The 57,671-nt window shown below is 41.9% G+C and carries 40 protein-coding genes and 6 pseudogenes (2 of these 46 only partly in view); 32 read left to right on the top strand and 14 right to left on the bottom strand.

Annotated elements, in window-relative coordinates; genetic code table 11:
* From rocF to prpB, 11 genes and pseudogenes are all read left to right on the top strand, one after another.
* Positions 1 to 134: the end of an arginase gene (gene rocF / locus BXP28_RS05365; protein ID WP_023485333.1), read on the top strand. It extends 748 nt beyond the left edge of the window; 134 of the gene's 882 nt are visible here — the last part of the coding sequence; its start codon lies beyond the left edge, outside the window; it ends in the stop codon at positions 132 to 134.
* Positions 135 to 520: 386 nt separating this feature from the next.
* Positions 521 to 1,231, top strand: a complete 711-nt coding sequence (gene isdC / locus BXP28_RS05360; RefSeq protein WP_051427827.1) for a heme uptake protein IsdC — start codon at positions 521 to 523, stop codon at positions 1,229 to 1,231.
* 67 nt (positions 1,232 to 1,298) lie between these two features.
* Positions 1,299 to 2,624, top strand: a complete 1,326-nt coding sequence (locus tag BXP28_RS05355) for an NEAT domain-containing protein (RefSeq protein WP_235430710.1) — start codon at positions 1,299 to 1,301, stop codon at positions 2,622 to 2,624.
* Between the two features lie 75 nt (positions 2,625 to 2,699).
* Entirely contained in the window at positions 2,700 to 3,605 is a 906-nt protein-coding gene (gene isdE / locus BXP28_RS05350; RefSeq protein WP_046655175.1) for a heme ABC transporter substrate-binding protein IsdE, read from the top strand.
* Between the two features lie 35 nt (positions 3,606 to 3,640).
* Positions 3,641 to 4,623, top strand: a pseudogene (locus BXP28_RS05345) (FecCD family ABC transporter permease).
* On the top strand, positions 4,613 to 5,362 hold the full coding sequence (locus BXP28_RS05340) for an ABC transporter ATP-binding protein (RefSeq protein WP_023485338.1): 750 nt from the start codon (positions 4,613 to 4,615) through the stop codon (positions 5,360 to 5,362). The pseudogene BXP28_RS05345 and the gene BXP28_RS05340 overlap by 11 nt, the downstream one beginning before the upstream one ends.
* 52 nt (positions 5,363 to 5,414) lie before the next feature.
* Positions 5,415 to 6,179 carry a class B sortase gene (gene srtB / locus BXP28_RS05335; RefSeq protein WP_096761254.1) on the top strand — a complete coding sequence of 255 codons (765 nt, stop codon included), beginning with the start codon at positions 5,415 to 5,417 and terminating at the stop codon, positions 6,177 to 6,179.
* An 84-nt stretch (positions 6,180 to 6,263) separates the two neighbouring features.
* Positions 6,264 to 6,581, top strand: a complete 318-nt coding sequence (isdG, locus tag BXP28_RS05330) for a heme oxygenase (RefSeq protein ID WP_023485340.1) — start codon at positions 6,264 to 6,266, stop codon at positions 6,579 to 6,581.
* Between the two features lie 537 nt (positions 6,582 to 7,118).
* A complete protein-coding gene (mmgD, locus tag BXP28_RS05325; RefSeq protein ID WP_023485341.1) occupies positions 7,119 to 8,237 on the top strand; it encodes a citrate synthase in 1,119 nt (372 codons plus the stop codon).
* Between the two features lie 25 nt (positions 8,238 to 8,262).
* Entirely contained in the window at positions 8,263 to 9,678 is a 1,416-nt protein-coding gene (locus tag BXP28_RS05320) for a bifunctional 2-methylcitrate dehydratase/aconitate hydratase (RefSeq protein WP_023485342.1), read from the top strand.
* A 37-nt stretch (positions 9,679 to 9,715) separates the two neighbouring features.
* Positions 9,716 to 10,633 (top strand): methylisocitrate lyase, encoded by a 918-nt coding sequence (prpB, locus tag BXP28_RS05315; protein WP_023485343.1) that lies wholly within the window; start codon positions 9,716 to 9,718, stop codon positions 10,631 to 10,633.
* A 411-nt stretch (positions 10,634 to 11,044) separates the two neighbouring features.
* Here prpB and BXP28_RS05310 read toward each other — a convergent pair whose 3' ends face one another.
* The 5 genes and pseudogenes from BXP28_RS05310 to BXP28_RS05285 all read right to left on the bottom strand — a co-directional run bounded on the left by BXP28_RS05310 (position 11,045) and on the right by BXP28_RS05285 (position 14,644).
* Positions 11,045 to 11,584: a GNAT family N-acetyltransferase gene (locus BXP28_RS05310; protein ID WP_036654256.1), complete on the bottom strand. Its 540-nt coding sequence runs from the start codon at positions 11,582 to 11,584 to the stop codon at positions 11,045 to 11,047.
* A gap of 103 nt (positions 11,585 to 11,687) precedes the next feature.
* Positions 11,688 to 12,580, bottom strand: a pseudogene (locus BXP28_RS05305) (aminoglycoside phosphotransferase family protein).
* Positions 12,581 to 12,737: 157 nt separating this feature from the next.
* Positions 12,738 to 13,305, bottom strand: a pseudogene (locus BXP28_RS22495) (recombinase family protein).
* Between the two features lie 63 nt (positions 13,306 to 13,368).
* Positions 13,369 to 13,746 (bottom strand): annotated as a pseudogene (locus tag BXP28_RS22490) (transposase); the annotation flags it as partial.
* A 301-nt stretch (positions 13,747 to 14,047) separates the two neighbouring features.
* On the bottom strand, positions 14,048 to 14,644 hold the full coding sequence (locus BXP28_RS05285; RefSeq protein WP_077584935.1) for a PadR family transcriptional regulator: 597 nt from the start codon (positions 14,642 to 14,644) through the stop codon (positions 14,048 to 14,050).
* Between the two features lie 117 nt (positions 14,645 to 14,761).
* Between BXP28_RS05285 and padC the strand changes: the two genes are divergently transcribed.
* The 6 genes and pseudogenes from padC to BXP28_RS23555 all read left to right on the top strand — a co-directional run bounded on the left by padC (position 14,762) and on the right by BXP28_RS23555 (position 20,105).
* Positions 14,762 to 15,262 (top strand): phenolic acid decarboxylase, encoded by a 501-nt coding sequence (gene padC, locus BXP28_RS05280; RefSeq protein WP_036654254.1) that lies wholly within the window; start codon positions 14,762 to 14,764, stop codon positions 15,260 to 15,262.
* Between the two features lie 393 nt (positions 15,263 to 15,655).
* Positions 15,656 to 16,033, top strand: coding sequence for a recombinase family protein (locus BXP28_RS05275; protein ID WP_237087269.1), 378 nt, complete (start codon positions 15,656 to 15,658; stop codon positions 16,031 to 16,033).
* Positions 16,034 to 16,035: 2 nt separating this feature from the next.
* Positions 16,036 to 19,011, top strand: a pseudogene (locus BXP28_RS05270) (Tn3 family transposase).
* Between the two features lie 172 nt (positions 19,012 to 19,183).
* On the top strand, positions 19,184 to 19,483 hold the full coding sequence (locus tag BXP28_RS22485; RefSeq protein WP_144029599.1) for a hypothetical protein: 300 nt from the start codon (positions 19,184 to 19,186) through the stop codon (positions 19,481 to 19,483).
* 85 nt (positions 19,484 to 19,568) lie between these two features.
* A complete protein-coding gene (locus BXP28_RS23560; protein WP_051427825.1) occupies positions 19,569 to 19,922 on the top strand; it encodes a C40 family peptidase in 354 nt (117 codons plus the stop codon).
* A gap of 18 nt (positions 19,923 to 19,940) precedes the next feature.
* Entirely contained in the window at positions 19,941 to 20,105 is a 165-nt protein-coding gene (locus tag BXP28_RS23555; RefSeq protein ID WP_198963604.1) for a hypothetical protein, read from the top strand.
* Between the two features lie 240 nt (positions 20,106 to 20,345).
* On the opposite strand, the gene BXP28_RS05260 is transcribed toward BXP28_RS23555, so the two are convergent.
* A complete protein-coding gene (locus tag BXP28_RS05260) occupies positions 20,346 to 20,690 on the bottom strand; it encodes a MazG-like family protein (protein ID WP_051427824.1) in 345 nt (114 codons plus the stop codon).
* A gap of 167 nt (positions 20,691 to 20,857) precedes the next feature.
* On the opposite strand from BXP28_RS05260, the gene BXP28_RS05255 reads away from it, so the two are divergent.
* Positions 20,858 to 22,354, top strand: coding sequence for an SAM-dependent methyltransferase (locus tag BXP28_RS05255; protein WP_036654246.1), 1,497 nt, complete (start codon positions 20,858 to 20,860; stop codon positions 22,352 to 22,354).
* Positions 22,355 to 22,526: 172 nt separating this feature from the next.
* Here BXP28_RS05255 and BXP28_RS05250 read toward each other — a convergent pair whose 3' ends face one another.
* Entirely contained in the window at positions 22,527 to 25,442 is a 2,916-nt protein-coding gene (locus BXP28_RS05250) for a Tn3 family transposase (RefSeq protein ID WP_023482512.1), read from the bottom strand.
* Positions 25,443 to 25,571: 129 nt separating this feature from the next.
* Between BXP28_RS05250 and BXP28_RS24975 the strand changes: the two genes are divergently transcribed.
* From BXP28_RS24975 to BXP28_RS05235, 5 genes are all read left to right on the top strand, one after another.
* Complete coding sequence (locus BXP28_RS24975; RefSeq protein WP_155116261.1) at positions 25,572 to 25,724, top strand: site-specific integrase; 153 nt, start codon at positions 25,572 to 25,574, stop codon at positions 25,722 to 25,724.
* Positions 25,721 to 26,419, top strand: a complete 699-nt coding sequence (locus BXP28_RS05245) for a tyrosine-type recombinase/integrase (protein ID WP_023482513.1) — start codon at positions 25,721 to 25,723, stop codon at positions 26,417 to 26,419. Before BXP28_RS24975 ends, BXP28_RS05245 begins: the two co-directional genes overlap by 4 nt.
* A 29-nt stretch (positions 26,420 to 26,448) precedes the next feature.
* Positions 26,449 to 26,616, top strand: a complete 168-nt coding sequence (locus tag BXP28_RS22480) for a hypothetical protein (protein WP_155116260.1) — start codon at positions 26,449 to 26,451, stop codon at positions 26,614 to 26,616.
* Between the two features lie 115 nt (positions 26,617 to 26,731).
* On the top strand, positions 26,732 to 27,670 hold the full coding sequence (locus BXP28_RS05240) for a BsuBI/PstI family type II restriction endonuclease (protein WP_023482514.1): 939 nt from the start codon (positions 26,732 to 26,734) through the stop codon (positions 27,668 to 27,670).
* Between the two features lie 207 nt (positions 27,671 to 27,877).
* Positions 27,878 to 28,804 (top strand): hypothetical protein, encoded by a 927-nt coding sequence (locus BXP28_RS05235; protein WP_036654242.1) that lies wholly within the window; start codon positions 27,878 to 27,880, stop codon positions 28,802 to 28,804.
* A 517-nt stretch (positions 28,805 to 29,321) separates the two neighbouring features.
* On the opposite strand, the gene BXP28_RS05230 is transcribed toward BXP28_RS05235, so the two are convergent.
* Positions 29,322 to 30,367, bottom strand: a protein-coding gene (locus BXP28_RS05230) for an IS630 family transposase (protein ID WP_104932572.1) whose coding sequence is annotated in 2 segments (ribosomal slippage) — positions 29,322 to 29,855 and positions 29,858 to 30,367 — 1,044 coding nt in all. Because the reading frame shifts where the segments join, the coding sequence is not laid out codon by codon here.
* 352 nt (positions 30,368 to 30,719) lie between these two features.
* On the opposite strand from BXP28_RS05230, the gene BXP28_RS05225 reads away from it, so the two are divergent.
* Positions 30,720 to 30,953: a hypothetical protein gene (locus BXP28_RS05225; protein ID WP_077584934.1), complete on the top strand. Its 234-nt coding sequence runs from the start codon at positions 30,720 to 30,722 to the stop codon at positions 30,951 to 30,953.
* A 1,066-nt stretch (positions 30,954 to 32,019) separates the two neighbouring features.
* Here the strand turns inward: BXP28_RS05225 and BXP28_RS05220 are convergent.
* The gene (locus BXP28_RS05220; RefSeq protein WP_023484393.1) at positions 32,020 to 32,919 is read right to left on the bottom strand and encodes a LysR family transcriptional regulator; all 900 of its coding nucleotides are present in this window, start codon (positions 32,917 to 32,919) and stop codon (positions 32,020 to 32,022) included.
* A 100-nt stretch (positions 32,920 to 33,019) separates the two neighbouring features.
* On the opposite strand from BXP28_RS05220, the gene BXP28_RS05215 reads away from it, so the two are divergent.
* The 8 genes and pseudogenes from BXP28_RS05215 to BXP28_RS05180 all read left to right on the top strand — a co-directional run bounded on the left by BXP28_RS05215 (position 33,020) and on the right by BXP28_RS05180 (position 53,481).
* On the top strand, positions 33,020 to 33,445 hold the full coding sequence (locus BXP28_RS05215) for a VOC family protein (protein ID WP_036654237.1): 426 nt from the start codon (positions 33,020 to 33,022) through the stop codon (positions 33,443 to 33,445).
* A 415-nt stretch (positions 33,446 to 33,860) separates the two neighbouring features.
* On the top strand, positions 33,861 to 35,084 hold the full coding sequence (locus BXP28_RS05210) for an IS256 family transposase (protein ID WP_023483236.1): 1,224 nt from the start codon (positions 33,861 to 33,863) through the stop codon (positions 35,082 to 35,084).
* A gap of 849 nt (positions 35,085 to 35,933) precedes the next feature.
* The gene (gene fabD, locus BXP28_RS05205) at positions 35,934 to 37,133 is read left to right on the top strand and encodes an ACP S-malonyltransferase (protein WP_036654235.1); all 1,200 of its coding nucleotides are present in this window, start codon (positions 35,934 to 35,936) and stop codon (positions 37,131 to 37,133) included.
* Between the two features lie 30 nt (positions 37,134 to 37,163).
* Positions 37,164 to 48,465 (top strand): annotated as a pseudogene (locus BXP28_RS05200) (amino acid adenylation domain-containing protein).
* Positions 48,466 to 48,569: 104 nt separating this feature from the next.
* Positions 48,570 to 49,253, top strand: a complete 684-nt coding sequence (locus BXP28_RS05195) for a helix-turn-helix domain-containing protein (RefSeq protein ID WP_077584933.1) — start codon at positions 48,570 to 48,572, stop codon at positions 49,251 to 49,253.
* 20 nt (positions 49,254 to 49,273) lie between these two features.
* Positions 49,274 to 50,143: an IS3 family transposase gene (locus tag BXP28_RS05190; RefSeq protein WP_237087288.1), complete on the top strand. Its 870-nt coding sequence runs from the start codon at positions 49,274 to 49,276 to the stop codon at positions 50,141 to 50,143.
* 224 nt (positions 50,144 to 50,367) lie between these two features.
* The gene (gene ppsA / locus BXP28_RS05185; RefSeq protein WP_023485480.1) at positions 50,368 to 52,977 is read left to right on the top strand and encodes a phosphoenolpyruvate synthase; all 2,610 of its coding nucleotides are present in this window, start codon (positions 50,368 to 50,370) and stop codon (positions 52,975 to 52,977) included.
* A gap of 195 nt (positions 52,978 to 53,172) precedes the next feature.
* Entirely contained in the window at positions 53,173 to 53,481 is a 309-nt protein-coding gene (locus BXP28_RS05180; protein WP_036654231.1) for a hypothetical protein, read from the top strand.
* A 495-nt stretch (positions 53,482 to 53,976) separates the two neighbouring features.
* On the opposite strand, the gene BXP28_RS05175 is transcribed toward BXP28_RS05180, so the two are convergent.
* From BXP28_RS05175 to BXP28_RS05150, 5 genes are all read right to left on the bottom strand, one after another.
* Positions 53,977 to 54,864, bottom strand: coding sequence for a hypothetical protein (locus BXP28_RS05175; RefSeq protein WP_152532808.1), 888 nt, complete (start codon positions 54,862 to 54,864; stop codon positions 53,977 to 53,979).
* Between the two features lie 130 nt (positions 54,865 to 54,994).
* Positions 54,995 to 55,645, bottom strand: a complete 651-nt coding sequence (locus BXP28_RS05170; RefSeq protein ID WP_036654223.1) for an ATP-binding cassette domain-containing protein — start codon at positions 55,643 to 55,645, stop codon at positions 54,995 to 54,997.
* A 12-nt stretch (positions 55,646 to 55,657) separates the two neighbouring features.
* On the bottom strand, positions 55,658 to 56,461 hold the full coding sequence (locus BXP28_RS05165) for a DUF2705 family protein (protein ID WP_023484572.1): 804 nt from the start codon (positions 56,459 to 56,461) through the stop codon (positions 55,658 to 55,660).
* Positions 56,458 to 57,264 carry a hypothetical protein gene (locus BXP28_RS05160; RefSeq protein WP_023484571.1) on the bottom strand — a complete coding sequence of 269 codons (807 nt, stop codon included), beginning with the start codon at positions 57,262 to 57,264 and terminating at the stop codon, positions 56,458 to 56,460. The genes BXP28_RS05165 and BXP28_RS05160 overlap by 4 nt, the downstream gene beginning before the upstream one ends.
* Positions 57,265 to 57,579: 315 nt before the next feature.
* Positions 57,580 to 57,671, bottom strand: partial view of a hypothetical protein gene (locus tag BXP28_RS05150; protein WP_077584931.1) — the final stretch only. 391 nt of this gene lie beyond the right edge of the window; 92 of the gene's 483 nt are visible here — the last part of the coding sequence; its start codon lies beyond the right edge, outside the window; its stop codon occupies positions 57,580 to 57,582.

Raw genomic sequence — 57,671 nt, 5'->3', positions numbered from 1 at the left:
AACTGCTGTACGAATCCGGTATTGTCACATCAGCAGAATTCGTTGAAGTTAATCCGTCACTTGATGTTAATGGTCAGACAGTGCGGCTTGCCGTTGAACTGATAGGATCCTTGTTAGGTGAAAGAATTTTGTAATACTTTTAAATGAGGCTGATTCCAGCAAAACGGTCGGAGCGGCCTCTAATATAGCTTAAGATCCAAACTGCTTACAATTTTATGAAAATTGTATTGACACCATTTTAAGCAGTAAGGTAAGATCGACATGAGCTTGTTAACTATATCACAGATTATCAAGGGGGGTGAAAAAAAGACGATGCGATAAGATCATTAATAAAATGCAAGGAGGAGATGCACACATACAATGAGAGTGTTTTATTTTTTGTCCTTTACTGAGAATGATTATCATTATCTATAAATGAAGAAAACCCGTTCTATTTAAAACTCTGAGAAAGATAAAAAATTTTAAATATATAATGAGAATGATAATCATTATTAATTAATAAGAAAAGGAGATTAAAAGCGTGTTCCAGCATATGTTGAAGTTCCGCAGGCTCTCTCTTCTTGGTTTTTCACTTATGTTTTTATGGGTCTTTTCCATCTTATTGGTAACTGCTGCAAGAGCGGCCCCAAGCATAAACGACGGCACCTATAGCATCCAATATAACGTACTTCACGGACAAAATGATTCGGTATCTATGGCGAATGATTACTGGGAGAAGCCGGCTACATTAATTGTGAAGGACGGCCGGATGACCGTACAAATGAAAATCAACCATAGCTCTTGGGTCACTCAATTTAAAGTTCCGGGCAATACAGGATTCAGTGATGTAGAGGTGATAAGTAAAGACAGCAATTCGGACACTAGAGTTACGCAATTTGCTGTTAAGGATTTAGAAAAGCCATTGGAAGCCAAAATCCATGTTAGGGTTGAATCCATTAATTACGATCACGATTATACGATCCGATTTGCTTTCGATCCATCCAGTATTAAAGCCGTTTCATCGGAAAAATCAGGTAAAGGAGCGGCCGCAGGTTCTACGGATAAAACAAAAAGTAAAACAAACGAAACGGCACAGCCAAATCCCGGCGAGCAGCCGGCCACAGCAGCCCAAAGTGAAAAGCCAGCCGATAACCCCAAAACGGGAGACATTTCATCTGTTTGGTTATTTGCGAGTTTATTAACAGGCTCAACCCTTTTCTTGCTTTACAGATGGAAAGTTAGAAAAAACTGATCTGGAAGAGAGTAATCGTTCATGTAGCGAAAAAATGAACAAAGAAGGAGATAGTTCGTTGAAAACAATGAAAAAATATATAAGTGGAGCTGTTGTATTCTTCTTCGCATTTTTTACATTTTTGTCATCTTCTTATCTTCAAAGTGTTCAGGCCGCCGATTCAATAAAAGACGGGGAATATACCATTGATTTTACCGTATTGAAAGATAAGACAGAAGCAGCCTCGATGATGGATACTTATGCAGAAAAACCTGCCAAATTAATAGTTAAAAACGGAAATGCAAAAATTTCTCATAAGCTTGCACACAGCTCTTGGATTACCCAATATCAGGTTGAACAAAATGGAAGCCTAAAGGATACAACAATTTTAGAATCTGATGCTTCCGAAGACAAAAGGGTAGTAGAGTTTGAGGTCGGGGTCGGGGATACAGCGAAAAAAATAAATGCCCGGGTTAAAGTCGATATTCCGGGAATGAACTACCATCATGCTTATGACGTTCAGCTTGCATTTAAATTAGACACATTAAAGCCTGTGCAGGTAAAAGCGGAGCCGGCACCAGTTCCTACGCCAGAGCCGACTCCTGCAGTTACACCAGAGCCGGCAACAGTTCCTACGCCGAAGCCGACTCCTGCAGCTACACCGGAACCGGCTCCGGTTCCTACACCGAAGCCGACGCCGATACCTGCACCAGTGCCAACACCGGTTCCTAAACCAGTACCTGCTCCAATCCTGCAGGACGGCACCTACACCATCGACTTTACCTTATATAAAGACAAGACGCAAGAAGTCTCGAAGATGGATACTTATACGATCAAGCCTGCTGCCTTAACCGTCAACAACGGGAAAATGAAAATTTCCCATACACTTACACATAGTTCATGGATTACCCAGTATGAGATAGAGCAAAACGGAAGCTTAAAGGAGACAACAATACTAAGCCTGGATGGGGTTGCGGATACGAGAGTAGTGCAGTTTGATATCGCTGATATTACAGAGACATTAAACGCCAGGGTAAAGGTAGACATTCCGGAGATGAACTACCTCCATACGTATGATGTTCAGCTTGCTTTCGACTCCGACAGCATTGAATCTGTTCAAGGGAAACCGGACCCTTCGCGTGGGCCGGAGTCCAAGCCGGAACCGAAAGAGGTTTCAGCCTCAGATCCGGACGTGACACTTTTGACTGATGCAACATCAAATTCCAATACAGATACTCTAACCTTTGACAGGGATTCCGATAAACAAACAGGAGCATCCCAAAAGTCAAAACAACCAAAAGGAAATAACCCTAAAACAGCAGATACAGCTCAAATAGGAATATATAGTTCTATACTGGTTGCTTCCCTAGTCGTTTTAACCGTAAAAATCTGGAGATGGCGAACAAGGCAATAAGAGACCAATAATCCCGTCCCTTGATAGGCCGATAAAAGGTCATCAAGGGAGGAGGGAGGAGAGTAATATCTGTTGATTAATCGGCGCTATTTATGTGCAAGAGTATATAAAACGTTCCTTATTTCATTTGTTTGTGTTGCCGGAATAACGGGCTGTTCTCCATCTCCTGAACCAACAACCCGTGCTGATTCAGCCAAAGAAAATATTGAACGCCATCGAATCGTTTCCACTACCGTGGCTTTAACCGAAATAATGGATAAGTTAGAGTTAGACCTAGCGGGAATTCCAACTAGTTACAAGAAATTGCCAGAGCGATATAGTGGAGTAAAAGAAGTTGGCAATCCCATGAAACCGGATATGGAAGTAATCAAGATGCTAAAACCTACCGATATTTTGTCCGTAACGACCTTGCAATATGATCTGGACCCTTTATACAGGCAATCTGGCCAGGATGTAACATTTGTAAATTTAGAGAGTCTGGAAGACATGAAAAATTCTATCTTGGAACTGGGACGAAAATATGGCCGGAATGAACAAGCCCAGAAGATTGTAGAACAATTCGATGCCAAAGTAGCCGGGATCCAAAAACAAACTGAAAGAAAAAAGCGGCCCAAGGTTCTAATATTGCTTGGCATTCCGGGAAGTTACCTGGTAGCAACAGAACACTCTTATATTGGCGATCTTGTACGCATTTTAGGAGGACAAAACGTCATTCAGGGGCAAAAGGTAGAATTTTTGGCATCCAATACAGAATTTCTGCAGCAGGCCAATCCGGATATTATTTTAAGAGCAGCCCACGGTATGCCGGAAGAAGTTGTAAAGATGTTTGATAAAGAATTTAAGGAAAATGATATCTGGAAACATTTTAATGCCGTTAAACAAAATAGGGTATACGACTTGGAAGAGCGCCTGTTTGGAACTACGGGGAACCTGGAAGTTTCTGAAGCGCTAGATACTCTGGCCAAGATGCTGTATCCGTAAACCGTAACGTAGAATTCAAGGTGAGGACGGTAACCATGAATAAATATATTCTCAGCTTTTTATCCGTACTTGTCCTGCTTTTTATTGTGATTCTCGTGTCTGCCATAACTGGCAGTATAGAAGTGGGAGTGTTTGATTTCATCAAAGGGCTTTTTACTGGAACGGATGAAAATGTTAATATCATTAAAGATTTACGTTTACCCCGGGTCATTATCGCTTTATATTCAGGTGCAGCCTTGGCTGTAGCCGGTGTCCTGTTTCAGGCCGTTATGAAAAACCCGCTCGCGGATGCAGGTGTTATCGGAATATCTTCAGGAGCCAAGCTTGCTTCTCTTCTTGGTATTACGATATTTCCGCAACTGTTCTACTATATGCCGTTATTTTCTTTTGCAGGGGGAGTGCTTGCCTGTTTCCTGGTGTATTCTTTTTCGTGGAAATCTCATTTGAGCCCGGTCAAGATTATTTTAGTCGGTATTGCTATTAATGCCATGTTCACTGGTTTAAATGAGTCTTTTATTACGATTTGCAACTATTTGGGGACTATTCCAGCAGCATCTTCCTCATCGAGCATTACCCAGAAGACATGGGGGATGTTCAAGTGATTGCTTCCTACGGTACAGTCGGGATAGTGCTGTCCCTGTTTATAGGATCCTGGTGCAATTTATTGTCCTTGCAGGATAAAACGGCCAGGAATTTAGGGCTGCACGTGACTAGAGCAAGGTTGCTCATTTCCGCAATTGCTGTCTGGCTGGCTGCAGTAGCTACTTCCATCGCAGGTGTCATTGCTTTTGTCGGGCTGCTTATTCCCCATATTTCAAGAAGAATAGTCGGATCGGATCATAAAGTGCTAATCCCGTTTTCAGCTTTAGCAGGAGCTTTGCTGATACTGACAGCTGATACGCTTGGACGTACTGTCTTGGCTCCGAGCGAGATTCCTGCATCTACCATTATGGCAGTTATTGGGGGTCCCTTCTTGATATTTTTTCTAAGAAAGCAGGATGAATCATATGGAAATTAAGGATGTCACTTTTTCCTATAATCAGAAAACCGAATTGCTCAAATCCGTTAGCAGTGAAATAGAGCAGGGCAAAATTACGACGATTATCGGTCCGAACGGCTGTGGGAAATCTACTTTACTTGGCATATTGTCCAGAAATATTTCTCCCCAAAACGGAGAAATATTTCTGGACGGAAAATCTGTAAATCTATATAAACCTAAAGAATTTGCCAAAAAGCTGGCGGTGGTTCATCAATATAATGAGGCTCCCTCCGACTTAACAGTTGAGAAATTAACCGGATTTGGCCGAATACCTCATAAACGTTTATTTGCTTCTGATGCGGATGAAGACGAGAAAGCAATAGATTGGGCACTTACCTGTACTAATTTACAGTCCAAACGAAAGAAGAGAGTTATTGAATTATCCGGGGGAGAAAGGCAGCGGGTTTGGATCTCAATGGCTTTAGCCCAGAGTACGCCTATTTTATTCCTGGATGAGCCTACCACATACCTCGATATGTATTATCAGTTCGAAGTCCTTGAATTGATTCAACATCTGAATCGTTCCCTGGGATTAACCATTGTTATGGTCCTGCACGACATCAATCAAGCAATCCGGTATAGCGACAGTATTATTGTGATGAAAGGCAATCCGCAAGAGATTATATCAAAAGCCATGCTCAAAAATATTTATGGTATCGATGCCCTTATCAAGTACGAAGAACATGCAGGACTTTACGTTGTTCCGGTTGGGATTTAGAGACGATTGCAGGTTGGAACCAAACATGTTTAGAGGTGATAGGTTGGAAGCCATAAAAATCAATCAAAAACGCAAAAAAACGTCAACCTTATCCAATTTGATCACGATTATATGTCTTGGAATATTCTTTTATTCCTTATTCCAGCTAAGCAATATCGCATGGGACTATTATGACAATCGAAAAAACATGGGGGAAGCCAGAGAGATCTATTATCAAGATGAAGATAAAGTTTCTGCCAGTCACGGAGAGACTCGGCCTCAATTTCATTCCTTGTTAGGCATGAATCGGGATATCACAGGCTGGATCCGCCTGGACGATACTCCGATTGATTATCCCATTCTTCAAGCTCGAGATAACAATTACTATCTCGATAAAAATTATAAAAAACAAAGCACAAGAGCAGGCAGCATTTTTATGGATTTTCGGAATAATGTAGAACTGGGCAGTCGAAACACCATTTTATATGGTCATGATATGAAGGATGGATCGATGTTCGGGAATCTTAAAAAATATCTTCAGATCCATTTTTTCAATCAACACCGGTTGCTCTACTATGATACATTGTATGAAAGTTACGAAGCCGAGGTATTCTCAGTGTACCGGACAACAACCGACTTTTATTATATCCAGACTGATTTTAGCAGCAAGACCGAATATGCTTCTTTTATAAAAAATATCCAGGATAGGTCTGTCTTTCAGACAGGAATAACGTTGACAGAAGATGATTCCATCTTGACCCTATCTACATGTGATTATGAACTTGATCCGGATAAAGGACGGCTTGTGGTACATGCGAAACTTACAAAAAGAACATAAAAATAGCAATTTAACAATTCAGTAGTTTGAATAACCCTAAGTGTGAATTATGAAATTGTTCATTTAAAAAAGGAGTGATTCAAAATGGTTATTGTGACAAACACGACTCAAATTAAAAAAGGGTACGGCCACAAGCTCATCGAACGGTTCGATAAAGTGGGAAAAGTAGAAAGCATGCCGGGATTTTTAGGATTGGAGGTGCTGCTCACAGAGCATACTAAGAATTACGACGAAGTCACCATAAGCACCAGGTGGGAATCCAAAGAAAACTTTCAGGCATGGACCCGCAGCGACGCCTTCCGGGAATCCCATTCCCACCGCAACGGCAAGCCGGACTACATCATCCAAAACAAAATTACAATTTATCAGGTGAAAATAGTCAGACAACCCGTCACAGTATAATGTGATGCAGGAAAACCATTTAATTCTCCTTGTGGGTGAATGTATTAAGCATTCTGGAGAATTGAAATGGTTTTTTTATTTCCAAAATGGAACCGTTTAATGAAGCCAGAAGAAAGCGACAGCAGTGTATACCAAATCGTCGCCGGATGGGGCGCAGCTCCCGAATGTCCTCTGTGGACACACGCTGCCGATATTTCTTCAGCACTTTATGAGGGACATCTTTAAACAGGCCGTCTGGAAGTTCTAAATTTCGAATCGTACGCGATAAAAACGAGGTTATCAATAAGTTTCCTAAATAATCGTTTTGCTACTTTTCGGCTGGTTTCAGCTTCGCCGTACTCAAGAGAGATAAATATATTTACATAATATATTTTATGTTAATAAATTTCCAAAAATGCCAGGTTGTTAAAAGGTTTTTACATTAGGTCCGTCATATGTTTTGCATATGACATAAGTCAAGATGGATATTAGACCATATGGAAATATATTGCTTACAATAAAATCAGCGAAACAAACCCAGGTTAAAGGAGGAGGAAGATGGAAGCACCACAATACCGACCCGGACTGGAAAATGTCGTTGCAAGTGAGACGACCATCTCTTATCTCGATGTAGATAACGAGGAAATAGTATTGCGCGGCTATGATTTAATCGAACTCGCAAAACAAACGACATATTTGGATGTTGTCGGATTAATCCTGGAGGGTACCCTTCCAACAATAGAACAACGTGATTTACTGGAAAAAAAACTGATCGCGCAATATTTCCTTCCACAAGAAGTGTTCTCCATACTGAAATTACTTCCACAACAAACAAATATAATGGACGTTTTGAGAACAGGAATCTCTGCTATCGCCAGTTATGATGATGAGCTTGAAGACTATTCCAGGGATGCAAACTATCGAAAAACGGTACGGTTATTAGCTAAAGTTCCGCAAATCGTTGCAAACGGATACCGGACCGTAACGAATCAGCCTATTCTCGAACCGCGCAAGGATCTTTCTTACACCGCCAATTTTTTATATATGATCACAGGAAAACTGCCTACAAAGCTGGAGGAAAAAGTCTTTGACCAATCTCTGATCGTTTACAGCGAACATGAAATGCCAAACTCCACCTTCGCTGCGAGAGTGATTGCTTCCACACATTCGGATATCTATGGAGCTTTAACCGGCGCGGTTGCCTCATTGAAAGGGACTTTACACGGCGGGGCGAACGAAGCGGTGATGAACATGCTTCTTGAAGCCGGAACGGAAGCCAACATTGAAACATTGATGTTAAGCAAACTATCCCGAAAGGAACGAATTATGGGCTTCGGCCACCGAGTTTATATGAAGAAGGCAGATCCCCGTGCAATGCTGATGAAAGAGGCGTTGGCTGTTTTGGTGAAAGAGAAGCGTCAGCAGGAGCTATACAACATGTGTGCAGCAGGGGAAGAAGTAATGAAGCGCGAGAAAAATCTTTTTCCCAATCTGGATTACTATGCAGCCCCTGTCTATTATTTACTTGGCATACCGATTGATTTATTTACTCCGGTTTTTTTCGCCGCGCGGACAATTGGCGTTTGTGCACACGTCATAGAGCAGCATGAAAATAACCGACTGTTCAGGCCCCGTGTTATCTACAAAGGTCCGCGAAATTTGCATCCTCCAATATAATGTATGTGCAGAAGGGAAGATAGGTATGAAGACCGACCAATTGCTTGTTGATATCGCGGATTTTGCTTTGGATTTTGAACCGGACAGCGAAGAAGCCTATCGAATTGCCCAGTACGTATTGCTGGACTCCATCGGAACCGGAATCTTAGCCTTGCGTTTTCCGGAATGCGTGAAACATCTGGGACCGGTTGTGCCTGGGGCGAATTTGCCGGGTGGAGCCCGGGTGCCCGGAACAAGATTCGAACTGGATCCCGTACATGCGGCATTTAATATTGGCTGTATGATTCGTTGGCTGGATTATAACGATACCTGGCTTGCGGCAGAATGGGGGCATCCTTCAGATAATTTGGGAGCTATTCTCGCAAGTGCCGACTATATCAGCCGCGGTAGAGTTTCAGAGGGACAACCCCCCTTTAAGATGATTGATGTTCTGACAGCTGCCATCAAGGCTCACGAAATCCAGGGTGTATTGGCACTCGAAAACAGCCTGAACCGAGTCGGCCTGGATCATGTGCATTTTGTGAAAATCGCATCAACAGCGGTAGCAACCGCTATGTTTGGCGGAACGAAAGAAGAGGTAATCCATGCTCTTTCCAACGCATGGATCGATGGGGCAAGCCTTAGAACATACCGTCATGCTCCCAATACAGGTTCACGGAAGTCCTGGGCTGCTGGCGATGCCACCAGCCGGGCAGTCCGTCTGGCGTTAATGGCTATAAATGGTGAAATGGGGTACGCTACGGCGCTTTCCGCGAAAAACTGGGGATTCCAGGATGTGTTATACAAAAGTGAGGAACTGAAGCTGGGACGCCGTCTTGGCTCCTATGTTATGGAAAACGTATTGTTCAAAATTTCCTTTCCGGCTGAATTTCATGCACAGACAGCAGTGGAGTGCGCTTTTCAGCTGCATGAAACGGTAAAAGACCGCATTGACAAGATTGATTCCATTTCGTTAATTACGCATCAGTCGGCTATTCGGATTATTGATAAGCAAGGCCCTCTAAACAATCCAGCAGACCGGGATCATTGTTTGCAATATATGGTTGCCATCGGTTTGCTGTTCGGTACATTAACCGCGGAGCATTATGAGGATGAGACGGCAAAAGACCCGCGAATAGATGCCTTAAGAGAGAAAATGGTTGTCATCCATGATGAGCAGTTTAGCAAGGATTATCTGGATCCGGAGAAACGCTCGATTGCCAACGCAATCCAAATTCATTTCAAAGACGGGACGAAAACCGAAAAGGTAGTCTGCGAATATCCGATTGGCCATCGCAGGCGCCGTAAGGAAGGGCTGCCTAAGGTTATCGAAAAATACGAAGCAAATCTGATGACAAGATTTCCACGGAAAAAGACGGCCGAGATACTTCAGAAAACATTGGATTATCAATGCTTGGTCGAGATGCCGGTTCCGCAATTCATGAGTATGTTCATCATATAAGGATGTTCAACATTCAAGTAATATCCTGGAGGTAGTTATGACGTGGCTTATTGAAGAAGAAGCAGATCAAAGGCAGTTAGCCGAACAATTTAGAGAACTTGTCACAGTTGGACCCATAGTTAAAATTCCCGGTACTCATGACGGTATGGCCGCAACCATTGCAAGACAATCCGGTTTTAAAGCCATTTATCTGTCTGGAGCCGCATACACCGCCGGCCGGGGCTTGCCCGATTTGGGCCTGATATATTCAAATGAAGTTGCCGAACGGGCGCGAGAGCTGATTCGGCCGTCAGGGTTACCGGTATTGGTTGACATAGATACAGGTTTCGGCGGGGTATTAAATGTCGCCCGAACCGCAAAAGAAATGGTAGAGGCCAAAGTAGCGGCTGTGCAAATCGAGGATCAGGAGATGCCCAAAAAATGCGGCCATTTGAACGGTAAAAAACTGGTTTCTGTTGAAGATATGGTACAAAAAATTCGTACGATTAAACGGATTAGTCCAACTCTTTTTGTTATCGCCCGAACTGATGCGAGAAGTTTGGAAGGGATGGATGCGGCGATTGAGAGGGCACGGCAATACATTGCTGCCGGATCGGATGGGATTTTTCCGGAAGCGCTTGAAGATGAAGAAGAATTCAAAAGCTTCAGCGCTTCCGTACATTGTCCGCTTCTGGCGAATATGACAGAATTCGGAAGGACCCCGTACTACACGGCAGACCAATTTGAAAGCTGGGGGTTTCGAATGGTTATCTACCCGGTTACCTCATTGAGAGTTGCTGCCAAAGCATATAAAAGAGTGTTTGAAGAGATCAGTCAAAAGGGGAGACAGTCCGGTTCGCTGGGCGACATGCAAAGCCGAAAAGAGTTATACGATACAATCCGCTACTTCGATTATGAAGAGTTGGATGGGGCGATAGCCAAAACGGTTTTGCCGGATAATCCCACAGATAACTAATCGCTTCGTATAATACCGTAATTATGCGAAGTGTTTTTTGACCCTGAAAAAATGCTTAAACCCTTGTGCAGCAAGGGTTTTTCCTATTTCCTGGCTTCGCTTTGAGGTTCGCAGTAGTAGTTCAAAACAATATCCATGCGGATTTAAAAGAACTGAACTCTTGGTCACTGGAAAAATGGCATGAGGCCTTATTTCTATGTTGGGGTACCGTCAGGAAAATGCGGATTTACAACGATAAGGAAATTCCAATACTAAAAAGCCCAACTTCTCCGTAAATTAATAGAGAAATTAGGCTTTTTCATTACTTCATTAAAGCGCCCGATTAAGAAATAAAAGGTTTAAATTTATTGAACAGCATGTTCGAACTACGACAGAATAACTTTCTTAAACTAAGGTTTCCCTTTAGCAGAATTATTTTTGATTTATATGAAATAGAACGTGTTTTTTTAATGGGCTATCTTTCTTAACTTTCGGGTGATTGAAAGTTTTAATGAAATTCATACCAATTTTTATCATTACGTTTTTCGAAGGCTGATTAACATCGGCTGTAAAACTATAAATATCACTAAAACCCAATTCTTTAAATCCATAATGTAAACAGGCTGTCGCCCCCTCGGTTGCATATCCCTTTCCCCAAGCCTCTTTTTTCAGTCGCCATCCAATTTCTATACACGGTGTAAAATCAGCCTCAAATGTTGCCCTATGAAATCCTATAAACCCTATAAACCCTATAAACTCTTTATTTTCCTTTGCTTCCACTGCATACAACCCAAACCCACATTCTTTAAACTCGGATATAATTGATTTATAGAACACATTTGTTTCTTCGATTGATAAGGTTTTAGGAAAATACCTCATAACCTTTTCATCCGCATTTAGCCGACTAAATGGCTCTAAATCGGTTTCTTCCCAGTCACGTAATTGCAATCTTGATGTTTCTAAATAGATCATTTTACACCTCCCAAAGAAGTATTATTGGACGGTTAATTAGACTATCCTGCTCTTTAACTGTTTATAGATTCAAGAAAAATGGACTCCTGTAACTGTCCATCTTTTATTTAAGTGTTTTTTCTAATTCGTAATCGCCTTCTATTGTATTAATAATTTTATATGATTCTTCTGCGTTCGCTTTGTTAGAATGTTTATTCCAATTGTAAGTAATTAAAGCCTTCCATAAAGTCCATCCTCTTGCTCTGTTCCAAGTTTCTTGATCCATATTTAATGCAGCTTTAAATATCTTTCTACTATTATCATCAAAAAAAGTCCATGCCATGGCAGCGTCACAAGAAGGGTCCCCTACGCCTAAAATTCCGAAATCAATAATGGCACAAAGCTCCCCATTTTTAACTAGAATATTACCAGGTGCTATATCGCCATGAACCCAAACTGGATTTTCTGCCCATTTTGAATCTAATGCAAGTTCCCAAATTTCGTTCAATAATGGAGCGTTTAATGTATCTTCATTTTGTTCAATTGCATCTCTGGACTCTTGATCGTAAACGGCAATATCTCCGCCCCTATAAAAATTATGTTGCCCTGCTAAAGGACCACCACTAGCATCAATAGATTGGAATTCAATTAAAAATGCTCCCAAGTCTCTTGCAAATTGGTTAGGATCATTAATATTTTCTAGAGTCAATGTCTCTCCCTCTAACCACTTGTTGACAGACCATGGGAATGGGTATTCCTCACTAGGGTTCCCTTTTGCTATAGGTGTTGAAATAGGTAAAGAAAGTTCTTTTGATAATTTTGGTAGCCATTTTGCTCTTTCTCCACTTGAGAAACATAACATTCAGCACTTGGTAACCTTACACTCATATGGTTGCCTAAATGAAACGTTCTATTGTCATTTCCGCTATTTTTAACGGGTCTGATTTCTAATTTTGACCATTCCGGGAATTGTTTATTTATAAATTTTCTAACTAAATCCTCGTTGATAGTATGCATTTAATACCCCTCTATCAGTTATTTATCAATCACCAAAAAATTAGTATCAGTGTCAAATTTACTTAGATGTAAAATCATTAGAATGACCTCCTTAATTTAAATTACATTAAGTATAGCATTTTTAAGGAACCCTTATTCTTAATGGAATAAGGGATGATTATTTGTTCCCTTCCGATAGCTTTCTGTATAATGAAGCTCTAGATACATTTGTAATTTCACAAATTTGATTTACAGTCATACCTCCTTCTTTATATAGCTTTACTGCATAATTCATTCCTGCGTGATTTTTATGATATTTCTTTAACCGGCCATTAAACTTTCCTTCTTTCTTAGCTAGCTCAATCCCTTCACGTTGACGCATACGAATAAGATCTCGCTCTAATTGGTTAACACTAGCCATCACCGTAATTAAGAATTAGCTGTATGGATTATCTTCTGATAAATCAAGCCATGTATTTTTTAGAGATTTTAAACCTACTTTTTTACTCCGTATGTCATCGATTAACTCAAATAAATCCTGTGTACTACGAGTAATCCTAGTTAAGTCTGTAACATAAACCTTCCTGTAAATCCTCTAACATTTTTTGAAGTTGTTCGCGACCCTTTGTTGCACCGGATACTTTTTCTTCATATATAATATCCATTCCAATTTCGTTCAGTTGCTGATATTGTCTTGAAGGATTCTGGCTAGTCGAACTGACACGTATATAACCGATTTTTCGCAAAATATCACCCCATTTTTGAGACAAGTCTTATGAGACGCTCTTAAATATGATTTTATCAGTCTACTACACATGTATCAATAGAGTACACTCTATTGATATCAGATTGAAGACAAAGTCCCGCGAAATACTACAGTAGCGGGAGTTCTTTATGTTTGTTATCCCTATTTCAAATACAAAATTGAATTTATCAGATGGGCGACCTCTCTTCCAGAGCCAGGTCGCCATTCTTTTGAGGTTCATGGCAGAAAAAACAAGCATTGCCTGCATGGTGACCCTTTTAAGTCCTCGTAAGGTCGTCCACCGCATACCATGCTTCTCCTTTAAATCAGCAAAAACTCGCTCTATGGTTTCTTTTCGCTCTGCGTAAATCCGTTTGTTTTCTTCTGTATGGCGAAGGTGGTCCGCCTCTTCCACACATTCAGCCCAAACATGACGACTAATAGGGGTCTGCTCACGAAACGGAAAAAATAGCACGCTAAGGATTATTAATTGAGCGTAAGCTAAGGCATTGCTATTTGAGTTAAAAAATTACTAGAATTTATTAAATTTCCAGATTTAAAAGTTATGAAGCGCTGCTCAAGAGTGCGAGACAGTTACACTTCTATGCCAAACATCACATCATTCCTGAGATTAAGGTTATTTCGGCGGCCAGATTGCGTATAATGCTTCCGAAGTACGGTCGGTTCGTGATCGGCATTAGCGCAATGTGAGCAGAGTAATTTAGTTCTGATGATAAGTATAGTTAAGCTTTGAGAACACCCCTTTTACTCGTATAGTTAGAGCTATCTCGATGGATATTTATTAAATCCAGACTTTTATTTAGCCAGCAAATATAAGCCTCTTCACGGTAAATAGCTTTTGTCAAAACCAAATAATGGCCTAATTCTTCCGTATTCAGATCCCTTGGATTTTTCTCTGCTCCAAATAGTAAATTGAACTGTTCTTTAAGATAAAGTAACTTATCCTTCTTTATTTTTAATTGGTTTTTGAATAACACACCCTTTTCTGGGATATCCTTCAAAAAGTAAACCTTTAAAGCAAAAACATCCTTTTCAGTTTCTACACTGTTATCCATGTCAAGCAGCCATTTCTCTAGCTCCATCTTTCCTTTTTCAGTAAGTTTGTACATCTTTTTCTCAAGTTTGGCCCCAGACATCTCTATATACTGCGTGATTAAATCGTCATTTAATAAGTTTTTTAATTCAACATAGATCTGGCTGTGCTTTGCACTCCAAAACTGTCCAATGGCTTTTTTAAATTCAGATGTAATATCATATCCGCTCATATCTTCTCTGCTTACTAACCCTAAAATAGCGTGTTTTAAAATTCGGCGACTCACCATATAACCTCCGTTTACTAGATCTTGACATTATTATAAAACAAAATTATACTCAAAACTATAACATGTAACATATTACATGTTTAATATTTAATAATAATTAAGGAGCGAATTTTGATGAAAGATCTAAATGAATTTTTAGGAAGTCACTTCATTTACACTTATAGAAATGGTTGGGAATATGAATTTTATATTAAAAATGAAGATACAGTCGATTATCGAATCCATAGTGGAATGGTAGGAGGACGCTGGGTTCGCGACCAAAAAGCAGATATTGTTAAAATCGTGGATGGAGTTTTTAAAGTTTCATGGACTGAACCGACAGGTACTGATGTTTCACTCAATTTTATGCCTAATGATAATCGAATGCATGGAGTTATTTTCTTTCCTAAATGGGTTCATGAACATCCAGAAATAACGGTTTGTTACCAAAATGACTTCATCACCTTAATGGAAGAATCCCGCTTAAGATATGAGACTTATCCTAAGTATGTTGTCCCCGAGTTTGCTGACATCACTTTTTACAAAAATGAGGGAGTCAATAATGAAAAAGTTATATCTCAGGCTCCGTATAATGGGATGACTAATGATATTCGTTCAGGAAAGTTAACCTTTTAATGAAAAATTGGATTGAATTAAAATAGGAAAACCACTCTTATAGTTTCCGCCTGATTGAACCATTCGTGCCATACTAAGGCACGGCTTATCAAAAGATTCAACTTCTAATTCTGTATGCCGCTAGTCTTTGGACATATTTGACATATGAAATTTAATAGAGTCTTGGCTCCCATAACTACTTGCTTGCTCGTAGTTATTCTTTTGCTATTTAAAGCAATTTCAATCTCATACAAATTATAAACAAGTCCAAAAGTCAGGAACCTATCATCAGTAGGGGGCTGCTCGCGAAACGGAAAAAATAATACCTAAGCTCCCCTGTATCTTTCAATTTCCAATGAGTATGGTGTCATTCTGAGGCATGCCCGTGAAGGCGATACCGTTGTGGTACATAGCATGGACCGCCTAGCACGTAATCTCGATGATCTAAGGAAATTGGTTCAATCGCTAACTGAGCGTGGGGTTCGTGTTGAATTCATCAAAGAAAATCTCACCTTCACCGGTGAAGATTCCCCTATGGCTACACTGATGCTATCCATTATGGGAGCCTTTGCAGAATTCGAGCGGGCATTGATTCGCGAACGACAACGGGAGGGCATCTTACTGGCCAAACAACGGGGCGCATACCGCGGAAGGAAACGGGCACTCTCTCGTGAAACAATCGCTGAGATAAGGCGAAAAGTTCAAGCTGGAGAAACGAAAGCGGCTTTGGCGCGAGAGTATGGCATTAGCCGCGAGACGCTGTACCGATATCTTAGAAGAACGGATGATTGACCATGCCACGTCGTAGTTTACTGACTCCGCCCGAGCGAGCTTCTCTGTTGGCCTTCCCTACCGCTCATGATGACCTCGTCCGGTACTACACTTTCTCCGAAACAGACCTCTCGTTTATCCTACAGCGACGTGGTGCTCATAATCGCCTTGGCTTTGCAATCCAGATGTGTTACCTACGATATCCTGGATTTGCTTTGCCACCTGATGCCGAACCGCCCGAATCGCTGCTCGCGTTTGTGAGTGGGCAGTTGGAACTCGATTCGCATATATGGCCTCGGTATGCACAACGACAGCAGACCAGGCGCGAGCATTTCGTCGAATTGCAAACATGGATGGGACTTACAGTTTTCTCCCTTTCCCACTTTCGGCGCACCGTTCGCCGACTCGCAGAGCTTGCCCAACAAACTGATCGAGGTATAGTCTTGGCCGAGGCTTTCATTGAATTGCTTAGGCAGCAAAGTATCATCTTGCCAACGATTGATGTCATCGAACGTGTATGCAGCTAGGCTCTGACGCTGGACACCCGTCAATTTTATGAGGCTCTTACCAGGTTACTGATGGACATCCATCGGCGTGCACTGGATGCTCTTCTGATGGTCCGCGAAGGGACCAAAGGTAGCGGCTTAATCTGGTTGAGTCAACCACCTGGCTCACCTAGGCCCAAGCATATATTATCTCATTTGGAACGGCTCAAGACAGTTCGTGAACTGAACCTACCAGTCGGACTAGAGAACGCTGTACACCAAAATCGCTTATCAAAACTGGCCCGAGAAGGCGGGCAGATGACAACTCAGCACCTGAGAGACTTAGAGCCGAATCGTCGCTACGCGACCCTGGTAGCAGTCCTCCTCGATACGCAAGCCACGCTCATTGACGAGGTAATCGATCTTCATGACCGTTTCATGGGTTCGCTATTTAGCAAGGCAAAGCGAGATCATGCCGATTGCTTTCAGAAATCAGGGAAATCCATCAATGATAAAGTGCGTCTATACTCACGAATTGGACGAGCTCTTCTTGAAGCCAAGCAATCAGGCCAGGATCCATTCGCCGCCATCGAGGCGATTATCCCATGGGAGGCGTTTTTGGAGAGTATCAGTGAAGCCGAGAAACTGGCACAACCAGAGACTTTTGACTACTTGGCCCTTGTTAACGATGGGTACCGTCAACTCCGACGCTACACGCCGATCTTATTTGAAGAACTGAATATGAAAGCTGCACCTACTGCTCGTGAGTTGCTAGCTGGTGCCGAATTGTTAAAAGAGATGAATCGCCGGCAGGCACGTAAGGTTCCGGATGATGCGCCCACATCATTTGTCCGGAAACGTTGGGAAGGCTTTGTACATACATCGGACGGTCTAGATCGTCATTTCTACGAGCTGTGCGTTTTCACGGAACTGAAAAACTCCTTGCGCTCCGGAGATATCTGGGTGCAGGGGTCGCGTCAGTTTAAGGACTTTGAGGATTATCTGTTACCTTCCGCCCATTTTGTGACACAACGCGATAATCGACAACTCGGATTGGCCATTGAAAGCGATTGTGAGCGGTTCCTTGAATCGCGCCTCGCTATACTTGAGAACGAATTCAAGACAGTAGAACGACTTGCTGCAGTAAATCAATTGCCAGACGCGATGATCACCGACACCGGCCGATTAAAGATTTTGCAGTTGGACAATGCCGTACCAGATAAAGTTAAGAGACTTACTCAACAAGTTTACAGCATGTTACCCCATTTGAAGATCACAGAATTGTTGCTGGAGGTTGACAATTGGACTGGATTCTCCCACCACTTCACACATCTCAAGAGCGGAGCAACGGTTGAAGATCAGAATCTTCTCCTGACGGTGATCTTGGCTGATGCCATCAATCTAGGATTAAGTAAGATGGCTGAGTCCTGTCCGGGAACAACCTATTCCAGGCTGACGTGGCTACAGGCCTGGTTTATCCGTGATGAAACATACTCTCGCGCACTGGCTGCATTGGTCAACGAACAGTCTCGCCATCCATTTGCTGCGTACTGGGGGGACGGTACGACATCATCGTCTGACGGGCAGAACTTTAAAGCCGGTGGTCGCGGGCGATTCGCAGGCCAAGTCAACCTAAAGTACGGTCAGGAGCCAGGAGTTCAATTCTATACTCACATCTCTGACCAGTACGCGCCATTCCATATCAAAGTTATCAATGCAACGGTGCGAGACGCTACCCATGTATTGGACGGCTTACTTTATCACGAGTCCGATTTGCGCATCGAAGAACATTATACTGATACGGCAGGATTCACGGATCATGTATTCGCGCTTATGCACTTACTTGGTTTTCGCTTTGCACCACGTATACGCGATCTCAAGGACAAGAAGCTTTATGTACCAGGTAATCCAAAGGCATACCCAACTCTGGCGAGTTTGATCGGAGACAGCATCAATGTGAAACATATCCGAAAGGAGTGGAACGAAGTCCTTCGCTTAGCGGCATCGATAAAACAAGGCACCGTTTCCGCTTCCCTCATGCTGAGAAAGTTAAGTAGTTATCCTCGTCAGAATGGGCTAGCTGTGGCACTTCGGGAATTAGGGCGTATCGAGCGCACACTGTTTACGCTGGATTGGATGCAAAATGTTGAACTACGCCGTCGGGTTCAGATCGGGTTGAACAAGGGAGAAGCGAAAAATGCACTGGCTCGCGCCGTATTCTTCAACCGACTGGGAGAACTACGTGACCGTAGCTTTGAGAATCAACGCTATCGCGCTTCTGGCCTCAATCTGGTAGTAGCAGCCATCGTACTATGGAATACAGTCTATCTAGAGCGAGCCATACGGGCGTTGAGGGAACGTGGTGAGTTGATTGATGACAATCTATTACAACATCTTTCGCCACTTGGTTGGGAACACATCAATTTAACAGGTGACTACACTTGGCAACAGAACAGTCAAGTAGAACGTGGTAAATTTAGACCATTACGGGGGACCGCTAACCAAATGACATAAAACTAACGCTAAGGCCTGAACGTAATTAAAACCTCTTCCTGTACGCTAACGGAAAACGGGTTTTTTTGTTTTACTCAGGGCTTGTAATTTTGATTCCTTTTTAACTGAAGTAGCAATGCCCGAGCTAATTACACTCAATTAATAATCCTTAGCGTGCTATTTTTTCCGTTTCGTGAGCAGACCCCATATACGTCGGGATGCAGGTGTAGCCAATCGTCTGGAAACCCAATACCTCGGCAGCGCCGATAATACTCGCATCGATAATTGGATGGACATCATTGCAGTCTTTGCGGTTCGTACCGTAATGGACAGTGAAAATGGCATGGACGTAGCTACACTGGACGCCACGCGGGTGGATGTGATTCGCTCTGTCTTTTGGGACATGAATCAACTGGACTCTTACGTGGAAACGATTACGGTGGAGCATGAGGATGGGAGCACGAGTGAGGAAACGATTACCTGGTATGAGTAGGTATTGCACATTACAGTTGCCAGTCACACTGCCGAGCAACAGGCCGACATCTATGACTTTACAATCGAACAAAGAGAGATCATGCATGAAATGTTGTCGGCGGAGTTCCGTCCGCTTATGGTTCGCACTTCTCGGTAAAGATACGAATGTTGGTTTGACGCCTGAGCAGCTTGAAATAGTTTATCACGATCTGCCGGAAGGGGAATGGGGCGGTGAAGCTGTCCGCTTGACGTTGACGCGCTTGGGCGATCCATACAGTCAAGTTTTGGCCGGGCAAAACCGCTATACAGATTGCAGTTACCTTATCCAGTGGGTGTATCGGCAGTTGAGCATTCAGTTGACGCGGACGGCGGTCGAAAAAGCCAGACGCTGCGTCGATAACGGGTGGACAATCCGTTTTGAAGATTTGGCTCCCGGCGACTTGGTCTTTTGGAGCTAAGCCAGCAATAGTCGATTTATGGACATTACCCATGTTGGCATCTATGCCGGAAACGGCAATTTTGTCGATGCTTCATCCACTCGCGGACAGGTGGTTTACCGGAATTTGTTTGATGCCGATCAGCAGGTACTGTATGGGAGGCCGTTTCAAATAAGCGTACAAAATGTTGATGCTTCAATTTGATGTAGCCAACCTTTTACTTCTGGGGAAGTGAATCTCCTTAGCTAAAAACAAAGTAACCCTGGGGAAAACCCTCCCGGGGTTACTTTGACCGATGCTTTCGGATTATGATAATTATAAACGCTTATTTGCACAATCGCTACTATTAATTGGAAAAGTCAATAATGCTTCGCTGCCTTGGGGTAACCCGACTTGTCGACTTTCATAACATTCGCTTTACCTCGAACAGTTCATAGCCCACCCTCACTTTCTCATCTCCATTGTTTGATTTATTAATAATAAGGTATCTACCACGTTCGGGTTTGATTGATCTCCATCTTTTTTGAAAATGATTTTTCTAGAATCTATATCGAGTTTATTTGCGAGTTCACAGATGTTCCAGACGATATCGTACATCTCAAGTCCAAGGTGATCTTTAATCTCTTTAATATTTTCATGATCTGGATGGTAGGAAACATGCAACAGTTTTCTGACCATTTCTCCAACTTCGGTAACAAGAAAAAGTGCTCTTTGCTCAATGGTGGATTCGTCGAATCCATGTTTAATACTTAACTCATTTACATGTTCTTGTATTTCGGATATTTTCATGTTATCATTCTTCATTCCCTTTTAATTATTGAGCCTCTACGATTATTATAGATACAGACTACGAAAAATACAAAGGAACTATCGGGCCTGTACTGTCTGGTTGTATGATAACAGAGTTTGATAAAGCATGTTATAATGGTTTAACAACGCAGTAAGAGGTGAATGTAGTGTCTCAATTACTTGAAACTTTAGATAAAGAACGATTAGCGGTCAATCCTTTGTTGAAGCGTAAATCCGAACTTGGACAATTTTTAACACCATCGAGTGTCGCTAAATATATGGCTTCGTTTTTCGATAAAAGTAAATTATATGAGCCTAAGATTTTAGACGCTGGAGCTGGTATCGGTGCACTAACAAGTGCTGTCTTGGAACGTATTGTAGCCGAAAAGACAAGCAATTGCGCGGAAGTTACTGTGGTGGAGATTGATGAAGTTTTACGAGAACGACTTCAGTCTACACTGTCTTTATTTGAGGACAAGCTTAACTTGAAAAGGGGAGTAGTACCAGATGACTTTATCGAATGGGCAACCAATCATTTGCTCAATGAGGACAGCTTATTGGCTGAAAAAAAGATTCGTTTTACTCATGCAATACTTAATCCACCTTACAAGAAAATAGCCAGTTCATCTCGCCATCGTAAATTGATTCGTTCCGTTGGCATTGAGACTGTTAATTTATATTCTGCATTCCTCGGACTAACAATTGAGTTGATGGACGATGGTGGGGAAATTGTTGCAATCATTCCTAGAAGTTTCTGCAATGGACCATATTTTCGTCCATTCCGGCAATTAATCTTAGATAAAACAGCTATCAAGCACATGCACCTTTTTGATTCCAGGGATAAGGCATTTAAGGATGATGAGGTGCTGCAAGAAAACGTGATCATTAAGTTGGAGCGTGGGGGAATTCAGGGTGAAGTGACGATCTCAACATCGCAGGATGACAGCTTTAAGGACTATGTATTGAATAGTTATCCATTCGAGAAGATCGTCCAGCCACAAGATAAAGAGATATTTATTCATATTCCGACTTCCACAGAGGAGGATTTCATTGAAAAGTATCCTTCGGTATGTTATTCGCTCGAGGATATTGGAGTAGCGGTTTCAACCGGACCAGTTGTTGATTTCCGGGTAAAAGGCCATCTACGCGAGATGCCGGAAGAAGATACAGTACCTTTGTTCTATCCTAACCATTTCGTCGGAGCTGCTGTGGAATATCCGAAAGTCATGAAAAAACCTAATGCAGTAGTTCGTGATGAGGCAATGGAGAAATGGTTATATCCAAATGGTTATTATACAGTTGTTAAACGGTTCTCATCTAAAGAGGAGAAGCGTAGAGTTGTTGCTGGGGTATTAAATCCACATTATATAGATTATCCGGTAGTTGGCTTCGAAAACGGTCTGAATGTTTTCCACTACAACAAGCAAGGTATTTCAGCGGAAATGGCTTATGGATTATTCGCATACTTGAATTCATCGGCAGTCGATAAGTACTTTAGGGTTTTTAACGGTCATACTCAGGTGAACGCCACTGATCTACGAACCATGAAATATCCGAGTAAGGAAAAATTAGAACTTCTTGGTAGATGGGTGATGTCCAATTCTAATACAATAGGCCAAGAAGGGATTGATCAGAAATTGGAGGAAGTTATAAGTAATGACTAACAGCACTCATCCTAATATCAAGCAGGCTATGGGGTATCGCCAACCAAATGACATAAAACCCACGCTAAGAGATTTCGCAGGCGAAAAAAGCCGGTTTTTCCTACGTTAAGGAATTACCGGCTTTGTGTCTTGGATACGGAGTGGTCGTAACGCATTTGGGACAGTCAAATTTTTAGTTTGGAAGGTATTCACCAAGAAAATTGATATGCTCCCATCCAAGAGGAGAAATGTGGTGCAGCAGATTCTCTTGCAGAACACTTTTCTCTTTTATGTATTCCGTCGCTTTTCCCAAATAAACAGTATTCCAGACACTAATCGTATTGATTAGAATGTTTAACGCACTGGCTCTTTGGAGTTGGTCCTGTAATGCACGTTCACGTAATTCCCCATGCTTGCCAAAGAAGATTGCTCTGGCCAAGGCGTTTGTTGCTTCGCCTTTGTTTAATCCCCGGTGAATTTTCCGCCGCAACGTTTCGCTTGAAATATAGTCCAGGATAAAAATGGTTTTTTCAATTCGCCCCATTTCGCGGAGTGCTGTTGCCAAACGGTTTTGCCGTGCATAAGAGCCAAGTTTCCCCATAATCAGCGAAGCCGAAACCGTTCCTTCCCGGATGGAGTGCGCGAGCCGTAATACATCATCGTAATTCTCCTTAACGATCTTTGTATTGATTTGACCGCGCAGCAACTTCTCCAGTTTCGGAAAATCGCTAGGCTTCCCGATGGTATACAGCTTGGAATCAGAAAGGTCCCGTAGCCGCGGAGCAAAACGGAAACCAAGAAGATGTGTCAATCCAAAAACCTGATCAGTATAACCGGCCGTATCGGTATAATGCTCTTCGATCGTAAGATCGGTTTCATGATGAAGTAGCCCATCAATAACGTGAACAGCATCCCTTGCATTGGTATTGATGACCTTTGTGTAAAAACTGGAAAACTGATCGCTTACGAATCGGTATATGGTCGCGCCTTTGCCGGTACCATAATGCGGATTAGCGTCAGCATGAAGCGACGCAACGCCGATCTGCACGCGCATTCCATCTGATGAGGACGTGGTGCCTGTTCCCCAATACGACGACAGCGCCAGTTTATGGTGAAAGTTCACCAGTACAGCCTGTGCCTTGTTCATGGCATCTTCATATAGTCGCCACTGAGCAGCGTTGGCCATCTGGCGATATGAAATACCTGGTGTAGCCTCAGCCATTTTTGTCAAACCAATATTCGTTCCCAATGCCATAAGTGTTGCCATTAGAATTATGGTTTCCTCTGCATTAGGGACCACGGTTACTAGAAGCGTGTATAAATTGTTCGTGAAAACCAGTCCAGTTGGCAACTTCCATGAGTAATCAGTCAGCTTAATACGTGGCAGCAGCTCGTATAGAGAGAGACTGAAATTCCGAGCTTCATCCGGAACATCTTTCCCCAGTCGATTTATGTGTAATTTGCCGTCTTCTACACTGACACCTTCCAAATCATCGACGTTCTCTGAAACCCATTTCAACCGATTCAGCAAAGATTCCGTTCGTTCTTCCAGATATTCCTTCGCTGACCAACCCACTGCAAGCCGAGTGGCGTTGAGCTGTGTCTGGTTCCATTCCTCTTTAGAGACAAGATATTCGTCAAAGTCTTTATGCTGACGGCTTCCGACAATCGATACGTCTCCGGAGCGCACGTAATTCCGTAATTCCGTTATAATGGCCATTTCATAATAGTGTCGGTTAATGGTGCCGTCATCATCATAAACATGTTTTTGCCAGCGATTGGCCACAAAATCCAGCGGAGCACCTTCGGGTACTTTCCGTTTTCCTGTTTCGTTCATGTCTCTTATAATCTCAATTGCTTCGAGCAAAGATTCTGCCGACTTAGTAGAACGAAATTCAAATACTTTCAACAGCTTGGGTGTATATTTTCGAAGTGAATAAAACTTCTTTTCCAGTAAGTCAAGATAATCGAAGTCGATCGGCCGCGCCAATTGTTTTGCTTCCTCAACGGATTCGACAAGTTGCTTCCACGGCATGACAGCCTCCAATGCCACAAAAGGATCAATACCTTCGTTTCGCGCTTTGATGAGAGCTGCCCCAAGATCGGCAAAGTGAACAACTTTCTCGTTAATTGACTTACCGTTTTGTTTCTGCATTTCTTCCTGAGCTTTCCTACCTTTAGAGAGAAGAGACATGATCTGGCGATCATGGATTTCAAATGCCCGATCTGTCAAATCCTGAAGCAGTTCCAGCAAATAAGCAACAAGAATTGCGTATTTTTTCTGATCATTAAACCGACGAAAAGAGTGTGGTTCATAGCGTGCACCAATTTTAGAAAGTTGGCGCAGGCGGTTCGGATGGATACCTTTTGTATCGATCTGTAATTGTAATGATCGAATATACTCAAGCTTTTCAATAACTTTGAGAAAGGAATCAGGAGAAATGCTGCCAGGGATCTCTCGAAGCCATGCTAGATAGGTCCTACTACTTTTCGGCACCACAGTCAACGTATGGTCTAATTTATTGACTTGCTCTGCATTTAAACTGGATGCAAGCAGTTTAAAGATTTTTTCTTCAGCTCTCCGCCTGGTCTCCCATACTATACGTTCTACCACGGACATCGCCGGCAATATAATTTTCTGCCTCCGTAGTTCATCAATCACAGTGCGGATCAAATATATCGCATTGCCGTTTTCAAGGGCATGTTGTAATAGAGTTTGGGATACTGAGCGGTAATCACGAATAGTAAAATTGCGAAATCCATATTCCTGCCTAATTTCATCGAGGTGTTCATGCTTTGTCTGTTCACGTTCCGCATACCGATTAATTTCTTTCGCATCGATGTTTAATTGATTTGCAATATAGTCTACAACCCTATTTGGTATATGGTGAACGTCAGATAAGGTACAGCCTGGGAAACGGAGTACACAGAGTTGTAAAGCAAAGCCCAGTTTGTTATGGTCCCTCCGGTGAAGTTTAATGATTTTTATATCATGAGGAGACAAAGTGTAGTGACTACCTAGTTCGTACTCGCTAATTTGGTCTGGAATAGATAAGAATTCTAATCGTTGTTCTGACGTAAGTAATTCTCTGGCCCGTTTTCTTGACATGGTTTCACACCCTTTACTTCAATACGATTTTAATAAAGATTGGTGCAATGAAAATGTTGCGTAAAAGATGTCTTTTGCGACACTTTTAGATATAATGAATAGCAAAAACGAAGAAAAGTGGGTTGGCTAATGGTTGAAAAAAGTGACGCAAAAGTCATTGAAGGTTTTAACGAGTATCTGAATTCTGAGGGAAGTAGTTCTGGGACAGTTCAAACCTATACCCGCATTATACGAGAGTTTGCAAACTGGTTAAAGTATAATGGTGGAAATTTTGACCAATGACACGAATTGATGTTCAACAGTATATTCAGCATTTAGAGAAAAACCGGAACAGTGCTGCCACCATTGAAAACAAGTTTGCCGCCCTTTCCGTTCTGGCACGCTATCTTAATGTCGCAGAAATCCTAAAGAACATTCGCCGACCGGAGGCGAGGAAATCACGGCACGTCGCGCCGAAATCGTTAGATCGTAATGAACGCAATCGGATACTTCGTGAGGTTGAACGGACACGCAACCAACGAGATATCGCAATTGTCTATCTCTTCGTTTATAGTGGCCTACGTGTGTCAGAAATGGTAGCACTGGATCGAGAAGACATAGTAATCGGACAGCGTAGTGGATCGGTGACCGTCCGAAATGGGAAAGGAAACATAGAGCGGACAGTTCCACTACCGGTTGAAGCTCGACTGCAACTGTCTCTGTATCTGGAATCTCGGACCGATGACCAATCAGCATTATTCCTGTCTAATTATCGTCGTCGAATCTCAGTCCGATCCGTGCAACGTGTACTTGAAAAGTTCGGGGTCCATCCCCACCAGCTACGGCATACGTACTGCCGAGAGTTAGTCGGAGCTGGAGTAGATATTGCAACGGTAGCTGAATTGGCTGGCCATGCGGATATCAATATGACCAGGAGATACGCCAAACCATCTGCGGCAGAATTAGAACACGCCATTGAAAAAGCGTTTGGTGCTTAATCGGATGGGGCAAGAGAGGAGAATAATCGATGAATGTTCCCAAGGAAAACACAACGATCGACGATGTTGTCGAGATTTTGGAGGGAAAGATTCAGGATTTCCAAATGTACCTTCAAAAAATCAAGGTAGATTCTAAAGATCAAGACTACGCCTATAAAGTTGGCCAGACAAATGGTTTGCTTCTTGCACAACTTTGATACTTCAGTTACAAAGGAATAAAAACAACAAGCCTTGAGAAATGTAAACCTCGATTTCCATTAGCGTACAGGGAATCGAGGTTTTTATTGCATCCAATTCCTTAGCGTGGGTTTTATGTCATTTGGTTGGCGATACCCCGCTATAGAAATAATAAAAGCTCTCGGTTTGCCAAAAGCGCAGCTCAATGAACGTTCTGCTCTTTGTCTTTTGGCACTATTGAATTTAACTCCTGATAAAACCTGGGTTGAAGCTCAAAACCCTTTAATCGGAATAACGCCTATGATGGATTTTAGTAGAGCTCACTACGGAAAGGACTATGCTCCAAATACTCGAGAGACTTTTAGGAGACAAACAATGCATCAGTTCGTTGATGCCGGAATTGCTTTATATAATCCTGATAAACCAGATAGACCTGTTAATAGCCCGAAAGCCGTTTATCAGATAGAACCTGAAACTTTGCAGCTAATAAAGAAATATGGCACACCCGACTGGGATACTTCCTTAACATTCTATCTTTCAACTAGACACACTTTGGTTGAACGGTATGCAAAGGAACGGGAACAAGCTAGATTACCTGTTCAAATTGCTCCCGGCAAAAAGATTCACATTAGTCCAGGTGAACACAGTGAATTGATAAAGGCGATCATTGAAGAATTTGCTCCCCGTTATGCTCCAGGTGGTATCTTAATCTATGCAGGAGATACTGGCGAAAAGCTTGGCTACTTTGATGAAGGATTATTAGCGAAGTTGGGAGTCACTGTTGACTCACATGGAAAAATGCCTGATGTTGTGATTTATTATCCAGATAGGAACTGGCTTCTGCTCATAGAATCGGTAACAAGTCATGGACCGGTCGATGGTAAACGGCATGAGGAGTTAGCGCGGCTGTTCCAAAATTCTTCAGTCGGAATAGTTTACGTCACAGCATTCCCAAACCGTTCAGTAATGGCTCGATATTTAGGGGTTATTGCATGGGAAACTAAAGTTTGGGTTGCTGATGCACCGTCCCATTTGATCCACTTCAACGGAGAAAGGTTTTTGGGACCATATTGAACCATTTTGAAAAATACGCACCTATTCTGTTAACATGACTTCTTACCGGTCGGCACTACGGGATAGGTACTTTTTCTTTTGTCATTTCACTGTTAACATTAGAGATAGCGGTAGTCAATTCAAAAGGTTCATAAATATCAGGGTTTCGTACTTTCTGTGAAATTACAATGTAGTTCTTTTCAGTCCATGAAAGAGGAGAAACTAAAGTTGTCAAAAGATATTTCTCTACAGATGGTCGAAAACGGACTTGATTTTATTGCTAAGTCAGTCGAGACAGTCGAAAAATCAGACGAAGACCTTAAATATTCGATAATTAATTTGCATGCTGGTATTCAGCTCTTATTGAAAGAGATACTGTTTCAGGAACATTGGTCTTTAATATTCCAGAAGATCGAGACTGCTGACAAGGATAGACTACGATCTGGAGATTTTGTTAGTGTTAATCATGCTACTTTGATTCAACGACTCCAAAATATATGTGAAATTGAGTTTGAAAAGCAATTGTTAGATGACATCAATTGGTTACGTAAAGAACGCAACAAAATAGAGCATTATCACTTAGTGGTCAATTTAGATGTACTGAAGTCCAAGATTGTTAGGCTTTTTTCATATCTGATTCCGTTTATTAAAACAGAGATGATTGAGCCAGGATACATTACTTCTGATAATGAGAGACTGTCAGAAATAATCGAGTATCTAAATGAGTTTGATGAATATGTTAAAAGTAGGCTTCAATTGATCGAGGATAAAGTAAGTAAGGCGCAGAGAGTACTCCAATGCCCGGCTTGCTATAATGAAACAGTTGAATTTGTTGATGAGACCGATGCGTTTTGTCATTTCTGTGATGAGCAAATTGAACGTTTCACAACTCGATATATTGATAATTTTATTGATGTTTACAGCCAAATCATAGATGGCGGAGAAAGTCCGTTGATGGAGTGTCCTGAATGCGATCAGGAAACATTTGTAAATCTTAATGAAGATCAATATATCTGTTTAACTTGCGGCATCAATTTATCGCAAGATGACATTACATCATGTGACGGACCAAGGTGTAATGGGAAACTGGTATACAGGAAATACGAAGACAGCGCAAATTTCTGTAATATTTGTTTGGACTATTTTCAACATTAGTCGCTAGATTTATACCAGCGCACTCGTCTCACCTCTTTTATATTTTGCATACTTTTTCCTTCAACTCCAATATTTTGTATATCAATAGAGATGTCTTGCTATCTACTAGAGGGCATTCTTAGATAGAAGGATTTAACTAGTCGGATATGATTAACAAGCAGAGACGGCTGATGTTCACATGGACTTGCGACCAAACAAAATTATCAGTTCTAAAGGGGCAGTAGCGGAAATTAGTGAAAAACATGCCGAAAAGATTAGCCAGTTCTAGTACTGTTGTTGTGTCTTCTTGCAAATATCTATTTGCAAAACTCCCAAGCGCCGTAAACTGAAAAATAAAGTGATAAAGGGGACTGGCTAGAAAGTCCGATATAGTTAACATTTCACCTAAATTAAAAACCCAAGAACGTTGATATAACAGCATTCTTGGGTTTTGCTTTTTATTTATGTTGATTAAAAAAACTACTTTTCTTTTTTTCACAGGATAGAATCTATATAAGTTGAACTAAAGAAATCAGGATCAAAACCTGATACAGAGACGATCAATAATTGAATCGGGGCTTTTCATTATTTCGTCCATAAACTGTCCGACGTTCTTGCAGATTTCGGTAACGGTGTGAAAGAACACGTTGTTAATCACATCGGATTTCAGCCATTTCCAGAGCCCTTCGACGATATTGAGTTGCGGACTGTAAGGCGGCAGAAAAACCAGCTCAAGTCTTCCGTTCATTTCTTCCAGAAACGGATGCAACAGCTTCGCATGATGAATACGTGCGTTATCTAACACCATGACGATTTTACCGTCAGGATACTTTGAGATCACTTTTTGAAGAAAATTCAAAAACGTCTCGGCGGTGTATTGCTCGTCTTCTTGCCAAACGATCTGACCTGTTGCATAGTCCACCGTAGCCAGCAGTTTCACGCCCCGATGCTTGCCCGTGGTTCGAATCACATGCTGTTTTCCGCGAAGAAACCATGTTTTCTGAATAGCCTGGTAGTCCCGAATCATGGATTCATCTTCAAACAGCAAGTGATCGATTTCATCGTTCAAGAGTCTTTTTTTAATTCGGGAAAGGTGTGCTCAGAAAACTGACGTTGCTTCTCTGGATCCGCTGCTGCCAACGTATACGTGGGTTTGGTGTAACTCAGTCCTTGGGGATGCATTATTTTAGAGACGCCTCGCAGGGAGTAGCGATGACCGAACTCGCGTTCAATAAAAGCGGCAATGATTTTAAGCGTCCAGTTATGCCGTGCCGTGAAGCCGACCTCATGCGGGAGCGAATGGATGATGGTTTGCTTCAGCTTTTCCTGTTGTTCTGCCGATAACCGGGCTGGTGCACCGGGAGAATACTTCATTTGCAGAGCCGCTAATCCACCGGTTTCATACGCTTGGATGTAGTTTTTCACTGTTTCTGCGCTTCGGTTCAGGGTCTCGGCAATCTCTTTAACTGACTTTCCCTTCAGGTGCAAATACAAGGCTTGATAACGTTCATACATGCGCCGTTTCTTTGCTTGTTTCATGGCTTGTGTCACTTCGTTTAATGCGAATTGATTATTCATCTTAATACCTGCCTGTCTGAATGGGTTTCCTTATCTTATTCGACAAGCAGGTGTACATTTCCTTACCATTCTTTTCTAAAACTTAAGTTCAACTTATATAGTTGTTGCGCTCCTCTAAAGGGTCCGATTTTTACTGATAATGAAATGAATAATAGATGGGGTGTTTCGTCTTGGTTTATTCATTTCAAAGCTCTGGCCCATGGAGGGGATACGTATACTCGGTATTATGTGATGTGTAAGGAGAGCAGGGTTCAGATCGGCCATTGCAGTTTTTGAATGGTCAGGTACTGGTGGAGCTTTTCCAGACTGTTGCGGTAGCGCCGAATGCTCTCCTTGCTTAAGTTTCGAGCTTGCAGTCTTGAAGAAAAAGCAGGAAAGCATCGTTCCAATTGACATTCATGATGAAGTGATCTTGGTTTTGCATTTCGCATATATCCTCCCTATGGAGTTATGCGAACCAAAACGGATATACGAAGTAGGAGGAGTTCGTATAACAATTGGATATACGGTTTCGTATAACCTTCACGAAAAACCGGGATATTTGCAGTTGGTTGGGGGCATTTCGCAAATGTCAGAATCCCTTGATGTATAAGGGTTTGCCGGCATTTTGGAGGTCTAGACTCACCTCCTTCCGGCTTGTATAATACCGTATTATGCGAAGTGTTTTTACCCCCTCCTAAAATTCCTGAAACCCTTGTCAAACAAGGGTTTTACCTATTCCCTTGCCTCGCTTTTCTCGCGTGCGCCGCATATAACTTCGAAATTGTCAACTGCTTTTACCAAACCTATTCTCCCTTTCTCTTTAAGCAATGATGTTTGAACGAGAAAAGCTGCCAGTTGACGACTGCTGCGCCGGAAGCGGACGGTTGGTATCTACCGAAGTCCACTGGAGTTTTTTATCTCGGCAGGTTCTCCGTCTATCACAATTAGCTTTAGCAGTAAGCACTTGAAACAGCCTAATCAACTTTTCGTGATATCGGGGTAATCAAGCAGGCATAAAGCGAACGGACGCAGGAAATTATTATAACGGTCTGAAACAGAATAAGACATGTCCATCTTGTTCAGCGTGTCCGGATAGCATCGTACGATCTTATGATCGCTATTTTGCAGACTGCCATGGTGCATTATTTTTGATGACGGGATCGATTTGTTGATAACAAAACTGAGCGTAATCGATATATCGAGACGTTGATTGGACAGTTTATGAAAAGTGTGGAATAATTTCTTCAATTTACTTAATAAAATGGGGGTATTCAAAATAATCATGATGATTAATAGGCAGTACATCAGAACCGATATAATATCAGGTGTTCTTGGACAAAACACAAATCAAACAAACGCTGCTGGGGTTGGTGTCCACGGCAAAAGTAGAGCACTGCACAGGATTTCAAAACCGCCTTCGGACTAAATAGAGATGATAATAAACATATTTCAAGCGTAGATATGCAGGGTGTAGCTTTAGCAGCTATTCAAGGGCTAAATGAAAAACTCCAGGCTGAAAATGCTGGGTTATATGCGAAATTAGCTAGCCTTGAGGAATGCTGAAACGGCTATTGTCCTGTCTGCTACCCTCCGGTTTGCCAATTCTTTATGGTGGATAAAGGTTGAGCGATCTGGTTGTACAACAACCGCTGCAGATAACTCTGAGAAAGGGTGGGTCAATGACTGTTGGAAGATTCCAGGGGACCCAAAGAATCTATATGCTGGAGAAATTGCTTTAACACTTGTGACTTTTCATTTTTGCGCCAAACCATAACCATATCCAACATAGTCCCGACGTTTTCTAGTTCCCGATAGACGACACCAATATTTTGCTGGTTTTGAAATGATGCAGGTACAAGCGCTATTCCCATGCCTGCTGAAACAAATGCAACAATGGTGAGAATTTCCGGTGCCTCTAAAGCAATCTTGGGATAGAAACCTGACTGGAAACAGAGACGGATGACTGCTTCATGGTACATCGAACCGTTACTGCGGGAGGGAAGAATAAAATCTTGATGTTCCAGATCCTGGATGCGCAATTGATTTTCTCTTGTCAACGGGTGAGTATGCGGCAGAGCGACTAAGAACCTTTCCCTATAAATAACGGTGGAAGCTAGAAGGGGACTCTGGACTGGACTGCGAATGATCCCCAGATGAATCTGAGATTCGTGCAGAGCCTGTAATTGATTTGCCGTTTTCATTTGATGAAGTACCAAACTGACTGACGGAAAACGCATTCGGTAACTCTGCAGCAATGGAACTATCCTATACGTTGCGGAACCTACAAATGCAATATCCAATCTTCCGGCTGCGCCAAGATGTGCCCGCCGGGCGGAATCCAACGTCTTATCGATATGCGCCAGGGTGATACGGGCTTCTTCCAAAAAGACTTTTCCAGCCTCGGTCAATTCTACCCGCTGCTTAGTTCGGAATAATAGAGGAAACCCTAGTTCCTGTTCCAATTGCCGGATTTGTTGGCTCAGAGGAGGCTGTGTGATGTTTAAACGAGCAGCAGCCCGGCCAAAATTCAATTCCTCGGCAACAGTCACAAAATAGCGTAAATGCCGTAATTCCATAGTATCCTCCTTATAAGACAACCTGTACTGGACGATTTATCAAAATTTTGAGCATAATAGAGAAGAGCGAAGAATTTCAAACCAAAGGAGTTGCTTAATTATGACGTTACGACTGACCCCCTATTTAGTGATGGACGGAAATGCCCAGGAAGCTATCGAATTTTACGAAAGAGCATTGGGTGCCAAGGTCCTGTTTAAACAAACTTTTGGAGAAATGCCGGAAAACCCCGAATTTCCAATACCGGCCGATGTAAAGGAACGTGTATCACACGCAATGTTAAAAGTCGGTGAAACGGATCTTATGTTTTCTGATACGTTTCCAGGCAAGCCACATCAAAAGGGAAACCAGGTTACCATCTGCATTACAACTAATGAAATTAAAAAATCAAAACAAATTTATGAATCTTTGCAAGAAGGCGGGGAAGTGGATATGCCGCTGCAAGAAACTTTCTTTTCACCTGGTTATGGTAGTGTAACGGACAAGTTTGGTGTAACTTTCCAAATTTTCACTGAGGGTAAACAATAATAGAAAGTTAACATAAATTTTAATATGTTATTTTAAGTGTGTGTCAGGTCATAAGTTCAAGAACTAACTCATAAAAAATACCGGGAGGTTTTAAAGTCTTAAGGGACTATGTAAACCTCCTTTTTTTATGTAATACTGAAAATAAAAACAAAAAAGAGGGCCTTTTACCAATATGTTATCATAAGTAAAGTGCCATACGCCACAGAACAAAACACATGATGAAAGCCGCGAATTGTTCGCTTGACACATACTAGATTGATAAGGGGTGCCAAAGAAGAATAGGATCATTTAATTAAGTTGAGTCCGTATAATTGTGTAAAAAGCTAGGTTCCAAAAAATGAAAGGAGCCATATTCATAGCCCTCAGTTAGAATAATGTTGGGACACAAAATTCTAAATATACGAGGTGTTATGAAATGGCTCAATACCAGATTAACGTAGATTCGCAGCTTTTACATCAACTATTTTTGGGAAATTCTCAGGATGCGGGTGTAGCCAAGCTGCTCGAGTCTGTACTGAACCAAGTCTTACAAGCACAGGTGAGTGAACAAGTGGAAGCAGATCGTTATGAACGAACAGAGAATCGAAAAGCGTACCGGAATGGATCGTATCCACATGGGCTGCATACGCGGGTGGGAACCATTACACTAAGTGTTCCGCGCATCCGTGGCGGGAAGTTCACGACAGAGCTCTTTAGTCGTTACCAGAGAAGTGAACAAGCGTTAATCTTAGCGATGATGGAAATGGTCGTAAACGGCGTCTCTACGCGTAAAGTCTCGCAAGTAACCGAAGAACTCTGCGGAACCGAGTTTTCTAAATCCACTGTTTCAGACCTTTGTAAGCGGCTGGATCCCATCGTAACTGCTTGGAATAATCGAAGCCTGGCAGACAGCCTCTTTCCGTTTGTTCTCGTAGATGCGATGTATCTCAAGGTCCGTGAAGACGGTCGTGTACGCTCACGAGGCATCATGATTGCCATTGGTGTAAACACCGAGGGCTATCGTGAAGTCCTTGGCCTGATGCTGGGTGACACAGAATCTGAAGCAAGCTGGAGTGAGTTTTTCAGCTCTCTAAAAGGACGTGGATTACGAGGTGTGGATCTCATTACCTCCGACGATCATGGCGGCCTTGTACGCGCGGTACGGCAGCAGCTGCAAGGGGTAACATGGCAGCGATGCCAGACTCACTTCACGCGAAATGTATTAGAAGCCTCACCCAAAGCCTTGAAGGATGAGATCCATGGCCGTCTACGGTCGATTCTAGATGCTCCTGATACTGGAACGGCAAGGTTTTTATTAAAACAGACCTTAGCGGCTTATGAAGATAAGGCGGGTAAGGCGATGGGCGTGCTGGAAAGCGGATTTGACGATGCTACCGCCGTCTTAATGCTGCCAGAGCGTTACCGAAAACGGCTGCGCACGACAAATAGCGTTGAGCGTCTCAACGAAGAGGTTAGACGCCGGGAACGTGTCATTCGCATCTTCCCAAACCGTGAATCCGTGATTCGTCTTATTGGTGCTCTATTGATGGAACAGGATGAAAAATGGGCAGCCGGCAAGAAATATCTCGACATGACCGAGTACATGGAATGGCGGAAGGATCGGCCAAAGTCCGATGCCAAAGTGACTCGCATTATGTAGCACAGTCTAGCTGAGGGAATTTACACACAAATTTGGACTTGATCTTTAATTAATGAAGTTAATATTGATTAATTACCATTTGTTTTGTATGGATTCCTGAGTGACCACGGTTAAAGTAGAAATGAAAGATTTCTATCTCTCAATAGAACTGCTAAGGAAATATTTAATGTCATTAAAGAAGAAAAAAACAGTCAAACATAATACCAAAAGCAATGCCTTTTCCTGATGCCGCTGATGCTATTCATAATGCAAGAACCGGACTGATAAATAAGTTGGAACATGTACATACATACAACTCATTCAGAAGATTATTTTATATGATTGATATTTAATGAAGTTAATCAAATTTAAAAGGAATCACTTCCTTAAAAGAGAGAAGCCCTTTGCGGCATAAGCTGTTGTGCTGTTTCAAAATATCAATTCGTTACAACTCAATATAGTCAGCAGATTGGATTTCATTCAACTCATCTTTTAATGTTGATTTTTAATCAAAAGAAAACCGCTCACAAAATAGGCGGCTCATCTGCTGAAACAACTTTATCAACTTAACCGCCCCTTATCAGATATGTTTTATTATATCTCTTGTTCCAATAGAGTCTTGGCTTTTTTCTTAAACCTTAGCTCTCTCGGTCATTTCAAAGTTGTTTCTCTTCGTTTCATTCTCATAAAAGGCATACTAATCTATCATTTATTTTTCTAAAATTACCTTAAATTGACACTTAATTGTCAAAAATTAAATAACTTACTAAGGAAAATTTTGCTAAAATGTTCTCCATAGACTAAAATGGGTTATATAGAAATAAAATCCATTTAATTTAAATTTTCAAATTGTGAGGACGGAGGAGCCGAATGAGTCTTGCTTTTTTATTTCCTGGACAAGGTTCTCAAGTTGTTGAGATGGGCAAAAGTTTTTGGGATGACTTTGTTTTGGCCAAAAGGCGATTTGAAGAAGCAAGTGATGCCATCTCTTTTGACTTAAAAAAGCTATGTTTTGATGGAAACATGAATGAGCTGACTTTGACCATGAATGCCCAGCCGGCTATTTTAACTGTGAGTGTTATAGCTTTTGATGTTTATATGCAGGAAATAGGCGTTACGCCAAATTTTCTGGCAGGTCATAGTCTAGGTGAGTATTCAGCCCTTGTATGTGCTGGCGCCCTTTCTTTTCAAGATGCTGTCAGACTTGTCAGACAAAGAGGAATCATTATGCAGCATGCAGATCCTGAGCAGTTGGGAACAATGGCTGCCGTTTCCGGGATAAGGCTGCAGGCTTTACAAGAATTGTGTGAAAAAATTTCGACGAAGGAATATCCCGTTCAGGTGGCTTGTATGAATACAGATCAGCAGCATGTCATTTCAGGACACAGGCATGCCGTTCAAAAGATACTCAGGATAACAGATCGTCTTGGAAGCAAGCATTCCTATTTACATGTAAGCGCCCCTTTCCATAGTCCGATGATGAAGCCTGCAGCCGAACAATTTCAGCTTCAACTGGACCAGTGCAAGTTTGGAAAAGCCGAATGGCCAATCGTTTCTAATGTTACGGCTGTTCCGTACCGTACTGGTGATTCGATCGCAGAACAGCTAAAGCTGCAAATGACGATGCCGGTAAGGTGGGTGGAATCCATGTATTACTTACTTATGAATGAGGTAAACGAAGTAATAGAATTTGGCCCCAAACATGTATTAACAAGTCTTATGAAAAAAATAACCAATCATGTAGCGGCCTATTCCTTTAGCCAACCTGCTGATTTGCGATTGATTTCCGACTCATCAAAAAGAAACCACAATATTTTCCATGCCCGCAAGAAGCTGCTGCATAAAATGCTGGTCAAAGCCATGATTGCAAAAAATTATAATGAAGACTCCTTATCTTACGCCGCTCTGGTTATACCTCTATTTGCACAACTGCAACTGGCCCAAGAGCGTACTGAAAAAATGGGTGATAAGTTAACGGAAGAAGAACTGAATCATTCCATCCATTTATGCAAAACCATTTTTGCAGCCAAACAAATTCCCGTTCAAGAACAACTGCAAATCTTAAAATAAGATGATAAGGCTTATATTGGAGGAGACCGTATGTACACCAATCAATTTCATACCTTAGTCGATGTCATCCTAGAGAGAAGCAAACTAACGGATCGGGGAATCCGTTTTATTAATGCCGACAAAGTTGAAGCGTTTATATCTTATCATCAATTGTTTAAAGAAGCTCAAGGTTTTTTAGGTTATTTGCAAACAATTGGAGTTAAACCGAAGCAAGAAATCGTGTTTCAAATACAGGAAAATAAATCCTTTGTCATCGCTTTTTGGGCCTGCTTATTAGGCGGGATGATTCCGGTGCCTGTAAGTATCGGTGATGTTGATGAACACAAGTTGAAAGTATGGCGCATTTGGAAGTTATTAAATAACCCGTTTATGGTAGCAACAGAGGGAGTATTGGAAAAAGTAAAAAAATACGCTCTAGAACATGAATTGCAACAATTTCACGATGAATTAACAGCAAAATCCGTTGTGATTAAAGATCGGATATATGATGTAAGCCCTGTTCAATTATGCAAACCGGGACAGGAAGAACTGGCATTTATCCAGTTTTCTTCGGGATCGACAGGCGATCCCAAAGGAGTCATGTTAACTCATCGCAATTTAATTCATAATACATGTGCGATAATAAAGGCATTGGACATTGATTTAAAGGACTCTTTTTTATCTTGGATGCCTCTGACTCATGATATGGGGCTCATCTCCTGCCATTTTGTTCCTATTGTGGAAGGAATTAATCAGAATTTAATGCCGACGGAATTATTTATACGCAGACCTGTCCTTTGGATGAAAAAAGCAAACGAACATAAAGCAACCATTCTGTCCTCCCCTAATTTCGGATATAAGTATTTTCTTACTTTTTTGAAAAATGAACAAAGTTTAAATTGGGATTTATCTCATATAAGAGTAATTGCAAACGGTGCAGAACCTATTTTACCGGAATTATGTGATGAGTTTCTGAATAGGTGTTCGGCCTTTAACTTGAAGAGATCTTCCATTTTAAACGTATATGGTTTGGCTGAGGCTTCGGTTGGGGCTGCGTTTTCTAAAGTAGGTGAGGAATTTGTTCCGGTATATCTGCATCGGGATCATCTGAATTTCGGAGATCATGTAATTGATGTACCAAAAGAGGATGAACATTGCGCTTCCTTTGTTGAGGTGGGGCAACCTATTGATTATTGCCAAGTACGGATATGCAATAAGGAAAACGAAGTACTGGAAGACAACGTGATTGGCCATATCCAGATCAAGGGAGAAAATGTCACACAAGGATACTATAACAATCCGGAAGGTACTCGAAAAGTGATTACCCCGGACAGCTGGCTGAAAACGGGTGATCTCGGATTTTTTAGGAAGGGTAAGCTGGTCGTCACAGGCCGGGAAAAGGATATTATTTTTGTTAATGGAAAAAATGTGTATCCGCACGATATTGAACGTGTAGCAATTGAAATGGAAGGTATTGACTTGGGAAGAGTCGCCGCTTGCGGTGTAGTGGACCCTGAGTCAAAAAGCAGTGAGATCGTATTGTTCGTCGTCTTCAAAAAATCAGCAGAACATTTTGCCCCGCTGGTAAATGACATCAAAAAGCATTTGTATAAACGTGGAGGATGGAGTATTAAAGATGTTCTTCCGGTCCGGAAATTGCCCAAAACGACAAGCGGAAAGGTACAACGATATGAATTGGCCAGGCAATATGAGTCAGGCAAGTTTTTATCGGAATCGGCGAAAATAAACGAATATCTAATGAATGATTCGGAAGAAAAGGCACATATTCCCGTACATGTGATAGAAACGGAGTTATTATCCCTGTTTTCAGAAGTGCTGGGAGGGAAGAAAGTTCGTACCCGTGACAGTTATTTTGATATGGGTGCAACTTCAATACAACTATCCCAAATTGCTGAGCGCATCGAACAAAAGTACGGCCGTGAGCTTGCTGTTGCCGATCTCTTTACGTATCCCTCAATAGCGGATTTGGCAGCCCATCTTGCTGAAAATCAGCAAAAAACCGGGCCAGTCATCAATAGTATGGAACCAAATCTGTCAAAAGACATTGCCATTATTGGAATGTCTCTCGATGTTCCCGGAGCATCAAATACGGATGAATTTTGGGGTGTTTTGGAAAAGGGCCAGTGCCGCATACATGATTATCCTTCAGCAAGGATGAAAGACGCCAAGGATTATTTGCAATGCACCCGAGTTGGATTTAATGAAAATCAGTTCATTAAAGGCGGTTATTTGGATGAAGTTGACACATTCGATTATTCCTTTTTTGCCCTAACTCCAAAAACAGCCCAACTTATGGACCCTAATCAGAGACTGTTCTTGCAAAAGGCATGGCACGCGATTGAAGATGCAGGTTATGCCGGAGAAAAAATAAGCGGAAACCGGGTCGGGGTGTATGTCGGCTACTCCAAAGTAGGCTACGATTATGAACGGCTGGTATCCGCAAACTATCCTGATGAGCTTAAACATTATATCGTAGGCAATTTGCCCTCTGTACTGGCAAGTAGAATTGCATACTTCCTGAATTTAAAGGGACCGGCTATCACTATCGATACCGCATGTTCCTCTTCACTGGTTGCTGTACATCTGGCTTGCAAAGGGTTACTTGCCGGCGATTGTAAAATGGCTATCGCAGGGGGATTCGAACAGCATTATTGCCGATGAGTACAGGGCTGGATATGGAGTCCTCAGACGGTTTGACCAGAACGTTTCATGAAGGTTCAGACGGTACGGGTTCGGGTGAAGGAGTTGGAGCTGTTCTTTTAAAACCTTTGCAAGAAGCTATCAACGATGGGGATCATATCTATGGTGTGATTAAGGGCAGTGCTATTAATCAGGACGGGACAACAGTTGGGATTACGGCACCGAATCCTGTATCCCAAACAAATGTGATTGATGCGGCATGGAAAGATGCCGGAATCTCTCCTGAATCACTTTCTTTTGTTGAAGCGCACGGCACAGGAACGAAACTGGGTGATCCGGTTGAGTTTAACGGACTTTGCAGAGCGTTTGAAAAGTATACCAATAAAAAGCAATTTTGTTCGATTGGTTCAGTTAAAACAAATATCGGACATCTGTATGAAGCGTCAGGTATTATTGGGCTGATAAAATCTGTATTGATGTTAAGGCATAAAAAAATCCCGCCATTGGTTCACTTTGAACGGCCAAATCCGGCCATTCGTTTTCAAACTTCACCTTTTTACGTGAATCAGGAACTCATGGACTTTGATCAAGGCGATCGTCCGATTCGTGGTGGTATTAGTTCGTTCGGTTTTAGCGGTACAAATGCCCATGTTGTAATAGAAGAATATATCCAGCCCGAAGTGACAGCACGATATCCTGAGGATGAACCGGAACTATTGGTTTTATCTGCTAAAAGCGAAGATTCGCTTCGTGATCTGGTTGTCCGTTATAAGCAATATATAGAAGATCATCGTCATGTTTCATTGAAACAAATCTGCTATACATCGAATACGGGAAGAGCTAATCTGGATTATTGCATAGCCGTAACCTCAACCAGTACGCAAGAGCTGAAGGGCAAGTTGGAACGAATTGCTCAAGGGGAGAGAATGTTTGATCATTGTTGCTTTGGTTACCGGAACATAAATGAAATGCCGCCTTCCGATAAGGACCATCTCAACCAGCAGGCATCCCATCTGATGAAGAATCGTCCGGAAACAAATGCGGAACGTATGCAATGGCTAGACCAACTAGGCCAATTGTATGTACAAGGGGCAGCATTGGATTGGAAAGGGTTATATTCCACCGATCCTATACAAAAAGTTCCGCTGCCTTTATACCCATTCGAACGCAAAAGATGCTGGGTTGAAGGTAAACCTCCTTTATCCGAAGGAATAACTGATGAGGGGGATGCAATAGCGATGGATCATAAGAAGAATATCGAACTGACCATCAAAAAACTAATCAGCAATGTCACAGGAATTTCAGTTGATGAATTAGATTCCCATGCTCATTTTATAGGTATCGGTTTGGATTCCATCATTCTTGACCAGATTAAGAAAGCTATTTTGGATGAATATAACGTGGATATCCCCATGGAGAGTTTTTTCGACTCTATGAATAATATTGACAGTGTCGTTGAGTATGTGGCTGAAGCGACCGCATCGTCCTTATCCGTTCATCATGAAGAGCATGTGAAATCCCCGCAACCAGCGATGCAAAAAGTGCAGATCCAGCCTGAGCGGAATGAACAATCCGGCCCAACCGCTTTGGCTGCCAATCAGGAACAGACACTGGAAAGTATCATTACTTCCCAGAATCAATTAATTCGCAGCACGATACAGGCTCAATTAGACAGTTACAATTTATTAAGGAACAATTATGGGCATGTAGAGCATGCTAAGCGTGCAAATATAAATCCGGAAGATAAATATAACTCATCCGGACAGCCGTCTGTACGTGCTGAAAGCAAATCCGGCCAAACTCAAGAAGAAAAGCCTTATGTTCCTTTTCAGCCGCAGCGGCTGCAGGAAAAGGGCAATTTTACTGCACAGCAAAAACAGTATTTGGAATCCTTTATCGAGAAATACGCAAGCAAAACGAAAGGTTCAAAACAATATACGGATGAGACACGTTTTGCCCATGCCAATAACCGGAACTTATCCAGCTTCCGATCATATTGGAAGGAAATGGTTTATCCGATTATTGCCGAACGTTCCGACGGTTCGAAAATGTGGGATGTGGATGGGAATGAATATGTAGACATCACTATGGGATTTGGGGTGAACCTTTTCGGACATAATCCTTCCTTTATCACTCAAGTCATACAGGATAGTACGGTCAATTCCTTGCCTCCTCTTGGTCCTATGTCCAATATTGCAGGTGAAGTGGCGGATCGGATCCGTGCCTTCACAGGCGTAGAGAGGGTAGCTTTTTATAATTCAGGCACAGAGGCTGTCATGGTTGCACTCCGATTGGCCAGGGCAGCAACAGGCCGCTCCAAAATAGTGGTGTTTGCGGGCTCTTATCATGGGACTTTTGACGGTGTATTGGGGGTAGCGAATGCGAAGGGAGGAGGTTTGCCTGCCAATGCATTAGCCCCGGGCATCATGCAAAGCTATATGAATGATCTGATTATTTTACATTACAACAATCCGGATTCACTTGAGATCATCCGCAATCGCGGACATGAATTGGCAGCTGTCCTGGTTGAACCTGTTCAAAGCCGCAGACCTGATTTACAGCCGACGTCTTTCCTGAAGGAACTCCGGGAGATCACCCGGCAATCCGGTACGGCACTGATCATAGATGAAATTATTACCGGGTTCCGCATCGGCCAGGGAGGAGCACAGGAATGGTTCGGCATTCAAGCTGACCTGGTCACTTACGGGAAAGTGATCGGCGGCGGACAGCCTTTGGGAGTTGTGGCAGGAAAAGCTGAATTTATGAATGCCATTGACGGAGGCACCTGGAACTATGGGGACGATTCTTATCCGGTAGATGAGGGGAAACGTACATTTGTGGCGGGAACATTTAATACCCATCCGCTCACAATGAGAGTGACATTAGCCGTTCTCCGTCATCTTCAATCCGAGGGAACAGCTCTTTATGAGCAGTTGAATCAAAAGACGACTTACCTGGTAGAGCAATTAAACCAATATTTTAAACAATCCCAAGTACCTGTCCATATGGTTCAATTCGGCTCATTGTTCAGGTTTGTTTCTTCGGCCGATAATGATTTGTTCTTTTACCATTTGAATTATAAAGGAGTCTATGTTTGGGAAGGACGAAACTGTTTCTTGTCTACAGCCCATACCATGGATGATATTGCCTATATTATTCAAGCTGTACAAGAGACGGTTGAAGATCTCCGCAAAGGCGGATTTCTCCCGGAAGGACCGGATTCTCCCGACGGTGGAGGATATTCAAAATCAAAAAAGTACGGGCTTTCTCCTGAACAAAAACAGCTTATCTTGGCATCGCATTATGGAAATGAAGCATCCGCAGCCTTGAATCAATCCATTATGTTAAAAGTGAACGGTGAAGTTCAGCTTTCGGTGCTGAAGCAAGCAGTACAACACATTGTGGATCGCCATGATGCTTTACGGACGGTTATTCATATCGATGACGAAGTCCAGCATATACAATCCGGGATGAGCATAGATATTCCTTTGATTGATTTTACCACCTATTCGAATAAAGACCGGGAGGCGGAAATTCGGAGATGGTTAACGGAAGACGAGAAACGTCCGTTCCTTTTACATGATCAGGAGCCTTTGTTCCGGGTTCATTTACTCAAACAGGCTGTAGATGAAAATCTTATTGTGCTTACGTTCCATCATATCATCGCTGATGGCTGGTCTATAGCTGTTTTTGTACAAGAGCTGGAGAGTACTTATTCGGCCATTGTACAAGATAGACCTCTTCCTTCCCATAAAGTCATCCAGTTTTATCAATATTTAGACTGGCAGAAAAAACAAAGGGAGAGCGGACATTATACAGAAGGAATCCATTATTGGAAGCAGCTATTATCAGAACCGTTACCGGCGGCAGTATTGCCCGGCTCCATTTCGCCTAATTTATCACGCGGATATGATGGAGACCGGTATACGGTTAGAACGGGGCATCATTTAAGTGAGTCCCTAAGGTCATTAAGCATTCGGATGAAAAATAGTGTGTTTGTGACCATGCTGGGAGCCTTTCATCTTTTTCTTCATCAGCTTAGCAGACAATCCGGACTTGTTGTCGGAATACCGACAGCAGGCCAATCCCATATGAAACAGCATGTGCTGATAGGAAATTGTGTCAATATGGTACCGGTGAAGAGTATAGTTTCTTCAGAAAACACCTTATCCGCCTACATGGGTCGCATGAAAGACAGCATGAATGAAATCATGAAGCATCAAGCGGTTCCCATGACCCTTGTGGCCCAACAAATTCAGCATGATCAAATGCCGGATATGCGCATTATTTTTAATATGGACAGACCTTTTCGAAAGCTGCATCTCGGAAGGACGGAAGCAGAATGTATTCCGTATCCGGTGAAATACATGGCTTATGATTTATTCCTTAATGTGACAGAAACGGACCATGAATATCGTTTAGACTTTGACTTTAATACAACTGTTATTAGTCCGGATATGATGCGGCAATGGGGAGCCGGATTTATGAAACTGCTAGAAAAAATGACTAGGGATGATTCGATTCCCATTTCGGCCTTAACGATGTATTCGATTGAGGAACATCAAGCATTGAATGCCATGTATGAAAGGAATCAAAATCGAATTTCCCAAATGGGTTATCCAACTGCCCTGAACCAATACGAAGAACCGGAAACTGAAACTGAGCAGCGGCTGGCGGCGATTTGGAAGGAACTTTTGGCTACTGGTCGTGTAGGAATATCAGACAATTTCTTTGCTCTGGGGGGAAATTCATTAAAAGCTACACTTATGCTTTCCGAGGTTCATAAAAGATTGGGCAAAAAAATTCCTATCGGGCAGCTTTTTAAATATCAGACAGTTCGGGACTTGGCGGGATTCATTCAGGGAATAAAAAAAGAAACGCATATCCCAATGGTAAAGACCGGAAAAAAAGACTATTACCGTACATCACCGGCCCAGCAAAGGGTGTACTTCTTGCATCAATTGGAGCCGGAATCGATTTCGCAAAATATGGTTGGACAAATATCGATTATCGGTAATTATGATGAGCAGAAATTGATTTCTTCTATTCAACAAGTAGTACGGCACCATGAAGCTTTTCGAACTTCTTTTCAAATGGTTGGCAGCGAAATTGTTCAGCAAGTGGCCGATCATCTTGATTTTAATGTTAACGTACGCGTTATGGATAGGGTCGAGTTTGAAACCTATGTTAGACAATTTGCGAAACCTTTTGATTTGCATCAAGCTCCTTTAATGCGTGCTGAACTTATAAAGATAGATGAAAATCAGGCAGAATTATTAATCGATATGCATCATATCATTTCGGACGGTTATTCCATCAACATCCTTACGGATGAACTATTTGCCCTGTATAACGGTTATGGTCTTCCCGAAATTAAATTTGAATATAAAGATTTCGTCGAATGGCAATACGGACAGTCCATGGCAGAAACAATCAAAAGCCAAGAACAATTTTGGCTGGAGCAATACAAAGATGACATTCCGGTTCTGGATCTGCCTGCAGATCTTGGAGGAATACAGGAAGGGTCTTCGCCAGGGCGGCGCATTTCGTACAAACTGGATAAGAGTCTTACCTATTCTCTCAGAGAGCTGGCGCAAAAAACGGAAACTACGCTATATATGGTCCTGCTGGCTGCCTATAAAGTTTTACTTCATAGATATACAGGTCAAGAAGATCTGATAGTAGGCACTCCGGTTTCAGGAAGAAATCATCCGGATACCGAAAGCATAATAGGGATTTTCATTCAAACAATAGGCATTCGAACCAAGCCCCAGGCTTTTAAACAGTTTATCACCTATTTGCAGGAAGTAAAACAGCAAGCCCTGGATGCTTTCGAGAATCAGGATTATCCGTTTGATTGGCTTGTGGAGAAGTTGAATATAAAAAGAGAAGCAACAGGAAAGTCGCTTTTCAATACGATGTTTGTTTTTCAAAATGTAGAATTCAATCATATCGAACAAGAAGATTGTACGTTTAAAGTGAAAGAACTAAATCCGGGTATCTCCTTGTATGATTTGATGTTAACGGTTGAAGATGATGGGCAAAAACTTGAACTGCATATGGATTTCAATCCGAACTGCTTTGAACAAGACAGGATTGAACAAATGAAGACACACTATACCCGTATTTTAGCTAACCTGATCAAGGAACCGGAACTGCCTTTGGCATCCATTGAACTTTTATCTGAACAGGAACAAGATCAGCTATTGATTCATTGTAACGATACGGAAGCACCGTATCCGCAGCAAATGGTCCATCAATTGTTTGAAGCCCAGACAGAGCGGGTACCGGATCAGGTGGCGGTTATATGTGAGAATGAACAGCTTACGTACCGCCAGCTGAACGAACGGGCAAACCGGCTGGCGCGAACACTGCGGGCCAAGGGCGTACAGGCGGATCAGCTTGTAGCCATTATAAGCCACCATAGTACTGAGCTTATTGTAGGAATTCTGGCCGTGCTTAAGGCAGGCGGCGCTTATGTGCCAATCGATCCGGAATATCCCGAGGATCGCATCCGGTATATGCTGGAGGATTCCAGGGCTAAGATCGTCCTAACCCGGCGTGAGATCCGGCAGCATCTGAACTATGAAGGCGATATCGTCCTCTTGGATGAGCCAAGCTCTTACCACAAAGATCGTTCCAATCTGGTTCCGGCCAGCGGTACGGGCAATTTAGCCTATGTCATATACACGTCAGGTTCAACGGGAAAACCGAAAGGCGTGCTTATCGAGCATCAAGGCTTAACCAACTACATCTGGTGGGCCAAGGAGGTCTATGTGAAAGGGGAGAAAACAAACTTCCCGCTGTACTCATCGATCTCGTTTGATTTAACGGTAACTTCCCTGTTCACCCCGCTGGCCACAGGCAATACGATTATAGCTTACCGCGGGGAAGACAAAACGGAACTGCTCGCAAACATCGTGAAGGACCCCAGGGTCGATATCATCAAATTGACCCCGGCTCACTTGCATGTACTGAAAGAAATGAATATCGCGGATGAAAGCACAGTCCGGAAAATGATCGTAGGCGGGGAAAATTTAAGCACGAGGCTGGCCGAAAGCATCAGCAGTCAATTTACGAACGGACTGGAACTGTTCAACGAATATGGGCCTACGGAAACGGTAGTCGGATGCATGATTTATCATTATGATGCCGAGAAAGACAGGCGGCAGTCGGTACCGATAGGAAAGCCCGCGGCAAATACGAACCTGTATGTGCTGGATGCAGGGGGAAAGCCTGTACCTGTGGGAGTACCGGGAGAAATCTACATCGGGGGACGGGAGTAGCCAGAGGCTATTTAAACCGCCCGGAATTGACGGCAGAGAAATTTGTGGACAACCCGTTTGTTCCCGGAGAGAAAATGTACCGGACAGGGGACTTGGCCAGGTGGTTGCCGGACGGGAATATCAAATACTTGGGCCGAATCGATAACCAGGTCAAGATTCGCGGATATCGCATTGAACTTGGAGAGGTGGAATCTGCTTTATTAGACATGGAATCCGTTCAGGAAGCAGTCGTGACGGCATGGGGTGAGGACGGATCTAAGCAATTGTGTGCTTATCTTGTAGGAGATCCCTCAATAGAAACGATACAGTTTCGACAGCAATTGCTGAGAAGATTCCCAGAATATATGATTCCGGCTTATTTTGTACGATTAGAGGAACTGCCCTTAACATTGAATGGTAAAATTTATCGGGAAGCCTTGCCTGCACCGGAAGGAAGGATGAAATCCGGAACCGAATATACAGCTCCCCGAACGTCAATTGAAAAACAATTAAGCGAAATATGGAAAGAAGTTCTGGCTAATCCAAACCTGGGGATTCACGATAACTTTTTTGAGGCCGGGGGCCATTCTCTTAAAGTACTGCAGTTAATTAACAAAATAAACGCGGTGGTGGGAACCAATATTCAATATCCTGTCGTGTATCAAGCACCAACTATAGAAAAGATGGCTTATGCCATCCAAGCAGCAACCTTGGAATCAAAAACGGACAACCCCTTCATCAAATTAAATCAGAACGGTTCCGTCAATTTGTTCTGCTTCCCGCCTTTAATCGGCTATGGGTTGGTATATAACGAAATGGCTAACCGGCTAGATGGCGATTGTATCGTTTATGCCACTGATTTTCTTAAAGAACCGTCTAGTTACGAACAGATGATTGATCAATATGCAGAATATATGATCAGGATTCAAAACCAAGGTCCTTATCTTTTACTTGGTTACTCCTCGGGGTCAAATTTAGCATTTGAAGTTACTAAAGCTTTGGAGCAAAAAGGGTGTACCGTATCTGATATTATTATGTTGGATTCCAGAATAAGGGATTCCGTTGCTCCATTAACATCAGAAGATATAGAAGAAACTATCCAGCTTAATATGGAGATCATTCCCGATTATTACAAAGAGATTTTAACCATTCCTTCCATTCAGGAAAAAATGAAAAGCTTTCTTACGTATCAAAATCAATTAATTAATTCCGGAGTAATAAAAGCAAACATTCATCATTTCATATGTGATGATTTGACCGAAAGAGGATGGTCACAAGCTACTATGCAAAATTACCGGGAATATGAACTAATTGGTACCCATATTCAAATTCTTGATCCTGAATATATAGAGGATAACGTTCAAAAGCTAAGGTCCATCATAAAGGAAATAATCAAACTGCATCAAAATGTTCTTGTACGCTCATAGCAGCAAAAACAAAAACCTTCAGAGAAGCGAGATTTTGATATGCTCCCCTTGCGGTAGACAGTTGAAATAATAAAACTGTTTACTGTAAAGAGGAGCATTTTTTCATGTCCCCTAAAGCAAAAGTATCAGGATCAGAAAAGATTGCAGCTGTTGAAAAGTATTTACGTGGAGAAGATTCGCTTAATCATTTAGCAGCACTTCTTGATGTACACCATTCATCCGTTAGGCAATGGCTTCAGACTTACCAGTCGCTAGGCCCAAACGGATTGCTTCAAACATTACAGAATGCATCTTACTCCGCAGAGTTAAAAAGAATAGCTGTCGAGGACTATTTGGCTGGCGGCGGTTCTCACATGGATATATGTAAAAGATATGGCATTAAGTCAACCCGCCAATTGCGCGATTGGATTCTGAAGTATAATAGTCATGAGAAGTTGAACACTTCCGGAACGGGAGGAACGCCGATCATGACAAAAGGACGAACAACTACTTACGATGAGAGAGTTGAAATCGTCAGATTCTGCATTGAACATCAACACAATTATGCCCAGACAGCTGATAAATTCCAGGTATCCTATCAGCAAGTGTATTCATGGACAAATAAATACTTAACATCTGGTGTGGATGCACTTCAGGACAGACGCGGGAAAAGAAAATCTGAGGATGAGATGTCCGAAGTGGAGAAACTAAGGGCTCAGAATAAGCTGTTACAGGCTGAGAACAGAAGGAAGCAGATGGAGATCGATTTGCTAAAAAAGCTGGACGAGATCGAAAGGAGGCGGTTCTAAGCCAGGTAAGGTATGAAACGATATACCTTGCAATACGCGAGCTCCATGAAACGAAGTCATATCCCATATGTCAATTATGTGATCTTATTGGGATCCAACGTTCATCGTATTATAAATGGATCAACCGGAAAGAAAGCATGAATGAGATCTTTAATAAAGCGTTGCTTCCCATGATTAAAGATGCCTACGAGGAAAAGGATGGCATCCTTGGATATCGCCAGATGACCATTAAACTAAACCGAGAACGCCATTTAACTGTCAATCATAAGCGAATATACAGACTTATGGGCATCCTAGGCCTTAAATCGGTATGCCGCAGGAAGCGAAAAAACTACATCCATTCCACGCCTGAAATTACGGCGGAAAATATCTTGAACAGAGACTTTGAATCCTCTGAGTTCGGTACAAAATGGCTCACAGATGTGACTGAAATGAAGTATGGCAACCAAAACAAGGCTTATCTTAGTGCAATCCTTGATTTATCGGATAAAAGCATTGTTTCTTTTGTGGTAGGGCATTCCAACAACAATGAACTTGTATTTAAAACTTTTGATATCGCCCATATGACTTATCCTGACGCTATACCCCTCTTTCACAGTGACCGGGGTTTCCAATATACATGTAAAATCTTCAAGAAAAAACTAGACGATGCAGGTATGACTCAAAGCATGTCCAGGGTATCCAGATGTATAGATAATGGCCCAATGGAATCATTCTGGGGAATGATGAAATCCGAAATGTATTATCTTCGTAAGTTCTATACATATGAGGAACTGGAAGCAACCGTGATAGAATACATCGATTACTACAATACTCGTCGATACCAGAAAAGACTTAATTGTATGACGCCGTTGGAATATAGGCAATACCTTCTAAGTTCAGCAGCATAGAAAATGGCACCAACCATGGGGATACGGTTAGTGCCACAACTTTTTTTGTTTTTTACACTGTCTACTTGACAGGGGTCAGTTCATTTTGTTGGAGGTTTTTGTTTTTTTTCCAGATACCATATAATGTATGATCATGTAATAGATATTAAATATGAACGGGTGGACATTTATGCTGTATCCTTTATTTGTACGCCGAATCCGTTCACAGTAAAGGAGTTATGTAAATGAATCCATATGTACTTGATTTCCAGGAGGTTGACAAAACAAATCTGATGATTGTCGGGGGTAAAGGCTTAAATTTAGGAGAATTATCAAGGATTGAAGGGGTACGGGTACCCGAAGGCTTTTGCGTTACAACTGAGGCGTATAAAAAAATAATTGGGGAGAACAGGGGAATTCAGGAATTACTCAGCCGATTATCAGAACAAAGGATTAGCGATAGAGAAAAAATAAATGAATTTAGCACAAAGATACGTGAGCTCATTGAAAGGACCAAAATCCCGCAAGACATTGAAGAAGAGATTAAGGGTCACCTTATAAAGCTGGATGAAGGGAGTGCATATGCTGTCCGTTCCAGTGCCACGGCTGAAGATCTGCCGCTTGCTTCCTTTGCAGGCCAACAGGATACCTATTTAAACATCAAAGGGAAAGATTCTATTTTACAGCATGTTAGCAAGTGCTGGGCCTCGCTTTTTACGAATCGTGCAGTAATCTACCGTATTCAAAACGGTTTTGACCACCACCAGGTTTACCTCTCTGTTATCATCCAACGGATGGTTTTCCCGCAGGCCTCAGGGGTATTATTTACGGCTGATCCCGTCACTTTCAACCGGAACGTGCTCTCTATTGATGCCGGCTTTGGTCTGGGCGAGGCTCTAGTCTCCGGTTTGGTAGATCCTGATCTCTATAAAGTGCGAGAGGGAAAAATAATCGGTAAAAAAATATCTGCCAAGAAATTAGCCATTTATGCATTAGAGGAAGGTGGAACGGAAGAACGGGAAATCGAACCTGAGCGGCAAAATATGTCGTCATTGACAGACAGGCAGGTTTTACAGCTTGAGCGAACGGGCAGAAAGATCGAGGGGTATTTTGGACATCCGCAAGATATCGAATGGTGTCTTTTTGAAGATAACATCTATATTGTTCAGGCACGTCCTATCACTACTTTATATCCATTGCCGGATGTGAACGATGGAAAGAATCATGTGTATGTATCGTTGGGTCACCAACAAATGATGACAGATGAGATTAAACCGTTAGGCATGTCATTCTATCAAATGTTAACGGAAATACCGTTAATCCAAGCCGGCGGCAGGTTATTTATAGATGTTTCTCATGATTTGACTTCTCCCATAGGCCGAAAGATTATCATAAGAGGTATGGGGAACGATCTAAAATTAAAAACAGCACTCTCTGTTTTATTGAACCGGAAAGACTTTATGAAATCATTGCCGCGCGGTAAAAGGACCCCTTTGCACTTCTTGAGCCTGCCTATGCTATTACAGGCGATCAAGATCTACCGGAAAAATGACATAGAAGTTATCCAAAACTTAATGAATCAGATTGAAACATCCATACGTGATATGAAGCAGAGAATCTCTAAAGTAACGGGTGACGAATTGTTTGAATTCATATTACAGGATCAAAAACAATTAATGAAGGCTACGTTTAATCCGACAGGTATGGCAGCGATCATAATCGGCCTGAATGCATCGGGCTGGATCAATAAACATATGGAAAAATGGCTGGGAGAAAAGAACGCAGCCGATACACTTTCCCAATCTGTATCCAACAACATTACTTCTGAAATGGGTTATGCGCTTCTGGACGTATCTGATGTCGTCAGGCAATATCCGCAAGTAGTTGAATATTTCCACCATGCTACTGACGAAACCCTTTTTGAGGACCTCTCTAAACTGGAAGGAGGGGAGGCTGTCAGTAATTCGATGAGGGACTTTCTCGAAAAATATGGGATGCGTTGTTCCGGAGAGATCGATATTACTAAACCTCGCTGGAATGAAAAGCCGACAACACTGATTCCTATGATTCTAAACAACATTAAAAATTTTGCGCCAAACGCAAGCAGCGTAAAATTCAAGCAGGGACGATTGGAGGCAGAACAAAAGGAACGTGAACTCTTAACCCGTTTGGAGCAACTGCCCGGGGGCAAACGAAAGGCGAAAAAGACAAAGAAAATGATTAGCCTGTTACGCAATTTTGTAGGATATCGGGAATATCCTAAGTATTTTTTCATCAGACGCTATGAAATATATAAGAAAGCCCTGATGAAAGAAGCTCTTAAACTTGTGGAGAAGGGAATTATCCAAGAGAAGGAAGAGACCTATTATCTGTCCTTTGAGGAGTTTCGGGAGACTGTGCGGACCAAGCGGCTCGACAACAGCATCATAACTAAGAGAAAAGAAGATTACGAGTTCTATAAAAAATTATCACCACCACGGGTAATGACATCTGAGGGTGAAATTATAACCGGTAAAATTATCTCTTGTAATTTCCCCCCGGGTGCTTTAACGGGTACACCAGTTTCGTCCGGTATCATTGAAGGGCGTGCCCGTGTTGTTTTAAAGATGGAGGAGGGGAATATAGAAGATGGCGATATCCTGGTAACCGCATTTACTGATCCTAGCTGGACACCATTGTTTGTTTCTGTTAAAGGCTTGGTCACAGAAGTAGGAGGACTAATGACTCACGGTGCCGTCGTTGCGCGTGAATACGGACTTCTGGCTGTCGTAGGTGTGGACAACGCAACAAAGCGTATCAAAGACGGACAGAAGATCCGGGTGAACGGAACAGAAGGGTATGTTGAGATAATTTGAATTCATGAAGAAAGAACATTTCGTTATTTGGAATGAGAGAATTCACAGTACACCTCCGGCTGCTCCAGTACTCCTTTTTTCCATCTATTACAACTAAATAATCTTTCGAATTTTTAAGATTGGTTAAAGGTACGTTCACTATAATTCAAAACTGTAAGGTAGCTGCCTACAAAAACGATATGGAGGGACTTAACAATGAACAAAATTCTTTCTGTCATGGACACAACGAAAAAGAAAGTTGGTGCTGCAATCCTTTGCAGCGCATTAATTTTTGCCATAGGTACAGGAACAACGCTTGCTTCGGCCAGTAAAATTGATTCCACTGAATCTGGTACCTTGGCGGTAAAATCAGAAAACGGCGTTAGAAGCTATTCAACTATGTCCATTATTTCAGTAGTGATGCTTACAGCGTTCGCAGTTATTTATTCACTGACTTATAACAATATGCAAATCGATAATCAAAATAAGTTACATTCAGTGCCCAAGCAAAATATAATAGAATAATACAATAAAATATAGTTTACATAATATATATTATGTACTATATTATCGCCTCCATGAAACGTTGATCAGTGAAAAATCATTGAACGAAAAGGTATCAACGATAAGGTCGACGGAAACAGGAGCAAGCGGGAGCTGCCAATTGCTGCTTTCGATGTAAAGGACCTGCAAATCGGGATGGCCATGTGCAAGCCGCTCTTTCAGCCTAGAGCGATGTTTCGACAGAGTTGGCGAATTGGCCATCCTTTGCGGCAGCTGTCATAACGAATTGACTAAAGCAAAAGCCCTTAGGTTAAACCTTTCTGATTAATATTTTCACAAAATCCGTATTTTGTACATATGTATAGTAAATTAAAACCTATTACCTTTTTAGAAAAGTTCCCAGCGGGCTAAGGAATTTTACCGACTCCGGATATATCAACCCAGGAAATAAAGCTCAAAAAACACACGATGCAATTACATCAGCTTGCAATCACATCGTGTGTTTTTTGCGAAAATTTACCTTGGGAAGATAAATATAAGTTTACTCATCATTTTTTTCAAGTTTTTCCTCTTTATAATTTCATTTAAATCCTCAACGTACCGAACATAGTACTTATTTGTTTTTTGTCCTACTTTATAGTGTACTTCTATTTCTTGATTGTCAGCATTTTTATAGGTAAGTGAGATATAATGCACATTATCTACTTTGTCATAATAATCTTCCACTTTAGCATGATCAGCTGTTACTTTAAATTCCATCTCGTTGCCTTTATTTCCCCGGTCAATCTTAAATTTATCTTTTTCTGATTTATCCATAAGCATCTTATACATCGTTTCCCCGTCATTTCTAATTCTGGCATTTTCAAATGCCAAGGCAGTTTCGATAGGTTCTGAAATAATGTTTTTTTTCTGTTGGCCCTTTTGGCTTAATTCCTTAATTTTGTCCATATCGTTTACCCTTTTCTTTCCCTGATCGTCCACATTTAGATAAATTTTCTGTTCATACAATTTCGTTACATGTTGATCGTAGGGAATCCAAGGGACCAGAGCCAACTTATCGCTATTGATAATTCTGGAATCCAGTCTAAAATTCAGCACCCCTTTCATGCTTTTCCCGGGTAAAATATTTCCCTGAAAATCTCCAATATTTTCGGACATCATATCGTCCAAACTCAAATTGGAGTATGTGGAAAAACCTATATTCGAAAATGAAGTAACAGTAAATCCCTCTACAAAAGGTCTGATCTCTTTTTCGGACGTATTTTTTATTTCTACCGGTACATCAATGACAACAAAATCAGGGTCTTCCGACTGCGCCAGTTCCGTTAATTCCTCATTGATTTGATAGGGCTTTACATGGATTTCCCTATCATAACTTTGTAAGGTAACTCCCTTTTCACTCATTTTGTAATCTTTCTTTATCGTATTATCCAGCACCGGTTTATTTACAGAATAATAGCTTATTACAAAAGCAATTAGGAAGAGAAGCATAAAAAAAGCAATCAGGATTCGCCTGTTTTTCTGCTGACATGTATCATGAGATCACCTCAATGGAAGTGACCCTGCCATTCTCTAAAATAATTTTCTCGTCGGCCAAATAATCGATTTCTTCCCTATCATGACTTGCCACAATAATGGTTTTTCCTTTATTCTTCAAATTCAATAATAACTCCCTCATGCTCTCAACGGCGTCAGAATCCAAAGCATTCGTCGGCTCGTCCAGCAAAAGCAGTTCAGGATCTTCCATAATGGCCTGGGCAATGCCCAGCCTTTGTTTCATACCCAGTGAATACTTCTTATATTTCCTTTTATCTTCCGGTTGAAGCCCCACCCATAATAAGGACTCGCGAATTTGATCATCAGTAATTTGTTTCCTAATGGACGCCAACAACTGAAGATTTCTAAATCCTGTATATTGAGGCAAAAAACCCGGATATTCGATCAAGATGCCTACACTTTCAGGGAAAGAATGTTTGGCATTTAATGTTTGATTATTCACGATGACCTCTCCGGTATTCGGAATAATTAATCCGCATAACGCTCTTAAAAGCATCGTTTTGCCGGAACCATTCTTTCCTTGAAGGCCATATATTCTTCCTTGATGAAACTCCAAATTGATATCACATAAAACGCGCTGCCCTTGTATAGTCTTATTCACCTTTATCATTTTAGCGTATACACTCATTCATATTCTCCTTTAATCCTGTGCCGACAGGACATCTTTCTTTAGTATATATAAAAGACCGGCTATGAACGAAACTGCGGCGATGGTTCCGTTAACCATGAAACATTGCGAGAGCATCGTCCCCTCTTCATTTCGAAATAATTCCGTCCTGGCGATCATCCCATAGTTTCCCGGAGACCCGATTTGATCTACAAAAGAAGAGATGGCCACTAAAGCTGCCACTGTAATGAAGCCATAAATGGGTTTGATTAGCATACTTAATGTCTGTTGGAGGAGACAGCACATCAGGGTGAAGAAAAACGAAATGATTATGGTTTTCATCAATACTATGGCTAATGATGCATCGGTTACAGATTGGGGCAACCGTTGCAGGGAGTTTTCACTCCAGCTATAAGATAACGTTCGGGTTACGAATCCCCAGACCAAAACGATCATCACAAACAGAAGATAGTATAGGGTAACGTTCATGACGATCCATACGCTCTTGCTCAGCCACCATGTGCTTTTATTATTCGTTCTGGTTAATATATAGGGACCATGATCATGCAAATCATCCGCTGTATAATGACTAACGATATACACAGCTGACAAATGAAAACATATCCAGGATGCGGGAATATGGAAAACCTCGTCTTTCGTTTTATCGTACCCTTCCAGTAATCCCAACACGATATCCCCTATATTGGAGGGACTTAAACTTGAAGAGTTTACTTTGATCATAATGATCATCAAAATAAAGATTACCAATAGTTTCCCTTTATTTTCCTCAAGCCCGAATAGAAAATCCCTTTTCAAGAGGATCAGAAATTTCCTCATTCTCCCTCCCTCTTCCCTACAGAGAAATAATTGAACCGCAAGTACATCGATTGATTGATAAAATAGAAGACAACAAATAAAACTAGGATATAGCTTGCATAAAGTCCCATTGTTGCAGGCTCCAGCCAAGTATCCGTTGACCAAAAAATATATCGGCTAAAAATATGGACATCCAGCTCATTTCTTTCCATAAGATATTCTAGAAAAAGCAAAGACATCACGGATACAAACGATACCCATTTGGTCTTGCTGATCAAGTAGATCATGTCTGCCAATAATAAAACAATGGAAATCCCTAAGCTGTAAAGCATAAATCGTATTAGGGTGACCAAATAGGATTGGTACAAAAACAGGTTGTTTGCCCAGGTACTTTCCATATCTAAATTAACCGCGACTTGATAGATTAGACTTTCGGTAGTCGTCCAGGTATTTAGACCTTTATTAAATAATATAGCGGATACAAATGCCGTTCCTATTATGGCTGCCGAAACTGTGATGCTAATAAACAACATAAAGCGGAACCGTTTTTTAAACAGTTTTTTTCTGGATGCGAATCTGATTACCCTGTAAGGATCCTCCATGAATCCTAACCCATATAAGTAGGAAAACAGAGCAATAGGTGTAATAAAATACAGATTGGTAAGGCCTGTAATGGGAACAAATAAATCTAAATAATGCAAGGTTGGGACTGTATGAAGCGTATGGTAAGAAATCATATAGAAAAGAACGGCCAACACAGCAATTAAGGAAACTGAAATCTTTGTCTTGATTTCCTTTTCAAGTAAGTCGTTATTGGAGAACATCTTTTTTCCTTGCCCCCCATATGGTTATAGCTATAGTCAACCCTAATAAAACGAGACCATCTACTGTCCAATATAGAGGTATATCGGAGATCCTTACCGATGTATGGGCCTTTATAATTTGAACAGGTATAAATGGATCGGGCACTTGGATGCCATACAGGAACAGCATCAGGATGAACGCACCTGAAAGTATGACAAACTTGTTATTCACCAGGAAAGAAAGGGAAAAACAGAAACAGGAGAAAATAGCTCCATAAAGCGAAGCGATCCCTGTATACATCATAACGAATAACAGAGGGCTAGTATAATAAACCCCTACAAAATATTCCAAAGTTTGCAAATAATAATAAGGTCCGAAAGAAGGATGGGGGGTAACGCGCTGGGCAATAACATAGACGCTGCCATGA

Origin of the sequence: Paenibacillus larvae subsp. larvae, assembly GCF_002003265.1 — a bacterium.
Lineage (GTDB): Bacteria > Bacillota > Bacilli > Paenibacillales > NBRC-103111 > Paenibacillus_H > Paenibacillus_H larvae.
The sequence above is the reverse complement of the archived record's forward strand: the minus strand, read 5'-3'. Positions and strand labels throughout refer to the sequence as shown.

Bases quoted from the DNA above. Each gene is read 5' to 3' on its own strand.
- BXP28_RS05355 (WP_235430710.1), top strand. From the start codon at position 1,299: ATGAAAAAATATATAAGTGGAGCTGTTGTATTCTTCTTCGCATTTTTT.
- BXP28_RS05340 (WP_023485338.1), top strand. From the start codon at position 4,613: ATGGAAATTAAGGATGTCACTTTTTCCTATAATCAGAAAACCGAATTG.
- isdG (WP_023485340.1), top strand. From the start codon at position 6,264: ATGGTTATTGTGACAAACACGACTCAAATTAAAAAAGGGTACGGCCAC.
- mmgD (WP_023485341.1), top strand. From the start codon at position 7,119: ATGGAAGCACCACAATACCGACCCGGACTGGAAAATGTCGTTGCAAGT.
- BXP28_RS05320 (WP_023485342.1), top strand. From the start codon at position 8,263: ATGAAGACCGACCAATTGCTTGTTGATATCGCGGATTTTGCTTTGGAT.
- prpB (WP_023485343.1), top strand. From the start codon at position 9,716: ATGACGTGGCTTATTGAAGAAGAAGCAGATCAAAGGCAGTTAGCCGAA.
- BXP28_RS05310 (WP_036654256.1), bottom strand. From the start codon at position 11,584: ATGATCTATTTAGAAACATCAAGATTGCAATTACGTGACTGGGAAGAA.
- padC (WP_036654254.1), top strand. From the start codon at position 14,762: ATGAAAGATCTAAATGAATTTTTAGGAAGTCACTTCATTTACACTTAT.
- BXP28_RS05275 (WP_237087269.1), top strand. From the start codon at position 15,656: ATGGACCGCCTAGCACGTAATCTCGATGATCTAAGGAAATTGGTTCAA.
- BXP28_RS23560 (WP_051427825.1), top strand. From the start codon at position 19,569: ATGAAATGTTGTCGGCGGAGTTCCGTCCGCTTATGGTTCGCACTTCTC.
- BXP28_RS23555 (WP_198963604.1), top strand. From the start codon at position 19,941: ATGGACATTACCCATGTTGGCATCTATGCCGGAAACGGCAATTTTGTC.
- BXP28_RS05260 (WP_051427824.1), bottom strand. From the start codon at position 20,690: ATGAAAATATCCGAAATACAAGAACATGTAAATGAGTTAAGTATTAAA.
- BXP28_RS05250 (WP_023482512.1), bottom strand. From the start codon at position 25,442: ATGTCAAGAAAACGGGCCAGAGAATTACTTACGTCAGAACAACGATTA.
- BXP28_RS24975 (WP_155116261.1), top strand. From the start codon at position 25,572: ATGGTTGAAAAAAGTGACGCAAAAGTCATTGAAGGTTTTAACGAGTAT.
- BXP28_RS05245 (WP_023482513.1), top strand. From the start codon at position 25,721: ATGACACGAATTGATGTTCAACAGTATATTCAGCATTTAGAGAAAAAC.
- BXP28_RS22480 (WP_155116260.1), top strand. From the start codon at position 26,449: ATGAATGTTCCCAAGGAAAACACAACGATCGACGATGTTGTCGAGATT.
- BXP28_RS05240 (WP_023482514.1), top strand. From the start codon at position 26,732: ATGTCATTTGGTTGGCGATACCCCGCTATAGAAATAATAAAAGCTCTC.
- BXP28_RS05220 (WP_023484393.1), bottom strand. From the start codon at position 32,919: ATGGAATTACGGCATTTACGCTATTTTGTGACTGTTGCCGAGGAATTG.
- BXP28_RS05215 (WP_036654237.1), top strand. From the start codon at position 33,020: ATGACGTTACGACTGACCCCCTATTTAGTGATGGACGGAAATGCCCAG.
- BXP28_RS05210 (WP_023483236.1), top strand. From the start codon at position 33,861: ATGGCTCAATACCAGATTAACGTAGATTCGCAGCTTTTACATCAACTA.
- fabD (WP_036654235.1), top strand. From the start codon at position 35,934: ATGAGTCTTGCTTTTTTATTTCCTGGACAAGGTTCTCAAGTTGTTGAG.
- BXP28_RS05195 (WP_077584933.1), top strand. From the start codon at position 48,570: ATGTCCCCTAAAGCAAAAGTATCAGGATCAGAAAAGATTGCAGCTGTT.
- ppsA (WP_023485480.1), top strand. From the start codon at position 50,368: ATGAATCCATATGTACTTGATTTCCAGGAGGTTGACAAAACAAATCTG.
- BXP28_RS05180 (WP_036654231.1), top strand. From the start codon at position 53,173: ATGAACAAAATTCTTTCTGTCATGGACACAACGAAAAAGAAAGTTGGT.
- BXP28_RS05175 (WP_152532808.1), bottom strand. From the start codon at position 54,864: ATGAGTGAAAAGGGAGTTACCTTACAAAGTTATGATAGGGAAATCCAT.
- BXP28_RS05170 (WP_036654223.1), bottom strand. From the start codon at position 55,645: ATGAGTGTATACGCTAAAATGATAAAGGTGAATAAGACTATACAAGGG.
- BXP28_RS05165 (WP_023484572.1), bottom strand. From the start codon at position 56,461: ATGAGGAAATTTCTGATCCTCTTGAAAAGGGATTTTCTATTCGGGCTT.
- BXP28_RS05160 (WP_023484571.1), bottom strand. From the start codon at position 57,264: ATGTTCTCCAATAACGACTTACTTGAAAAGGAAATCAAGACAAAGATT.